The 40,851-nt window shown below is 51.3% G+C and carries 37 protein-coding genes and 1 pseudogene; 24 read left to right on the top strand and 14 right to left on the bottom strand.

Translation table 11 applies throughout. The features are described from left to right. Positions 1 to 359 (bottom strand): annotated as a pseudogene (locus B2067_RS13465) (2-isopropylmalate synthase); the annotation flags it as partial. A gap of 288 nt (positions 360 to 647) precedes the next feature. On the opposite strand from B2067_RS13465, the gene B2067_RS13460 reads away from it, so the two are divergent. The 6 genes from B2067_RS13460 to tadA all read left to right on the top strand — a co-directional run bounded on the left by B2067_RS13460 (position 648) and on the right by tadA (position 6,123). Next, entirely contained in the window at positions 648 to 1,133 is a 486-nt protein-coding gene (locus tag B2067_RS13460; RefSeq protein WP_076515195.1) for an Lrp/AsnC family transcriptional regulator, read from the top strand. A 42-nt stretch (positions 1,134 to 1,175) separates the two neighbouring features. Beyond that, positions 1,176 to 2,789: a sensor histidine kinase gene (locus tag B2067_RS13455; RefSeq protein ID WP_301378078.1), complete on the top strand. Its 1,614-nt coding sequence runs from the start codon at positions 1,176 to 1,178 to the stop codon at positions 2,787 to 2,789. A 75-nt stretch (positions 2,790 to 2,864) separates the two neighbouring features. Next, positions 2,865 to 3,224, top strand: coding sequence for a translation initiation factor Sui1 (locus B2067_RS13450; RefSeq protein ID WP_068435511.1), 360 nt, complete (start codon positions 2,865 to 2,867; stop codon positions 3,222 to 3,224). 2 nt (positions 3,225 to 3,226) lie between these two features. Next, positions 3,227 to 3,775 (top strand): NAD(P)H-dependent oxidoreductase, encoded by a 549-nt coding sequence (locus B2067_RS13445; RefSeq protein WP_301378079.1) that lies wholly within the window; start codon positions 3,227 to 3,229, stop codon positions 3,773 to 3,775. Continuing rightward, the gene (locus tag B2067_RS13440) at positions 3,768 to 5,606 is read left to right on the top strand and encodes a monovalent cation:proton antiporter-2 (CPA2) family protein (RefSeq protein WP_301378080.1); all 1,839 of its coding nucleotides are present in this window, start codon (positions 3,768 to 3,770) and stop codon (positions 5,604 to 5,606) included. The genes B2067_RS13445 and B2067_RS13440 overlap by 8 nt, the downstream gene beginning before the upstream one ends. Further along, the gene (gene tadA / locus B2067_RS13435) at positions 5,596 to 6,123 is read left to right on the top strand and encodes a tRNA adenosine(34) deaminase TadA (RefSeq protein WP_281251176.1); all 528 of its coding nucleotides are present in this window, start codon (positions 5,596 to 5,598) and stop codon (positions 6,121 to 6,123) included. The genes B2067_RS13440 and tadA overlap by 11 nt, the downstream gene beginning before the upstream one ends. Before the next feature lie 19 nt (positions 6,124 to 6,142). Here the strand turns inward: tadA and mltF are convergent, their stop codons facing one another. Further along, positions 6,143 to 7,588: a membrane-bound lytic murein transglycosylase MltF gene (mltF, locus tag B2067_RS13430; protein ID WP_301388773.1), complete on the bottom strand. Its 1,446-nt coding sequence runs from the start codon at positions 7,586 to 7,588 to the stop codon at positions 6,143 to 6,145. Between the two features lie 287 nt (positions 7,589 to 7,875). Here mltF and purL point away from each other — a divergent pair, with 287 nt between their 5' ends. The 3 genes from purL to B2067_RS13415 all read left to right on the top strand — a co-directional run bounded on the left by purL (position 7,876) and on the right by B2067_RS13415 (position 13,198). Beyond that, on the top strand, positions 7,876 to 11,754 hold the full coding sequence (gene purL / locus B2067_RS13425; protein ID WP_301378082.1) for a phosphoribosylformylglycinamidine synthase: 3,879 nt from the start codon (positions 7,876 to 7,878) through the stop codon (positions 11,752 to 11,754). A gap of 359 nt (positions 11,755 to 12,113) precedes the next feature. Further along, positions 12,114 to 12,662 carry an NADPH-dependent FMN reductase gene (locus tag B2067_RS13420; RefSeq protein WP_301378083.1) on the top strand — a complete coding sequence of 183 codons (549 nt, stop codon included), beginning with the start codon at positions 12,114 to 12,116 and terminating at the stop codon, positions 12,660 to 12,662. Continuing rightward, complete coding sequence (locus B2067_RS13415) at positions 12,650 to 13,198, top strand: GNAT family N-acetyltransferase (RefSeq protein WP_301378084.1); 549 nt, start codon at positions 12,650 to 12,652, stop codon at positions 13,196 to 13,198. Before B2067_RS13420 ends, B2067_RS13415 begins: the two co-directional genes overlap by 13 nt. Positions 13,199 to 13,282: 84 nt before the next feature. On the opposite strand, the gene B2067_RS13410 is transcribed toward B2067_RS13415, so the two are convergent. From B2067_RS13410 to B2067_RS13400, 3 genes are read right to left on the bottom strand one after another with little or no spacing between them, the layout of a single operon-like run. Beyond that, positions 13,283 to 13,507 carry a CopG family antitoxin gene (locus B2067_RS13410; RefSeq protein ID WP_301378085.1) on the bottom strand — a complete coding sequence of 75 codons (225 nt, stop codon included), beginning with the start codon at positions 13,505 to 13,507 and terminating at the stop codon, positions 13,283 to 13,285. 34 nt (positions 13,508 to 13,541) lie between these two features. Beyond that, positions 13,542 to 13,829 carry a NadS family protein gene (gene nadS / locus B2067_RS13405; RefSeq protein ID WP_301388771.1) on the bottom strand — a complete coding sequence of 96 codons (288 nt, stop codon included), beginning with the start codon at positions 13,827 to 13,829 and terminating at the stop codon, positions 13,542 to 13,544. Continuing rightward, complete coding sequence (locus B2067_RS13400) at positions 13,822 to 14,163, bottom strand: type II toxin-antitoxin system RelE/ParE family toxin (protein WP_301388770.1); 342 nt, start codon at positions 14,161 to 14,163, stop codon at positions 13,822 to 13,824. Before B2067_RS13400 ends, nadS begins: the two co-directional genes overlap by 8 nt. Positions 14,164 to 14,599: 436 nt before the next feature. Here B2067_RS13400 and B2067_RS13395 point away from each other — a divergent pair, with 436 nt between their 5' ends. The 3 genes from B2067_RS13395 to B2067_RS13385 all read left to right on the top strand — a co-directional run bounded on the left by B2067_RS13395 (position 14,600) and on the right by B2067_RS13385 (position 17,310). Next, a complete protein-coding gene (locus B2067_RS13395; protein ID WP_301378120.1) occupies positions 14,600 to 15,394 on the top strand; it encodes a hypothetical protein in 795 nt (264 codons plus the stop codon). A gap of 111 nt (positions 15,395 to 15,505) precedes the next feature. After that, on the top strand, positions 15,506 to 16,378 hold the full coding sequence (locus tag B2067_RS13390; RefSeq protein ID WP_301388768.1) for an MOSC domain-containing protein: 873 nt from the start codon (positions 15,506 to 15,508) through the stop codon (positions 16,376 to 16,378). A gap of 149 nt (positions 16,379 to 16,527) precedes the next feature. Further along, positions 16,528 to 17,310, top strand: coding sequence for a hypothetical protein (locus B2067_RS13385; protein ID WP_301378118.1), 783 nt, complete (start codon positions 16,528 to 16,530; stop codon positions 17,308 to 17,310). On the opposite strand, the gene B2067_RS13380 is transcribed toward B2067_RS13385, so the two are convergent. Further along, positions 17,304 to 18,206: an alpha/beta hydrolase gene (locus B2067_RS13380; protein ID WP_068434869.1), complete on the bottom strand. Its 903-nt coding sequence runs from the start codon at positions 18,204 to 18,206 to the stop codon at positions 17,304 to 17,306. The two genes, B2067_RS13385 and B2067_RS13380, sit on opposite strands and share 7 nt — an antisense overlap. Before the next feature lie 98 nt (positions 18,207 to 18,304). On the opposite strand from B2067_RS13380, the gene B2067_RS13375 reads away from it, so the two are divergent. Next, the gene (locus B2067_RS13375; RefSeq protein WP_301388767.1) at positions 18,305 to 18,844 is read left to right on the top strand and encodes a TetR/AcrR family transcriptional regulator; all 540 of its coding nucleotides are present in this window, start codon (positions 18,305 to 18,307) and stop codon (positions 18,842 to 18,844) included. Between the two features lie 63 nt (positions 18,845 to 18,907). Here the strand turns inward: B2067_RS13375 and bfr are convergent, their stop codons facing one another. From bfr to B2067_RS13355, 4 genes are all read right to left on the bottom strand, one after another. Next, positions 18,908 to 19,375: a bacterioferritin gene (gene bfr, locus B2067_RS13370; RefSeq protein WP_068434876.1), complete on the bottom strand. Its 468-nt coding sequence runs from the start codon at positions 19,373 to 19,375 to the stop codon at positions 18,908 to 18,910. Positions 19,376 to 19,621: 246 nt separating this feature from the next. Beyond that, on the bottom strand, positions 19,622 to 20,716 hold the full coding sequence (locus B2067_RS13365) for an alkene reductase (protein ID WP_301388766.1): 1,095 nt from the start codon (positions 20,714 to 20,716) through the stop codon (positions 19,622 to 19,624). A gap of 110 nt (positions 20,717 to 20,826) precedes the next feature. Then, the gene (locus B2067_RS13360) at positions 20,827 to 22,551 is read right to left on the bottom strand and encodes a Na/Pi cotransporter family protein (RefSeq protein WP_301388764.1); all 1,725 of its coding nucleotides are present in this window, start codon (positions 22,549 to 22,551) and stop codon (positions 20,827 to 20,829) included. Between the two features lie 127 nt (positions 22,552 to 22,678). After that, positions 22,679 to 23,503 (bottom strand): ion transporter, encoded by an 825-nt coding sequence (locus B2067_RS13355; RefSeq protein WP_301388763.1) that lies wholly within the window; start codon positions 23,501 to 23,503, stop codon positions 22,679 to 22,681. Between the two features lie 283 nt (positions 23,504 to 23,786). Between B2067_RS13355 and rpsP the strand changes: the two genes are divergently transcribed. From rpsP to B2067_RS13330, 5 genes are all read left to right on the top strand, one after another. Further along, positions 23,787 to 24,038: a 30S ribosomal protein S16 gene (gene rpsP / locus B2067_RS13350; RefSeq protein ID WP_068434880.1), complete on the top strand. Its 252-nt coding sequence runs from the start codon at positions 23,787 to 23,789 to the stop codon at positions 24,036 to 24,038. A gap of 23 nt (positions 24,039 to 24,061) precedes the next feature. Then, positions 24,062 to 24,583: a ribosome maturation factor RimM gene (gene rimM, locus B2067_RS13345; protein ID WP_068434883.1), complete on the top strand. Its 522-nt coding sequence runs from the start codon at positions 24,062 to 24,064 to the stop codon at positions 24,581 to 24,583. 36 nt (positions 24,584 to 24,619) lie between these two features. After that, entirely contained in the window at positions 24,620 to 25,378 is a 759-nt protein-coding gene (trmD, locus tag B2067_RS13340) for a tRNA (guanosine(37)-N1)-methyltransferase TrmD (RefSeq protein ID WP_068434887.1), read from the top strand. A 10-nt stretch (positions 25,379 to 25,388) separates the two neighbouring features. Further along, a complete protein-coding gene (gene rplS, locus B2067_RS13335) occupies positions 25,389 to 25,742 on the top strand; it encodes a 50S ribosomal protein L19 (protein ID WP_068434889.1) in 354 nt (117 codons plus the stop codon). Between the two features lie 130 nt (positions 25,743 to 25,872). Next, positions 25,873 to 26,730, top strand: coding sequence for a DsbC family protein (locus tag B2067_RS13330; RefSeq protein ID WP_297530322.1), 858 nt, complete (start codon positions 25,873 to 25,875; stop codon positions 26,728 to 26,730). A 783-nt stretch (positions 26,731 to 27,513) separates the two neighbouring features. On the opposite strand, the gene B2067_RS13325 is transcribed toward B2067_RS13330, so the two are convergent. Next, positions 27,514 to 28,326, bottom strand: coding sequence for a pseudouridine synthase (locus tag B2067_RS13325; RefSeq protein WP_068434892.1), 813 nt, complete (start codon positions 28,324 to 28,326; stop codon positions 27,514 to 27,516). Between the two features lie 117 nt (positions 28,327 to 28,443). Between B2067_RS13325 and B2067_RS13320 the strand changes: the two genes are divergently transcribed. From B2067_RS13320 to B2067_RS13310, 3 genes are all read left to right on the top strand, one after another. Next, the gene (locus B2067_RS13320) at positions 28,444 to 31,227 is read left to right on the top strand and encodes a hypothetical protein (protein ID WP_301388761.1); all 2,784 of its coding nucleotides are present in this window, start codon (positions 28,444 to 28,446) and stop codon (positions 31,225 to 31,227) included. A 38-nt stretch (positions 31,228 to 31,265) separates the two neighbouring features. Next, on the top strand, positions 31,266 to 32,831 hold the full coding sequence (locus tag B2067_RS13315; protein WP_301388759.1) for a cation:proton antiporter family protein: 1,566 nt from the start codon (positions 31,266 to 31,268) through the stop codon (positions 32,829 to 32,831). 160 nt (positions 32,832 to 32,991) lie between these two features. Next, positions 32,992 to 33,237 carry a hypothetical protein gene (locus tag B2067_RS13310; protein WP_068434898.1) on the top strand — a complete coding sequence of 82 codons (246 nt, stop codon included), beginning with the start codon at positions 32,992 to 32,994 and terminating at the stop codon, positions 33,235 to 33,237. Positions 33,238 to 33,300: 63 nt separating this feature from the next. Here the strand turns inward: B2067_RS13310 and B2067_RS13305 are convergent, their stop codons facing one another. Together B2067_RS13305 and B2067_RS13300 are read right to left on the bottom strand one after the other, a co-directional pair. Then, positions 33,301 to 33,687 carry a hypothetical protein gene (locus B2067_RS13305; protein WP_175607879.1) on the bottom strand — a complete coding sequence of 129 codons (387 nt, stop codon included), beginning with the start codon at positions 33,685 to 33,687 and terminating at the stop codon, positions 33,301 to 33,303. A 123-nt stretch (positions 33,688 to 33,810) separates the two neighbouring features. Then, positions 33,811 to 35,190: a PhoH family protein gene (locus B2067_RS13300; protein ID WP_301388757.1), complete on the bottom strand. Its 1,380-nt coding sequence runs from the start codon at positions 35,188 to 35,190 to the stop codon at positions 33,811 to 33,813. A 753-nt stretch (positions 35,191 to 35,943) separates the two neighbouring features. Here B2067_RS13300 and B2067_RS13295 point away from each other — a divergent pair. The 3 genes from B2067_RS13295 to B2067_RS13285 all read left to right on the top strand — a co-directional run bounded on the left by B2067_RS13295 (position 35,944) and on the right by B2067_RS13285 (position 40,195). Next, a complete protein-coding gene (locus B2067_RS13295) occupies positions 35,944 to 36,957 on the top strand; it encodes a hypothetical protein (RefSeq protein WP_273086759.1) in 1,014 nt (337 codons plus the stop codon). A gap of 9 nt (positions 36,958 to 36,966) precedes the next feature. Beyond that, positions 36,967 to 37,956 (top strand): putative solute-binding protein, encoded by a 990-nt coding sequence (locus B2067_RS13290; RefSeq protein WP_068434906.1) that lies wholly within the window; start codon positions 36,967 to 36,969, stop codon positions 37,954 to 37,956. A 112-nt stretch (positions 37,957 to 38,068) separates the two neighbouring features. Next, complete coding sequence (locus B2067_RS13285; protein ID WP_301388754.1) at positions 38,069 to 40,195, top strand: TRAP transporter large permease subunit; 2,127 nt, start codon at positions 38,069 to 38,071, stop codon at positions 40,193 to 40,195. A gap of 89 nt (positions 40,196 to 40,284) precedes the next feature. Here B2067_RS13285 and B2067_RS13280 read toward each other — a convergent pair whose 3' ends face one another. Beyond that, positions 40,285 to 40,806, bottom strand: coding sequence for a hypothetical protein (locus tag B2067_RS13280; protein WP_301388753.1), 522 nt, complete (start codon positions 40,804 to 40,806; stop codon positions 40,285 to 40,287). Positions 40,807 to 40,851: the final 45 nt, after the last annotated feature.

The following is a 40,851-nucleotide window of genomic DNA, read 5'->3' as shown; positions in this document are numbered from 1 at the left end:
TCGTAGGTGCGTTCAATCAGTTCATCGCGTGCCTGTACCAGTACCTGAACAGTGACATCTTCTGGTATCTGGCGGGCCTCGATCAGCCAGCGGGCGAAGTCGAAGTCAGGTTGTGACGCCGATGGAAAACCGATTTCAATTTCTTTAAAGCCCATGCGCACCAGCAAGGCCCACATCTGTTTTTTCTGCTCAACGGTCATAGGATCAATAAGCGCCTGGTTACCATCACGTAGATCCACAGAACACCAGAGTGGCGCTTTGCTCAGGGCGTTCGATGGCCACTGGCGGTCGTCAAGCGTCACGCGCGGAAAGGCGCGGTATTTGGTGTGATTGAAGCGTGGGTTCGTAGGCGTCGTCATTGTCGTATCCGTTATCTGTCCGTTGGTTCTGAATGGGTAGTTTCAGTTGGTTTTAAGACTGTCTGGCTGGCCCGTAACTGCCTTTTGAGTGTTACTTCGGTCAGCTTTTTGAGCTTCCCGCCACCGGGCTCTGATTGGAGTCACCGGCTGCCTTCACAGTATGGATATAGTGTATGCCTGTTATTGCGAAGAATGATTGCAAATGTGCCTTTCAAAACGATTGATCGAGCAATAAGTATCTGTAATTATAATATTTATTGGCTAAATATTGCTTCTGAGGGCGAGCCGATGGCTAAAATAACTCCTGTGGTGCTTGATCGCACCGACCGACACCTCCTGGAGCTCCTGCAGCAGGATGGCAGTCTCAGTAATCTTGAGCTTGCCGATAAAGTCGGCTTATCTCCGTCGCCGTGCTCGCGCCGTGTGAAAGCGTTGGAGGATAGCGGGCTGATTACGGGCTACCGGGCGCTGTTAGACGCCCGTAAGCTTGGCCTCGACCTGCTGGCACTGATCAATATCAGCATGGACCGTCATACCCCAGAGCGTTTCAATAACTTCGAGGAGAAGCTGACCGCCTGCCCGGAAGTGCTGGAGTGCTATCTGATTACCGGCCAGTCAGCCGATTATGTGCTTAAGGTGCTGGTAGAGGACATGGACGCCTATCAGCAGTTTCTTTTGGGCACCCTGACACGGATTGAAGGCGTCAGCGGCGTACACTCTTCATTTGTAATGCGTAAAGTTGTGGACCGTACTGCGATTCCAATTCCCCGATAGGGTCTATACTTCGGGATACATTACAGAATCTGAGTGTCGCCAGTGACTTCGATTGATAAAAAGCTCACCCTTCAGGTAGTTATCTGGAGCCTTCTTGCCGGACTGGTTTTCAGCGGCATACAGATGGTGGTGGATTATCGCGATGCTCAGAAAAACTTTGATCAATCTGTTAATACCCTGTTAGAGCGATCTACCTCTACGGCTGCGCTGGCACTGTATAACTATGATCAACGCAGTCTGACCGCAGGGCTCGATAGTATGCTCACCCACCCTGGGGTTGTTGCTGCCCAGGTCAGCGAAGTAAATACTGACTTTATGATCCGTCAGGGCAGTGTGTCTGGTCGTCAGGAGTTACTGGAATTCACCACCGAGCTCTTCGTGCCTCAGCAGTATCGCACGGCCAACGCCGCGCCGCCGTCGGTCATTGGGGAAGTCACGCTTTTTGCTGACAAATCTGAGATCAACGCAGGTTTCGAGCGCCGCGCAATCATTGTGCTTCTGGCAGATCTGGGCCGCACAGTAACACTGATCGTTGTTCTTTTGATTGTACTTCGTTTACGTCTGACTGGGCCGGTCCGACGCCTGACCCGGCGCTTGATCGAAACCGACATTCATAGTCCTACTCAACTTAATATCGAAGTCGAGGAGTCGCTGGCTGGTACAGAGCTGGATGACCTGACATCGAAGATGCGTGATCTCTTATCGGCGATGCAATCGCAGATGGAGCGGCGACAGGCCGCTGAGCAGAAAGCGAAGCAGTTGAATGAGCAGTTGGAAGAAAAGGTACATGCCCGAACGCGCGAACTGCACGAGAGTAATACTAACCTGCAAGCCAGCCTTGATCAGTTGCAAAAAATGCAGGCGCTGCTTTTGCAGGCCCAGCGAATGGCCTCTCTGGGGCATCTTGCTGCCGGCGTCGCTCACGAAATCAATAACCCTGTCGCTGTGGTGTACAGCAATATCGCGACGTTGAGTGAATATCTCAGTGAGTTGATCAGCCTCGCCGAAGAGTATCAGCATGCCGAAGATAAAATTAACGATAACGAATTGCGCTTAGCGCTGGAGAAAATGCGCGAGGCGATTGACCTGGCCTTCGTGAAAGACGATGGGCCAGAGTTAATTTCAGCATCGAAACATAGCCTTGAGCGGGTCAGGAATATCATCAGTGAATTGAGAACCTTTGCCGATTCTGACTCGCTCGAGCGTGAGAAAGTGCGGCTGAATGATCTGTTGCGCGAAGCTGTGCGCACAGTCGATGGCTGCCAACGGGATGAAATCCGACTGATCAGTCTGGTCGACGAGGATCTTGAGGTCGAGGTTGTTCCATCTCAGGTGAGACTAATCCTCGGCAAAATACTGGAAAATGCCTGTGAGGCAATGCCAGCGGGGGGCAATATCGAAATTGCTTCGGAAGTCGATGATGCCAACATCAACCTGGTGATCAAAGACAGTGGCTGTGGTATGGATTCGGGCCAGTTGGAAAAAGCGATCAACCCTTTCTATAGCAATAAGGCCGTCGGTGAGGGAACCGGCCTGGGCCTGACCGTCGCCTACAACCTGATGTTAAATCAGGGCGGTGAATTGAGCATGGCCAGTGAGGAAGGTCATGGCACTATGGTTGTTCTTAAGTTTCCCAGAGATAATGTGCTCTTCTGAAGCGCTCCCCTGATTGAACCCATCTCCCGGTTAGGGTAGTTTCCAGCTGAACTGCTCTGACAACGGAAACACGTCATGTCTAAAAAATCTTCATCTGGTGGCCTGGTTTACTCCACTGAATTTGGTCGTGCCTGCCCGGGTTGCGGCGAGCCTGTTGATCAGTGTGTCTGTGATCAGGAGCAGGTGCCCGAGGGCGACGGTATTGTCAGGGTCGCGCGTGAAACCAAAGGTCGCGGCGGCAAGGTCATGACTCTGGTGTCGGGCGTGCCTCTTGTTGGTAGTGAGTTGAAAACACTGGCAAAAGAACTGAAAAAGAAGTGTGGTACGGGCGGTGCTCTCAAAGATGGTGTGATTGAGATTCAGGGCGAACAGCGTGATCTGCTGGTCTCTGAGCTGACTAAGCGTGGATTTACTGTCAAAAAAGTAGGGGGCTGATATTGGCCAAGGCTCTGATTGTCTATGCTCATCCTGCGCATCAGCGCTCAAGAGCAAATCGTGCTCTGTTGAACCGGATCAGCGATCTGCATAACGTCACCGTGCATGATCTATATGAAACCTATCCGGATTTCTTTATCGACGTAGAGGCCGAGCAGAAGCTGCTTCTGGAACACGACGTTATCGTAATTCAGCATCCTGTGTACTGGTACAACATGCCAGCGCTTTTGCGTGAATGGCAGGATCTTGTATTGGAATACGGTTACGCCTACGGGCGTAAGCAGCAGCGTCTGGCAGGCAAATATATGTGGGTTGTATTGACGGCCGGGGCACCAGAGCATACTTACAGCGACACTGGTGTTAATGAGCGCCCGTTGAGTGAGTATTTTCTTCATTACCCGCGGATGGCGAACGTTTGTCATCTGGAAATGAAACCCACCTTTGAGGTTTATCATGGTCGTCATTCTCCGGATGAGGACCTTGATAAAACGGTTGAGCAGTATCGGTCCTGTCTGTTGAAGTACCTGAAGGAGCACCCGGGCGATGCATGAAGCTGGCTTCCTTATGCAGGCGTTTGTCTTTCTGGCCGCCGCGGTGATTGCGGTGCCTATTGCAGCGCGCCTTGGCCTGGGCTCTGTTCTCGGCTATCTCTGTGCGGGCGCTGTGATCGGCCCGTTTGCGCTGGGTCTGATTGGTCAGGATATCGAAGAGGTGATGCACTTCGCTGAGTTCGGTGTCGTGATGATGCTGTTTCTCGTGGGGTTAGAACTTGACCCATCGAAGCTCTGGCGCATGCGTGTACCCATTGTGGGTATGGGCGGGCTGCAGGTCGTACTCACTACTGCCGTGATTGCCGGTATAGCGCTTATCTATCTCGACAACTGGCAGCATGCGGTCGTCGTCGGCATGGTTCTGTCGTTATCATCTACCGCCATTGTTCTTCAGACCCTGAACGAAAAAGGTCTGATGAAAAATGACAGCGGCCAGTCCGCATTTGCCGTGCTGCTGTTTCAGGATATTGCCGTCATTCCTATGCTTGCCGTGCTGCCGTTGTTGGCGGTGGCTGAGGTCGGTACTTATAGCGATAAACATAATCTGCCGGGCTATCAGAGTGCTCTGATGGTATTGGGTGTGGTTATCGGGATCGTTGTTGTCGGTCGCTGGCTGAGCCGCTCGGTATTCCGCATTATTGCTGAAACCCGTCTACGCGAAATGTTTACTGCGACAGCACTCTTTCTGGTGGTCGGCATTGCTTTACTGATGGAGCACATTGGTCTGTCTCCGGCGCTGGGTACGTTTGTCGCTGGTGTGGTTCTGGCGAACTCTGAATATCGCCATGAATTAGAAGCCGAGGTCGAGCCTTTTAAAGGGCTGCTGCTGGCGCTCTTCTTTATCTCTGTGGGGGCCTCGATCGACTTTGCGCTGCTGATGGAAAACCCATGGCCAATTTTCGCCATGGTTGGCGGACTGGTACTGATTAAGCTGGTGATTCTGCTGGTACTGGGTAAGGCCTTCGGCCTCAGTAGCCGCAGTAATGCCATCTTTACTTTCTCGTTGGCGCAGGCCGGTGAATTTGCTTTTGTGCTGTTCAGTTTTGCATCTGCGCAGGATGTATTGCCGCCATACATTATTGACCCACTGACGCTTGTTGTTGCTTTATCGATGGCACTGACACCATTACTGTTTGTTATCAATGAGCGCTTTGTGTTGCCGCGCCTGCGCGGAGTGAAAGCATCCGAACGTCCCCACGATGCGATTAAACAACCGGAAGGGAAGGCGATCCTTGTAGGGTTTGGTCGTTTTGGCCAGATTGTAGGGCGTCTGTTGCGTATGAACGGCTTTGAAATTACCGTACTTGAGCACGATGCTGCTCAGGTGGATCTTGTCCGTAACTTTGGCCACAAAGTTTACTACGGTGATGCCGCCCGGATGGATCTGCTGGAAACCGCAGGCATTGAAGACGTGGATTTGCTGGTACTGGCGATTGATGATCATCAGCGGATGTTGAAAACCATCCATCAGGTTAAGCGTCATCATCCGGATATTAAGATTCTGGCGCGAGCCGCTGGGCGCCGTGAGGCCGCTGAATTAATTCACGCCGGTGCTGACCATATTGAGCGGGAAACCTTTGATTCGGCGCTGTCGATGGGCCGTATGGCACTTTCGCTGATGGGATTCCGTGCCTACCAGGCACAACGAGCGGCACAGCTGTTTAAGCACCACGACAAGAAGAGCCTGTACGCTCTTAGTGAAGTAATCGAGGACGATAAGAAGTATCTGACGGTTGCCAAACAGCACGCCACCGATCTGGAAAAAGTGCTTAAGTCAGACGATCAGGCGAATACCGAACTCGACGACAGAGGCTGGGACAGTGGCAGTTGATCCTGTGAGTCTGTGCGGCCTCGACATTGCCGATGATGAGGCGGGCATGGCCTGTGCCCTTGAGCTGGCAGCTCTGGCAGCAGAGCAGGGTGAAGTGCCAGTAGGGGCTGTGATCGTCAGTGAGGGCAAAATCATTGGCGTCGGATCAAATTCGCCGATCACTGGTCTCGACCCAACTGCTCACGCGGAGGTTAACGCGATTCGTGATGCTGCACAGCGGATCGGAAACTACCGGCTGAGTGGCGCGACGCTCTATGTCACAGTTGAGCCCTGCAGTATGTGTTCAGGTGCGATTATTCACAGCCGGATCGGGCGGGTGGTTTACGGCACTACCGAGCCCAAAGCGGGCGTGGTGGAAAGCGCTGAGTGCTTCTTTGAAAAGCCCTTTCTGAACTGGCAGGTAGAGGTCGTGGGCGGCGTAAAGGCTGAGCAATGTGCTACCACCATGACCGAGTTTTTTGCTGCGCGAAGAGCAGGTAAAAAGAAGCTCAAGAAAGCCTCGCCTGCGGCAGACTGAATTTTAAGTACTTTGCGCTTCAGAGCAGGGGTGGAATAACCGTCACGGGCACATCGGAGTCCTGAATGCTGTCGTTGTCGGTCTCGTCTGCGACAACCTGCTCTTCATTCCAGATCAGAACATCGTAATAACGACGGATATTCTGAACATAGGTCACTGGCTCCTGGCCACGCGCATAGCCATAACGCGTCTGGCGGTAGTAGCGCTGCTGAGTCAATAACGGCAGTACCTTTTTCACATCGATCCACAGATCCGGGTTACGCCCTAGTTTCTCCGCCAGTCTGCGGGCATCCTCAAGGTGGCCGAAGCCGACGTTGTAGGCGGCCAGCGCCATCCAGGTGCGGTCCGGCTCGTGCACTGACTCATCGAGACGCTCGCGTAACCCAGCGAGGTAACGGCTACCGCCAGCAATACTCTGTGATGGGTCGAGGCGGTTGGTAACGCCTAGCTCACCTGCGGTTCTCAGGGTCAGCATCATCAGGCCTCTGACGCCTGTGAATGAACGCGCGCGTGGATTCCAGTGACTTTCCTGATAGCCCATAGCGGCGAGCAGGCGCCAGTCGAAACCGTGTTTCTCCGCGGCTGCTTTGAAGTCTTTCTCGTAGCGGGGCAAGACCTTGCGGCTATGACGCAGGAATCGATGAGCGCCGACATAGTCAAACTGCCCGACGTGACCATAAAACCGCTCAGACAGTTCGGCCATGAGTACGCCGGTCTCGGGGCGGTAGAAAAAGTCGAAAGTCCGGTCGCGCAGAGAATCATCTGCGCGGCGCGGCATAACCCAGGCAACGGTCTGAATTTCACCCAGAGTAAATGCGACATCGAGGTTCGGAAGGTACGAACGCATGAGGCGAAATTCGTTCGAGTTCACCAGCGTAAAATCCAGCTCGCGGTCAGACACCATCTGCAGCAGGTCAGACGCATCCAGCTCGCTGGTTTCCCGCCATGAAAGCGAGGGCAGCTCGGTTTTCTGCCAGTGCCTGAGCGTACGTGCGTGCCGTGACTTAGCCGGAACCATCAGGCGCCCGGTTTGCAGGTCTTCAATCGATTCAGGTTTTGTGGTGCGCAGACGGTAAACGATCTGCTCTGATATTGAGGAGTAGGTTGGGCCATACACAACCGGGTAGCCTGATGTCTGCTCTTTGGTGAACCCCGCTGCTGATATATGTGCATCGCCATTTTCGAGAGCTTCCATGGCTGTTTGCAGATTATCAACGACCATCAGTTCAAGCTCTACGCCCAGGTAATCCGCAAAAGACTCGACGAGTTCGTACTCGTACCCTGTCGCGCCGTGGCGCTCTTCATAATAGGTGGTGGGATTGTTACGTGTAACAACGATCAGACGACCATCTTCAATAATCCGGTCGAGCAGAGTGGGGTGTCGGCTGCTCACAAGCAGTGCAACCACAACGAGTGTGGTCAGTACACGTCTTGTATTCCTTATGGTGTTCAGCAGCCTGGTCATAAGTATTTTACATCTCCCTTGGACTTGAGAGTTTAGCTCCTGTGAATGAGTTAAAACAGCGATGCGGGAGAATTTTACCTTCGCCTTAAGCAGTGAATTGCAGGTAGTACTTTGAAATATATACAGAAAATAGAGTTTGTCTGGCACAACATGCCACTCTGACCTCAGGAACAGACTGTTCTTTCAGTCATATCTGTTTTTCTATTGCTTCACCTTCCGTATGGCAGATGAAGGGCTGATCCAGTACAATTCGGCCTCATTTTTTTCCTGTTATGAGTCGAACCACCATGCTTGAGCTGCGTGGCGCCCCGGCGCTTTCCTCATTCCGTCAGAACAAAATCCTTAACAAGCTGCAGTCAGCGGTGCCAGCAGTAACCGGCGTGTACGCCGAATTCATGCACTTTGCTGATCTGAAAGCCGATTTGAATGACGCTGAACTCACTGTCCTTGAGCGCATTCTGCGCTATGGGCCAAAGGCTGAGCAGAAAGACGGAGCGGGTGAGCTGTTCTTAGTCGTACCGCGTTTTGGCACGATTTCGCCATGGTCTTCTAAGGCAACCGACATCGCTCATAACTGTGGCCTGAGCAATGTGGATCGTCTTGAGCGTGGTGTTGCTTACTACGTTGAGGGTGCAACAGCAGCTGACCGTGATGCCGTGGCTGCAGCACTGCACGACCGCATGACTGAAGTGGTACTTGAAAACAGCGCCGCCGCTGAGAACCTGTTCTCTCACGCTGAGCCTGCGCCGCTGAGCACCATTGATATTCTGGGTGGTGGCCGTGATGCACTGATCGCTGCTGACCAGAACCTGGGCCTGGCTCTGGCCGACGACGAAGTCGACTACTTGGTTGAAAACTACATAAAGCTGGATCGCAACCCGACTGACGTCGAACTCATGATGTTCGCCCAGGCGAACTCCGAGCACTGCCGTCACAAGATCTTTAACGCCAGCTGGACGATTGACGGCGAAGACCAGGACAAATCCCTGTTCGCCATGATCAAAAACACTTACGAGTGTTACAACGAAAACATCCTGTCTGCGTATAAAGACAACGCCTCTGTGATCCGTGGTCATCACACTGGCCGTTTCTTCCCCAATCCAGATGGCCGTGAATATTCTTACCATCAGGAAGAAATGCACATCCTGATGAAGGTTGAGACCCACAACCACCCAACCGCGATTGCACCGCACTCTGGTGCAGCAACCGGCTCCGGCGGCGAGATCCGTGACGAAGGCGCAACTGGCCGAGGCTCTAAGCCAAAAGCGGGTCTGACTGGTTTTACTGTATCTGACCTGAAAATTCCGGGCTTCGAACAGCCATGGGAAAGCCAGTACGGCAAGCCTGATCGCATCGTATCTGCCCTCGATATCATGATCGAAGGCCCTATCGGTGGTGCAGCATTTAACAACGAATTCGGTCGTCCGAACCTGTGTGGTTACTTCCGTACCTTCGAACTGCAGCACGATGGCGAAGTTCGTGGTTACCACAAGCCAATCATGATTGCGGGTGGTTACGGCAACATCCGTGACGAGCACGTACAGAAGGGTGATATCCCTGTTGGCGCACGCCTGATCGCACTGGGTGGCCCTGCGATGCAGATTGGTCTGGGCGGTGGCGCTGCGTCGTCTATGTCTTCTGGCCAGTCGAATGCCGACCTAGACTTTGCCTCTGTACAGCGTGAAAACCCAGAAATGGAACGTCGTTGTCAGGAAGTTATTGACCGCTGCTGGCAGCTGGGTGACAAAAACCCAATCGCCTTTATCCACGACGTAGGTGCGGGCGGTCTGTCTAACGCCTTCCCGGAGCTGGTATCTGACGGCGGCCGTGGCGGTAAGTTTGAACTGCGTAACGTACCAAACGACGAGCCGGGCATGAGCCCGCTGGCGATCTGGTGTAACGAATCTCAGGAACGCTATGTAATGGCCGTTGCGGAAGAAGACATGGACGCGTTCGACGCTATTTGTGCCCGTGAGCGCTGCCCATACGCCGTAGTCGGTATCGCCACCGAAGAAGAACACCTGACCGTGACCGACAGCCACTTCGACAACAGCCCGGTAGACCTGCCCTTAGAAGTCCTGCTGGGTAAGGCTCCACGTATGCACCGTGACGTTGCGACCCGTGGCAAAGCCGAAGAGAGCTTCACCAGCGCCGGAATAGACATGACGGACGCCGCTAAGCGCATCCTGACGCTGCCTACCGTGGCGAGCAAATCTTTCCTGATCACCATCGGTGACCGTTCTATTACCGGTACCGTTGCGCGTGATCAGTTCGTTGGCCCTTGGCAGGTGCCAGTGGCTGACGTTGCCGTAACGACCTCGTCTTACGACACCTACGCCGGTGAAGCGATGGCGATGGGTGAGCGTACCCCTGTTGCACTTATTGACGCACCAGCATCTGGTCGTCTGGCAGTGGCCGAAGCCATCACCAACATCGCCGCAGCACCCATCAACAAATTGGCTGACATCAAAATGTCGGCTAACTGGATGTGTGCAGCGGGTCACGAAGGTGAAGACGCCAAACTGTACGACACCGTAAAAGCCGTGGGTATGGAACTCTGCCCAGAGCTGCAGGTAACTATTCCTGTGGGTAAAGACTCTATGTCGATGAAGACCCGTTGGAATGATGCAGGAGAAGACAAGGCCGTTACTGCGCCTATGTCACTGATCATCACCGGCTTCGCGCCAGTGTCTGATGCACGCAAAGTACTGACGCCAGAACTGAAGCGCATTGACGAAGCCTCTGACCTGATTCTGGTCGATCTGGGTCGTGGTCAGAACCGTCTCGGTGCTTCCTGTCTGGCACAGGTATTCAACCGCGTGGGTGATACTGCGCCGGATCTGGATGACGCAGAAGACCTGAAAGCCTTCTTCGCTGTGGTACAGGGCCTGAACGCTGATCGCAAACTGCTGGCATACCACGACCGTTCAGACGGTGGTCTGTTTGCCACCCTGACCGAGATGGCGTTCGCTGCGCATACGGGTCTGGATATCAAACTGGACTTATTAGCAGAAAACAAAGATGAGCTTGCCGCAGCCCTGTTCGCTGAAGAACTAGGTGCAGTCATGCAGGTAAAACGTGACGATCTGGAAGAAGTACTGGCACAGTTTGAAGCGGCGGGTCTGGGGGACTGCACTCAGGTGATCGGTACGCTGAATGACGACGACCAGATTACCTTCAGCTTCCAGGACGAAGAATTCCTCAGCGAAAGCCGCGTGACCTGGCAGCGCCTGTGGGCACAGACCAGCTACGAAATGCAGGCATTGCGTGATAACGCCGACTGCGCGAAGCAGGAATTTGATGCTCTGCTCGATGCAGAAGATCCGGGTATCCACGCTGAACTGACCTTCGATATTAATGAAGATATTACAGCGGATCTGGGCGACGAGCGTCCGCTGGTAGCGATTCTGCGTGAGCAGGGCGTTAACGGTCAGATCGAAATGGCTGCGGCCTTCGACCGCGCTGGTTTCGCCACTGTTGACGTACACATGAGCGACATCCTGTCGGGCAGCGTAACGCTTGAAGGCTTCCGTGGTCTTGTGGCGTGCGGCGGCTTCTCGTACGGCGACGTACTGGGTGCCGGTGAAGGTTGGGCGAAATCGATTCTGTTTAACGAACAGGCTCGTGGTCAGTTCAAAGCCTTCTTCGAGCGTAATGACACCTTCGCACTGGGCGTATGTAACGGCTGTCAGATGCTCTCCAACCTGCACGAACTGATCCCAGGCACTGAGCACTGGCCGCACTTCGTTCGCAACACCAGCGAACAGTTCGAAGCCCGTGTTGCTATGGTTGAAGTTCAGGAATCGGATTCTGTCTTCCTCGCAGGTATGGCCGGCTCACGTATGCCAATCGCCATCGCCCACGGGGAAGGTCGTGCAGAATTCGCCGACGAATCAGACATCGACGAACTGGCAGGCCAGATTGCACTGCGCTACACCGACAACTACGGCAAAGTCACCGAGCAATACCCACTGAACCCGAACGGTTCACCGCAGGGTATTACCGGCCTGACCGCTGCCGACGGCCGCGTCACCATTATGATGCCGCACCCAGAGCGTGTATTCCGCGCGATCCAGAACAGCCATATTCCAGGCGACTGGGACGAGGACGGTGCTTGGATGCGTATGTTCAGAAATGCGCGGGTGTGGTGCTCTGAGAATAGCTGATAAGTAGGGTAGGCGATGCCTACCATGCCTGCCCATAAAGAAAGCCGCTGGTCAGTAATGATTAGCGGCTTTTTGGTTCTCTGGGAATCTATAGGTAAATCACACCATGTAGGAGCGATTCAGCCAGCTTGCTTGGCTATTCGCGATCAACTGCGGGTATCACTGTAGGAAGGAATATGACTCCCTCATACAATTACCGGATAAGGTTTTATCGAGCAGTGTATATGGAGTAGTCTGGCAATCTGGTTGGATGAAAGGGCGCTTTCTATACTAGCAGCCGGAGGCTATTCTTTGTCCCGAGAGCGATACCGATTGTGGAGGTACGCTACTTATGAAATTACCGTGTTAGCTAGGATGCTATGAAAATACTCGCTATATCAGGAAGTTCCCGCAGATTATCTACGAATACAGCCTTGTTGAATGCAATGAAGGATACGGCCCCCGAAGGGGTCGAACTTACAGTTTTCAGTAGTCTTGATTCCCTACCCATTTTCTCTCCAGATGCAGAAGGCGCCTTAACACCAGATGTGGTTTGTGACTTTATCAAGTTAGTTCAGGAGTGCGATGGCCTGATTATCTCAAGCCCAGAATATGTCAGAGCCATTCCCGGCGGGCTGAAGAACGCAATCGACTGGATGGTTTCTCGATTTGAAATTGTCGATAAACCAGTAGCGTTAGCGCATGCCTCTCATCGTGGAGATGATATGCTTTATTCATTGAGGCTGGTTCTTTCGACGGTAAGTAGTAAATTTTTTGAGGACCATTTTTTGCGTATCCCCCTTATTGGTAAAACGCCTGATGAAGTATATGAATTACTTAGAAGCACTGAGTTGCAGAAGGACGTTTCTAGGTTTCTTCATGCTTATTTGGCTGAAATTAGGGGAGGTAGTACACAATGCACCAACTGACTTTTAATAATCCGATATCAAGCTTTGAAGATCTGGTTATCGTTTCTCAACGCATTTCCTTGACTCCTATTTCTGAACGGTTTCGAGAGGATATTTATCGCGAATTCACATCAGAAATTACTCGCTACATGATGCCGCCTCCACCACAGGATATCTCCGAAACGCTTGAGTTCATTCGCAGCAGTATTGAAGGTATGCAGCGCTCGGAAGAGTTAGTGTTTGTAATAGTTGATACTGAAGGGCAATTCCTCGGATGTGCTGGTTTGCATTCTCGTGAGTCTTCACTTACTCCAGAGCTAGGTATCTGGGTTAAAAAATGCGCTCATGGAAGCGCTTTGGGTCGGGAGGCCGTGCGCTGCCTGAGGGACTGGGCTTCTGAGAATCTGAAACTCAGTTACTTTATCTACCCAGTTGAGAAGAAGAATCTGGCAAGCAGGAAAATTGCTGTGTCGCTAGGCGGAGAGATTATTAAAGAACAGAAAACATTGTCCTTGTCGGGTAATCTGCTAGATGAAGTGGTTTATCATGTCCCATAGCATCTGATTCCTAGAATCACAGACAGGGTGATTCGAAAATAGCCTGGGAATACTGACTGAATTGCTACCGCAGAAATCAGAATCTCAAGACTTCGAATGCCACGAAATATCCACTTCACGATGCTGCGCTACGCAGTCGCGCAGGTACAGGTTGATCAGGCTCTGATAGGGGATGCCTTTTTCTTCGGCCATGTCTTTAAGGTATTCAATCACGTCTTCGCTCAGGCGCATGGTGACTGATTTCTTCAGTTTTGAAGCGTAAGGATTTTTACGCGACTTCATTTCTGATAAATCGTACTCATCTTTCATCGAATACCCCCATTTTACGAAAGCTTCGTTCTAATCAGTCCGCCAGCGCCCGCAACACCAGCTCAGGCTCCCTCGCCACAACATTCAGCAATACCAAAGCCGGACCTTGAGGGGAGCGATCACCGCGCTCCCAGTGGCGCAGGGTACTGACGCTGATGCCAAAGGCAGATGCAAACTCATTCTGTGACATATCCAGTTTTGCCCGGATAGCCTTAACATCTAAAGGGCCAAACTCATGTATGACGGCTTTTTGGGATTTGCCCTTAGAAAACTCGACGGCTTCTTTCAGCCCTTGTTCGATACTTGCGAATGCATTACTCATCAACATCACCATAATGCTTACGTAACAGGTCGGTGAGTCTGGCCAGGTCGTTTCGCTCAGCCTTGCTGAGATTAGCCTTTTCACCCTTCCCAAAAACAGTCAGAAGAAAGAGGGGCATGGTTCCGTTATGGTAGAAGTACACGACACGTGCACCACCGCTTTTACCTCGCCCTTGAGCAGACCACCGTAGCTTTCGTATTCCGCCAGTTCCTTGCAGGATGTCGCCAGCCATAGGATGACGTGCTAAGTAATTGATAATACTCAGCTTCTCTTCATCCGTGAAAAGATTGCTAGCTCGCTTCTGAAATTCAGGGAGCTCTACAATTGTCTGCATGGTTATTAGTGTAATCCAATGGATTATACTTCAGCTAGATGCAGGCATAATAGTCCGGTTTACATAGACGTCACAGCGCCGGTCACTGCTGAGGTTGTTCGCGAATAGCCACGCAAGCTGGCTGAATCGCTCCTATAGGGTGGTTTGAAGCCTGAACCGTGTATTGTCCGATACGCTGTCGGGAATAAGATTCTCTCCTACAAGCGTGGGATTAGGTTTCATCGAGCAGGGTATCGCGAATAGCCAGGCAAGCTGGCTGAATCGCTCCTACAGGGTGATTTGAAAGCTTAACCGTGTATTTGCTGGGAATAAGATTCCCTTCAGTTGAGTGGCGACCAAAGCTCTTTATCTTGTGCCTTCCGGCATACTTCAACTATCCTGAAATATGGTTCGATATTGAGATTGTTATGATTCTGTTGATCTCCCGGAAGGTGAAGTGAGTCAGGCTTTGGGCTTTCAGGCATTAGTGAAGTGTTGGGTTGTGGTGCTGTCAGCGCTGCTACCCTGGCAGCTGTGTCTGGCCAGCAATGATGGTGCGGATGTGAGCGAGGCCCCGTTCGTCATCGCTTACTCTGCCGATCCTGCCGAGAGTATTACGATGCGCTGGTACGATATGGTGGTCAGGGAGGCCTTCCGTCGGCTGGATCGTGAGTTTGTTGCACGTGTCTATCCGCCAGTTCGATCCGGTATGTTGCTAGAGCAGGGGCAGGTTGATGCCGAGGCCATCCGTCCAGAAGGGTATAGCAAAGTGTACCCTCAGGCTGTACGGGTCAATCAGACGCTGCTTGAAGTGGCCTTTTCTGTTGCCGTAACCGATCCTGATTTGAAAATTACCAAATGGGAAGACTTTCGTAGGAAAGACTATCGTGTCGAATTTGTCCGCGGTGTCGAGCCGCTGGAGCAGATACTTTCTGAATACATTGATGAGGATAGCCTCTCTGAGGTATCGGAAGTTGAACAGGGCATCGCTAAGTTGATCGCGGGGCGTACCGATGTGCTGGTAGATTTCAGGGGCCGTATGCTGCTGGATGCGGATGATTTGAGGCTTCGTGGTAAAGGGATTTATATCTCCGATATTGAAGAGCAAGTGCCGCACTATACTTACCTCAATATACAGTATACTGATCTTGCGGATGCTCTGGCTGAGGTATTTGCTCAAATGAAAGCAGAAGGCTTGTTCGATCTCTATATGAAAGAGGTACGGCAGGCATTCAGTGAAACTGGCCGTTAACCTTCAGTCCTTATTGTTCCGCCTGCATTGCAGCTCGCCACATAGCTACGTCTTATAACGTATGGTTCCTGTGAACTTGCTCGTTTACTTTGGTGATACGAGGAGGTTCTGATGATTAAAGTAGGTACGGTTAAATCAGTCTGGCGTTACCCGGTGAAAGGGATGGCGGGTGAGGCATTGTCAGAGGCTGATGTACAGCGTATGGGGGGACGAGGCGATCGAATTCTGGCGGTTCAGGATGTCGTTCGTCAGGAGATTCAGAGCTGTAAGTTTCGCCCTCAACTTTTGCAGTGTCGCGCACAATTTACTGACCCCAGCGATATTCACAGTGGTGTCACTATTCGCTTTCCTGATGGTCAGTGTCTTCCATCAGATGCGGAGGACGTGGATGTAAAACTGTCAGAGCTAGTTGGTCAGCCCAGTCGCATTCAGGCTTTAAGGCCTGCTTCTGATAAGGGGTTTTATCAGCGTTTTAAAGAAGACGATCACACCTGGCTTGATGAATTAAAAGCGACGTTCGAACGCCTACCCGGAGAGCCTCTTCCAGATCTCGATAATTTACCCGAAGAGATGCAGACGTATGTGTCTGTGTTGGGTAGTTTCTTTCTGGTCTCTCCGTTTCATATTATTTCTACGGCCAGTCTTGAGTATCTGAAGACTAGGAATCCAGATTCGGACTGGCAGATCGAGCGCTTCCGGCCAAATCTTGTTGTGGAAACATTCCCTGAAATGGAAGGGCTGGTTGAACAAGCCTGGGTTGGTTGTTCTTTGAAGGTCGGTGAGGTCACTATTTTATGTTCTGATACAGCACCAAGGTGCGGTTCCGTTGTTCGTGAACAGCATGGAATATCGAAAGACCCGCAGGTTCTCAGAACCATCGTCCGCGACGCTGAGCAGAACCTGGGGGGCTACGGTGATATTTTTGAGGAGGGAAAGGTCCGCGTTGGTGATGCGGTATACTTATGTCGAGATGATGATTGCTAGTGCTTGAATGGCATCTTAAGCCGCAGAATGTATTAAGTAATTTATCAACGCCCTGCTATTATATAGCTATAGCTCGCTGGCAATGTGTGACAACGATAAGGATCTATTACTGTCCTGCTGGTTTGTTCAGGCATTTACAGGTTTGATTTATGATACGTTTCAGCTGGTCGCAATGTGTCGGCCGCGTCTGTATTTCTCTTCTTTTATTTATCTCAATTCTCTCTCACTCAGAAAGCGCTTCAGACAGACCAATATTCACCATGGCCTATTCGGCTGACCCAGCTCAGAGCCTGACGATGGCCTGGTATCACCGGCTTATCTCTGAGGCGTTTGATCGCTTAGGTATTACGCTGGAATATGGTGTCTATCCTCCACTTCGCGCTAATACTCTATTAAACACCGGTAAAATCGACGTCGAGGGCTTACGCGCTGCAGGTTACGAGAACGATAACCCTGCGGCTGTTATCGTGCGGGAGTCGATTCTTACGACTAAGTATGGGTATGCGACGGTTGATCCGGATATTCAGCTTGAGCGTCTCGCCGACCTGGAGAAGGCAAGTTATCGGGTTGAATACCTGCGTGGGGTTGAGCCGCTGGGTGACATGCTCGCCGCTCACTTGCCTGAGGGCTATCTGTTCGCCATTACGAGCCCGGAGCAGGGGCTTCATAAGTTATTGGCAGGACGCTCCGATGTATTTGTGGACTTCCCGGGGCGCCTCTCGGCGTTGAAAGAGTCACTGGGGCTGACTATCTCAGGTATTCGCGTCGCAGAATTTGAGGATGATATTGTTGTATATCCCGTGCTTCACCGACGGCACGCCGACCTCGCTCAACCTCTGCAGCAGGTGTTGAGCGAGATGAAAGCTCAGGGGTTATTTGAGCAATACATGGAAGAAACGCGGAAGATTTTCCTGCTACCTCATGATCAGTAGTTTGCAGGCACCAGCTTTTTAATGAAATTTAGCTGTCTTGCAATGTTATCTTCAAACCAGTGATCCAGATATGGATCGAAGTGGTTGGCGTCGATGGTTTGTATCTCCACCTTTTCAGAAGACAGCTTACGTACTTTTTCCTCATCAAACGGTGCTACGGTGTCTCGGGTGGCACCAATAATTAACATCGGGATTTTTATGCTTTTCAGATGTTTCCGCGGGCGGTAGAAGCCCATCGTAGCCAGTGAGCGTGCTGCAACACGGTTATCGTTCTCGCGCTTCAATGTGTCTGAAATCCAGCCTTCCACTCGCCATGCTCCGTCACGGTCCATTGAGGAGTATTCGCCTTCCGGTGAGACAATCGGTACGTAGTGTGCTGCGAACGGGTTGAGCATATCGCGCATCATATCGACCCCAAAGCGGATCATACGTGCTGGCGGAACCGCTTTTACTGCCAGCATACCGTCAAGCATCGGCACTTGAGCAATCGCACCGCGAAGTTCGGGATGTTCTGCTGCCGTTTTCACAACATGGCCACCGCCAAAGGAACTCCCCCAGAGAATGATGTTTGTCTGATCAACGTCGGCCAGCGACTTTGTATACGCCAAGGCCGCCTCGACGGTCTTTTCACGCTTCCAGGGGCTGATGGTATTGCGCGGTAAGCCTTCGCTGTCGCCCCAACCCGGATAGTCGAATGTAAGCACTGCAAAGCCTGCCTCGTTAAATGCGTCGATAAAGCCGGTTACTAGTGTGAGTTGAGTTCCACCCCAACCATGCACCATCAGAATGGTGGGATATGGGCCCTTGGCGGTAGTGGGTCTGTGAAGGGTTGCTGCACAACTGACACCCTGATTTACGAATGTTCCTTTCAATCGATTCTCTGACAATACGTTCATGGTATTAGCCTTTTGTTCTCGGTTTTCTTTTCTTGAATGGCATTCAAGATAGCGCATCTGTATCTTAAACGTCAATCAAGAAAGTGGCTGGGCAGTTAATGGCACGTAACAAGCGTCACGTAGAGCAGAAGATCAAACGAGAAGAAATAGAAGCGGTCGCTATGGCATTGTTCAAAGAGCAGGGCTATGACAAAACGTCGATGGCCAGTGTTGCTAAGGCTGCGGGCGTTGCTGCGAATACCATCTACTGGTACTACGAGAATAAGGACGACCTGTTGGTTGCGGTGCTTAACCGTGAAGTGATGCAGGCAATGCCTCAAGTGATCGCCATGCAGAACGCCCCTCTGACGGAACGGGTGCTGAAGTTGATTGAGCAATTCGAAAGTTCAGGCTCATTGATGACGGATGTTCATTCCAGAGTGTCGCATTCCGAGGTTGTGCGTGACTGGCATGATCGCTTTCATCAGATGGTGGAGCAGTTGTCAGTATCAGAACTCATTAAGGCAGGTCTTGAGCCAGCGGTGGCAGTTCTGGGCGCCCGCTTGATGGTTTATGTTATCGAGGGCCTGCTTGCGCATCCTCATACGCTGGAAGAGCGGGTTCAGGTTGTAGAGCACGCGTTGGGAAAGTTGATGTAAGTTAATAGCAGACATAAAAAAAGCGCCATAATGGCGCTTCTTATTTTGATAAAAAAGAGAGCTTCACATTTGTGATTGCAGGTAGTTCTCAATACCAATCATTTTGATCATTCGTAGCTGACGTTCAAGCCAGCGAGCGTGATCTTCTTCTGTATCGTAAAGCAGTGGCTGAAGCAATTCACGAGTCTGATAGTCTTTCTCTTCTTCACAGATTTCCATCGTTTCCTTCAGCAGGTCAGCTACGTAGTACTCGACATCCAGGTCGGCTTGTAGCATTTCAGGAACCGTTTCACAGACATTAAGATCGTCTGCATTAGAAAGATCGGGAGTGCCTTCCAGGAAAAGAATACGTCGCACCAACACATCTGCGTGCTGGGTTTCTTCTTCCATTTCGTGGCTAAGGCGTTCGTAGAGTTTGTTCAGCCCCATGTCTTCGTAAATGCGCGAGTGAGCGAAATACTGATCGCGGGCGGCCAATTCACAATTGAGAAGTTTTTGTAATTGATCAATGACGCGTTGGCTGCCTTTCATGGGATGCTCCGGGTTGAGTAGATATCTCCGGTAACGATAGCGCGAGCACGCGTGCGGAACAAGCCGAAAAGCCTGTAAATACTAGGGTAAGGAGTGGTTTTTTGTAATGAACCAGACGACTGAGAATTGTTCTTTTTATGTTTTGAAATATCCGTTTTATTGCAACACGGACTGAAGGCCCGGAGGGAATATAAAAGAACAGCCGGGCAAAATGCCCGGCGTTGCTCTCATATTATGTATTTTGGATTAAGCTTCAGCTGCTTCTAACGCTGGATAATCGGTGTACCCTTTTTCATCCTGCGTGTAGAAGGTATTCGGGTCGGGTTCGTTGAGTTCTGCTCCCTGGCGAATGCGCTCTGGCAGGTCAGGGTTGGCAAGAAACGCAGTGCCGAACGCGATTGCATCCGCATTGTGAGAGTCGACGGTATCAGCGGCTTCTTCAGGGCTATATCCCATATTAAGAATTAACTGGCCGTTATAGAGCGAGCGGAACGGCGTCACCACGTCTGCTTTCTGTTCGCCCAGAAAGTCAGCGCGCATCAGATGGACATAGGCGAGGTCCTTCGGGTTCAGGTGTGCCGCAAGGTATTTAACCAATGCCACCGGGTCACTGTCTTTCATGTCGTTGAAGCTATTCAATGGCGAGAAACGCACGCCGACCCGGTGTGGTGTAAATACTTCGCTGACTGCGTCCAGTACTTCGGTCAGGAAGCGTACCTGGTTGTGCCATGAGCCACCGTAGTTATCGTCACGGTTGTTTGCACCGTCACGCAGGAACTGATCCAGCAGGTAGCCGTTTGCACCGTGTACTTCAACACCGTCGAATCCTGCCTTTTTGGCATTCTCAGCGCCTTTACGGAAGTCATTAACCAGATCCTGAATCTGATCTTCAGTGAGTGCTTCTGGTTTCTGATATTCGAATTGCCCTTCTGGGGTTGTTGACCCACCTTCGATAGCTATCGGGCTGGCGGAAACCGCGGGTTTTCCATCATTAAGCTCAGGGTGAACGGCGCGCCCCGCGTGCCAGATCTGCATGAATATCCGCCCGCCAGCGGCATGAACTGAATCCGTGATTTTTTTCCACTCGGCAACCTGTTCGTCAGAGTAGATACCGGGCTCACTGGCAAAGGCCGACGTCTGCGGTGTGACCATAGTGCATTCAGTGATGATCAGGCCTGCGCTGGCACGCTGGGTGTAATACTCACGCATCAGTTCATTGGGCAGGTGGTCGATGGCGCGGCAGCGCGTTAACGGTGCCATGATGATGCGATTGGGGATTTCAAGCGAACCAAGATTCAGAGGCTTGAAAAGGGTGTTCGTTGTTGAGGCTGAAGTGCTCATGATGTGCTCCTCACAGAGAGTATGTCTCTGTGAGAGAGCCAGACAGGTCGTTGGTTCCTGTAATTTCAGCGACAGTCTGTTCCCCGCAGTGAACAGACTGCCATTCGGGATTACACGCGCTGCGCTTTGAGTCGGTGGTTCGCCGCAGACTCATTGACGTTGAGGATATGGTCGCCGATGCGTTCAATCCGGTTGAGGACATCAATGAAGATGACGCCGGCACGGGGGCTGTAGTCGCCATTTTCGAGGCGGGCAAAGTGCGTATCACGGAATGAATCACGCAGCTCATCAATGCGATTCTCAAGCTCAATGGCACGTTCAAGGCTGACCTTGGACGGCTCCATAGAGGCACTTTGCTGCATATTCTCTACAGCCGCTCTGAGGGCTTCCATCATCTGCACCATGTCAGCCCGGGCATCATCCGGCCAGTGGCTTCGTGCCTCATGAAGGCGTTCTGACAGTTTCGAAATCTGGAAGTAGATGTCGGCGATGCGCTCCATATCGTTAATCATGGTCTGCAGGAAGCGGATACGCTCTGTCAGGTCGTGCTCTAGATTGGTGTTCTCACTGACCCGGACGAGGTAGTCGGAAATTTCGATTTCCAGCTGGTCTGTGGCTTCTTCGGCCGCGGCGATGCGTTTGAGCAGCTTGGATCTTGATGCCTTGCTGTCGAAAAGAAGTTCATCGACGTCAGCATGCATACGATTAAGTATCCCGGCAAACTGCTGAGCCTCTTTCTGGGCCTGTTCCAGTGCCAGTGCGGGAGAGGTCATCACGCCAGCACTGATGTACTTCAGGCGGAAGTCATCGGCACCGCCGGCGGTCTCCGGAAGAATGCGTTCGATAAAGCGCACTATATAAGGAATAAAGGCAAACAGCAGGATGACATTCAGGATGTTGAACGAGGTATGGAAGAGCGACAGGGCCAGGGTTGCGTTGGGTCTGGCTTCCGGGGCATCGCTTAGAATAGAAACCGGTGCCGTTGAGAAGTTCTGTACCACCATGTCAATCAGGTGCATGACGGGATAAATGGCGGCCAACATCCAGGCAACCCCGATCAGATTGAATATCAGGTGGAAGCGGGCTGCCCGTTTTGCGTGCACGTTCCCCACCATAGCGGCGAGGTTGGCAGTGACTGTGGTACCAATATTTTCCCCCAGTACCATAGCAGCCGCCAGCGGAAAGGATATCCAGCCCTCAAACAGCATAACCAGTGTCACCGCTGTAGCCGCTGAAGATGATTGCATGACAAGGGTGAGCAGGGTGCCAATGACAACAAAAATAAGCAGCGAGGCGTAGCCGAACCCAGTGAACATATCGAGGAACTCGAGTATCTCCGGGTTACTGCGAATGTCAGGCACGCCGTTTTTGATGAACTCAAGGCCAATAAACAGAATACCGAAGCCGACCATGGTCTCGGCGATGTTGCGTAAGCGGCTGTTCTTAGAGAACAGGAACGCGAAGAAGAGACCGATCACTGCCATGGCGATGGGGGTGATCTTCATCTTGAAGCCAAACAGCGCAACGATCCAGGCGGTCACTGTAGTGCCGATATTCGCGCCCATAATCACGCCCGTAGATTCCACGAACGTCAGGAGCCCGGCATTTACGAAACTCACGGCCATCACGGTCGTTGTCGTCGATGACTGGGTGATGGTGGTCGTTGCGAAGCCGGTGAGTACCCCGGTAACACGGTTTCGGGTCATGCCGCTAAGCACTGACTTGAGGCGGCTTCCTGCCACTTTCTGAAGGCCTTCACTGAAGATCTTCATGCCGAAAATAAAGATGCCGAGGGCACCAATGAGCTGGAGGAAGTCGAAAAGAGTGTAGTTCATACCTTACCTGAATCCGGTCGCTACAGCGGAACTGGGTCCGTCGGTGACTTTAGGGTCTCGATTAGGGGCGCGATTATATGACGGAAATGACCTCGAAAGTCATTTCCATGTCATAAAAGTGCAATATTTACTGATCGCTGCTTCCCCGGTGCTCGAGGCGAGCGATCATCGTTTTTAATTCCTGGATCTCATCGCGCAGATCATTCAATGACGCATTGCCTTCTTCTTCGTCTTTCTCTGCGCGCTCTCTTGCATGCTCGTCTTCCAGAACATTGACCACAATCCCGATCACCATATTGAGGAAGGCGAAAGCCGTAAAGAAGATGAAGGACAGATAGAAGCTCCATGATAATGGATAGACGGCCATGGTTTCGTACATGACGTCGGTCCAGTCTTCGAAGGTCATAACCCGGAAGAGTGTCAGCATAGAAATTGCGATATCGCCCCAGAGTTCTCTGTTGATAGGAGCGAAGAAAGTCGCGCCGATAGCTGCGTATATATAGAAGATGATGAACATCAGCAGCACAACGTATCCGAGTTGCGGCAAAGCACGGACCAGCGAGTTCAGCAGCATTCTCAACTCAGGGATGATGGATACCATACGCAGCACCCGGAATACCCTGACAAGACGGCCAACCAGGGCCATGTCGCTGTTATCAATCGGGATCAGACTCACGACAACGACAAGAGTATCGAAGACGTTCCAGCCATTGTGGAAGAAGCGTTTCTTATTGGGCTCAGCAATAAAGCGGACGATGATCTCAAACAGGAACAGGAAGGTGATACCGACATCCAGCCAGACGATCATCTGTGATACGGCATCCGGAATGGCGTAGGTTTTCGCCCCCACGAGAAGCGCTGAGATAATGATGACCCCCACCACAAACAGCTCGAAAGCGCGGTTGTTCTTGAGGGCGAGGGCTTTGTCCTGAATCGTCTGGATAGTGCTCATAATACTTAGCCTGGAGAGGATCTTAGAATGCGCGAATATTATCTATCCTGCGCCTGAATACAATGCTGTATTGGTCGGGCTTCCCGGGCCGCTCTTTTACTTGCGGTTTTGGGGGCAGTTAGCGTACACTACGCGCCCTTTTGTGTGGGTTGCCTGTACGGCGGCCCCCAGGCCCTTCAAGTCGGCAGCACGCTAACTGCGTAACGCTGGTCTTGAGGGATGTTGAACGGTGGGCGATTTCAAAACCCGCCACTAGATAAAACGACCGGAGTAGACACACTTTATGGTAGTTATTCGTTTAGCCCGCGGCGGCTCTAAAAAACGTCCTTTTTATCACATCAACGTAGCTGACGCGCGCATGCCTCGCGACGGTCGCTTTATCGAGCGCCTTGGGTTCTTCAACCCGATTGCTCGTGGCCAGGAAGAAGCTCTGCGTATCGATCTGGAACGCGTTGAGTACTGGGTAGGTAAAGGCGCACAGCCAACTGACCGTGTTAAGAAGCTGCTGAAAGACGCTGCTAAAAAAGAAGCGTAATTCAGCTTAACCGGGGGTAAGCAGTGTCTGAGAACATTCGCGTTCTGGGAAAAATAAGCACTGCGTTTGGCATCAAAGGGTGGGTGAAGGTGTATTCCTACACGCAGCCGATGACAAACATTCTGGAGTACCCTGTCTGGCACATCCGTAAGGATAATCGCTGGCAGGAATTCAAAGTACTTCAGGGTAAACCTCAGGGTAAAGGTCTGGTGGCAAGCCTTCAGGGCATTACAGACCGTGATCTGGCATTGAGCTTACATCAGTGTGAGGTCGGGGTTCCTGAAGAGGCGCTTCCTGAGCTTGAAGAAGATGAACATTATTGGTTCCAGCTGATCGGACTCAAGGTAGTAAATACCGAAGGTGTGGTGCTGGGCCAGGTGAAAGAACTGTTTGATTCTGGTGGTGGTAATCAGGTGATGACGGTGACGCCTTGTGAGGGCAGCATCGATCAGCAGCAACGTTTACTTCCCTTTGTAGAGCAATATGTTCTTGAGGTCGATCTGGACAGCAGTGTGATCCAGGTAGACTGGGACCCGGATTTTTAACCCCTGGCCAACAGGGCCAGAGAGGAGTGAAGACCGGTGTGGTTTGGTGTTGTAACTCTGTTTCCTGAAATGATTCAGGCGTTGACCCAGCAAGGTGTCAGCGGACGCGCAGTCAAACAGGATAAAGTCAGTGTGACCTGTTGGAATCCAAGAGATTACGCTTACGACAATTACCAGACGGTGGATGATCGACCGTACGGCGGTGGCCCCGGAATGCTGATGAAAATTCAGCCGTTAAAGGATGCCATCCATGCTGCGAAGGCAGCGGCCGGTGAAGGCGCTAAGGTGATTTATATGTCGCCACAGGGCCGCAAACTGGATCAGGAGGGTGTGCTTGAGCTTGCTCAGCATGACAAGCTGATCCTAGTTGCCGGGCGGTACGAGGGTATTGATGAACGTCTGATTGAGGCGGAAATCGACGAAGAATGGTCTGTCGGTGATTTCGTGCTCAGCGGTGGTGAATTACCCGCCATGACGTTGATGGATGCCGTGATCCGGTTGGTGCCTGGTGTATTGGGGCACGAACTGTCGGCACAGCAGGACTCCTTTATGGATGGCTTGCTGGATTGTCCGCACTACACCCGGCCTGAAGTGTATGAAGGTGAAGCGGTACCTGAGGTACTGTTGAGCGGTAATCACGAGAAAATCCGCCAGTGGCGCTTAAAGCAGGCACTGGGCCGAACCTGGCAACGCAGACCAGACTTACTGGCTGAACTGGAACTGACAACCGAGCAACGAAAGTTATTGACAGAATACCTTGACGAGAACGCGGCTGAGCACTCGTCAGACTGTTAAGGAGCGAACAATGAGCAACAAGAACCCAATCATTCAGCAGATTGAAAACGCGCAGCTGAAAGACGCTGTTCCAGCTTTTGGCCCTGGTGACACTGTTGTCGTTCAGGTAAAAGTAAAAGAAGGCAACCGTGAGCGTCTGCAGGCGTTCGAAGGTGTGGTTATCGGTAAGCGTAACCGTGGCCTGAACTCTGCTTTCACCGTACGTAAGATCTCTCACGGTGTCGGCGTTGAGCGTACTTTCCAGACTCACAGCCCACTGGTTGACAGCATTGCTGTTAAACGTCGTGGTGACGTGCGTCAGGCGAAACTGTACTACCTGCGTGAGCGTAGCGGTAAGTCTGCACGTATCAAAGAAAAGGTATAATCCTCCGGGAATACCTTTCTTTACCGAAAAACGGGCCTCGCGCCCGTTTTTTTGTGCCTGAAAGATACGGTTTCCTGCTATGGTCAGCCTGTTGAGAGAAAGCCACATACGAATGCAGAAGAGCAAAGATATGAAGAAGACACTGACCGCGCTTGTCGCAGCCATGCTGATGAGCGCGCCGGCTCTCGCTGACAATGCGAAGCTGAAAGAAACCATCGAAGCCAAGATGAAGGAAGTGCTTGGCCCGCGGGCTGATGTCACCGAGGTGGTATCACTGGGTGATGGTCAGATTTATGAAGTGGTTATGATCGATGGGTCTTTAATGCATATGACTCCTGACCTCAACTACCTCATCTATCAGAATACCCTGTACAAATTCAGTGAGGGCGGGCTGGATAACGTCAGTGACCTGCGCAAAGTGACGTTACGCAAGAAAGAAATGGCATCCATTCCCGATGCTGATACGGTCGTATTTCCTGCGAAGGGAGATGAGAAGGCAGTCATTAATGTGTTTACGGACATTGATTGTGGCTATTGCCAGAAGCTCCATCAAGAAATGGACGATATCAATGCGAAGGGTATAACTGTCCGTTACCTCGCGTATCCGCGCGCAGGTATTTTTGATCAGACCGGTGGTTACACCGAATCTTACAATAAGATTAACTACGTATGGTGCCAGGACAAGGGTGATCGTGCTGACGCTATGACAGAAATTAAATCATTGCAGGGCGAATTGTCTGGTGCATATAGTCGTGTACGGAATGCTTCCGGATCTGACAGAGAGTCGGCCATGAAGTCATTTGATGAGAAGCGCGGTGAAATGCAGTCGCTGGTATCCACGGCTTCCTGCGAGTCTCCGGTAGCAGCACAATACAATCTGGGTCGTGCTATCGGTGTTGGCGGTACCCCCGCTATTGTCACTTCGGATGGCCAGCTGATACCGGGGTATATGGAAGCAGATAAGCTTGCAGAGCGACTCGGCATATAAGCAGACATGCTTGTTGCACCATCTTAGAAACCCGCTTCGGCGGGTTTTTTTATGCCAGACGAATACTCTGTTGTCAGTTGTGAATAACCTGATATCAGCCTTCATGCGGCTTTGCTTAATTTATCCACAAATTGTGCTGGTAGTTATTCAGAAGGGAAGTTTTTTCGGGAATTTCAGGCTCTGTCGCACGTCCTGTCAGAAAACGGAATGTCAACGCCGCTTTCAGGTTTTTTTCAGTGCGTCTGGGTTTATTTTGGTGCGTTGTTATGCACATCTTCAATGGTGGCCGAATAAATGTGTCAATCTGGCGTAGAAAATATGAAAGTATCTATTGATTTTCATAAGTCATTGAAAAATATAGGTTTTTTACTTGGTTAAAAAATATACAATCTGAGTGTTATGCCCATTTTATCTGGGCTGGAATGAGTTTTTAAATTATTACTCACAAAGTTATCCACAGAAATTGTGGGAAACTTACCCGCGACAAACTACGACATTTTTGCAAAAAAAAGCTTTAAATCCTGCGTTCAGGTGTTGACACCAGAAAACTATCTGGAACCTGTTATACACATCAAAAAGGGATGGCGTCACTGGACTGACAGGATAGTGTCAAATTCCTATCGATAGAATTGTCAATCTATAAGTTACTGATTTATATGGAAAAATTTACTGTTAATTTTTTCAGCAAAATGACAGCACCCCATGAACCATGCGGGTTCCAGCCACTTTTAAAAAACTTATCCATAAAGTTATCCACAGAAAGTGTGGGTAACCGTGCGTAAGTCACGGTTTCTCTGGGGTTCGGAGCTCTGCTGGTAGCAGAAAGGCATCCATGGAGGGGTGCGGAGGGTGTTGGAGCTCTGACTGCAATGATTCCGGTAAGGCCATGCTCCAGCCGAAGCGGTCGAAAAGTTGACGCATTGTCCGGTCAGGTGGGGCAATCAGGGTTAGCAGTTCATTAGTGTACGGGTGGTACATCTCCAATGACCAGGCATGCAGTAACAATCGTGGTGCATCCATATGATCCCGGAAATATCTCGAGTGCCTCCCTTTACCGTATCGGGCATCACCAATAATAGGGTGACTCAGATGTTTCAGGTGCCGGCGTATCTGATGCTTTCGCCCGGTGTGAGGACGACAGTCAATTAACGAATATCGCGACTGCGGGTACTTATCAATGGCGACGGGTATCTCGACCTGAGCGAGTGAGGTGAAATCTGTAATGGCTTCCTGTGGCGGCTTGATACGCTCATGCTTAGCATACTTGTCGACCGGAGGCGACATTGCATAGTCGAGATGGGTGAATTCAGGCATATAACCACGGACAATAGCCAGATAATGCTTTTCTACATCGCGCTGGCGCCATTGTTCCACGACCAGGCTGGCGGTTTCAGGTTGACGTGCGAAGACCAGAACACCAGACGTCGGTTTATCGAGTCTGTGTACAGGATAAACTCGTTGGCCCAGTTGATTGCGCACCAATTGCAGTGCGAACGCAGTTTCATGACGATCGATTTCGCTGCGGTGAACGAGTAGGCCGCTGGGTTTATTGATGGCAACCAGATGCTCATCTTCGTAAATAAAATCAAGTTCCATCGCGTGATTCCGGCAGAGAAGTCAAAGCGCGCAGTTTACGGCAGACGACCAGCCAATACACCTTGCGGAGTCATAAGACTCGGATATGATGGCGTGACTCTTCATGGAAGGCTGATTATGTTTTGTCGTTTGTTCCTGCTAATTCTTTTACTACCTTTGACTGCCACCGCAGAATCCGTTGCCTGGGATGGCCCCGGAGCCGAAGGTTGGCTGACACGCAGTTCGGAGCATTTTGATGCTCATTACCCTGCGTCAGATCCCGCCTACGAGGCAATGGCGCTTCACTCGCTGAACATTGCAGAGCAGGTGCATCGTGAGTTGATGCCATTTTTCACTACTGCGCCGGCGGCCAGAACGCAGCTGGTGCTCTCGGATGATCAGGACATTGCAAATGGTTGGGCGACCTTCTTTCCGTTTTCACAGATCCGGCTGTATCTCACGCCGCCTCACGATCTTAACGGTCTCGAAAATTATGACGATTGGCTGGCGTTGCTTATTCGCCATGAGTACGTGCATATTCTGCATATGGAGATGGGCCGTGGGGCGCCTGAAAAACTTCGTTCAGTGTTTGGACGTGTACTGTTCTTTTTTCCGCACTCTCTGATTTCTCCCATGCTGATTGAAGGTTTAGCTGTTTATCTGGAGACAGACTATGAGGCGGGCACGGGTCGCCTGGCTTCAAGCTGGTATCAAATGCAGATGCGTGAAGAAGTACGTAGTGGAGAATTCGCGACGCTTGGTGAAGCGGCGATCAGCAGCCGTGAATGGCCCTATGGTCAGTACTACTTGTATGGCGCCTTCTTTATTGAGTATCTGGTCCAGACCTATGGTGAGGAAAAGCTACAGATGTGGCTAAGCCTGTATAGTGGCGAAATATTTCCATACCTGATGCTCAACAGCACCGCACGACGTATCTATGGTCGCGACTTCGAGGCTCTCTGGGCGGATTTTCGCCTGGCTATGGAGGAACGGTTTGGCGAAGAGAAGACTGTTGTTGTTCCCTCCTCGGCGTCATTGCCGGAGATTACATTACGGCAGCAGGTGAGTGGATCAGATGGTCAGGCGGTTTATTACGTAGCCAGCGATGACGAAGACCGCCCCGTGCTCCAGCGTTGCACAGGCGTTGAAGCAGACTGCACTGACATAGCCGACGGCAGAGACATTACCTCGATTGACGTTCTGCCCGATGGGCGTGTGATCGCAGTACGTGCTCTGACGTATGCAAGCGGTCGCTATTCTGCTGACCTCTGGTTGCTGGATGAGGGGGACTGGGTGCCCTTGACTCAGGGAGCCCGTGTTTCGGATGCGCGCTGGCTGCCGGATGGCTCTGGTTTTGTTTTCACGAGTTTCAGAGCCGGCTTCAGTCATCTCTTGTTGCTGTCGGAAGATGGCACTGAGACCTTGCTCTGGCGTGGCGAGTACGGTGAGTACGTCGGTGCGTTTGATATAAAGAGTGACGGCACTGAAATTATTGCAGCTTTTAAAACTCCGGGACGATCCTGGGAGTTAGCCAGTAAGGATGTCGCTGACAGCGACTGGACCTTGCTGACAGATTCGGCGGCAAACGAGGCGCAACCGAGATTCACAGCCGACGATCGGCTTCTGTTTATCGCGGATTACTCAGGGGAATTCGGAATTTATGAGTGGCAGAACGGTAGTGCGTTGTCGTTGGCTTCTGATGATATCGATGTAGCGAGGTCGTTTGACCCCTGGATAACTGGCGACCGGCTGTGGTCACAGGAATACACGGCGGGTGGCTTCCTGTTGAGAAATACTGAGTTGCCGCTGGCGCGCGCAGGTGTAGCTTATGAAGCGGCAACAACCCAGGCAATAAGCTTGAATCAGGTGGAAGCATCTGAACCCACTGCTTATGAACCATGGTCGACGCTTCGCCCGCATTACTGGTTACCTGTATTTTACGGCACCGAAGATACAACCTACGTTGGGTTCAGTACCGGCGGTACCGATGCACTGGGGCGCCATAACTACCAGGTCGATCTCGCCTATGGAACAGAGCAGAAAGCCTTTGATATGACTCTGATATATCAGTATCAACGCTGGCTTTTTGGGTACGATGTCGAGAATGAATTATTTGATATCAATGAAACGGTGCCCGGATTTACCGTGCTCAAAGATCAGCAGTGGCGTATTCAGAGAAACTGGTTGGTGCAGGCGATGCGTGATCGCTTAGGCCTTCATTCGGGGCTGGTCAGTCGACGAATATCGATCGACAGGGTAGAGCCCGGCGTCGTGATCTCCGGAGGTCGAGCAGCTGATAGACACAGCGTTGGCCTCGCACTGACGTTCAATGATCAGCGCGGACTACTTCATTCTCCCGGAGGGTTCGGGCCGGGTGCAGAGTTGGTTGCAGAAGACTTTTCTCTGCTCAACGACGACTTTTCAGGCGTTCACGTTCAGCCCGGGTTTAACTATATGTTCGATCTGCCGGGACGTCAGTCGCTGACGTTCTCGCAGAATGCAGGGTTTGCGTCCGAAGGTGCACCGGGATGGCAACTCGGTGGTCTGCCGCCACAGGAAGACTATTCTCTCTTTGGGCGGGAGCAGTTGAGTCTTCGCGGCTTTGACGCCGGGAATCAGTTCGGTCGTTATTACGACCGCGAGCGACTGGTCTATGCGGCTCAGTTGAGTTCCATCAATGACAACTGGAGCATCTGGCCGTTAGGCTTGGATGATCTGGAACTACGCGTATTTCTTGAGCGTGGACGGGCCTGGTCGGAATCTGACGATCCTGACCCTATGGTGGGAACTGGGGCAGAGTTGCGTTTAAACAGTATCATTGGGTATCGGGCACTGGTCCCTGTAGTGATTGGTGTTGCTCAGGGGATTCAGGGCATCGGATCTGAGACCCAGGGATATTTCGGTATACAGGCGGCTTTCTGAAGACTGCCCTATTTTCCTGTGACAGGTAGAGACAGCGTATGGATTTCCTCTGGGTTCTGATTGCCTTTGTGTTTGGTCTGGTGGCTCGACAGTTCAGCCTGCCGCCTTTAATTGGCTTTCTGGTTGCAGGTTTCGTTCTTAATGCACTGGGTCGTGAAGCGACGCCACTGCTTGATGAGCTGGCCTCGCTTGGCATCACATTGATGTTGTTCACCATTGGTCTGAAACTGGATATCCGCACCCTTATCCGGAAAGAAGTCTGGGGTGGCACTCTTGTTCAGAGCGGCAGCTGGATTCTGCTCGGTATCGCGGCCTTACCTGTGCCGACCTGGCTGGGGTTAAGCCAGGCGTTTGAAGTGGATCTGGTAACGGCGGCCCTGGTCGCATTTGCTCTGAGTTTTTCATCGACAGTAGCCGTCGTCAAAATGCTCGAAGAGGCTTCAGAACTGAAAGTCCGGCATGGGCGCCTGGCACTGGGCATTCTTATTGTTCAGGATATTGTTGCGGTAGTTTTTCTGGTCGCAGCCACCGGCAAAGTGCCTGATGAATGGGCACTGGCGCTGTTCCTGTTACCTTTATTTCGGCCTGTACTTTACTGGGTTATGGAGCGTTCAGGCCATGGCGAGTTGCTGCCGCTGACGGGACTGTTTCTTGCGCTAGGAGGCTATGAACTGTTTGACGCGCTGGGCGTTAAGGGAGATCTCGGTGCCCTTATTCTTGGCGTACTCGTCGCCGGGCACAACAAGTCTTCGGAACTCTATAAAACATTGATGAGCTTTAAGGATCTGTTCCTGATTGGCTTTTTTCTGTCGATCGGTTTCAGCGCGCTCCCAACGTTGGAGATGCTTTATGTGACAGCAGGGCTGACGCTGCTGTTAGTGGTTAAGTTTGTTCTCTTCTATTTTACCTTTATTCTTTTCGGGCTCTCTGGCCGGACGGCGTACCTGACCGCGCTTGCCTTGAGTAATTACAGTGAGTTTGGCCTTATCGTAGCGGATATGGGCGTAAAACAATCCTGGCTGGGTGAAGAATGGTTGGTGATGATCGCCTTGGCCATGTCGGCTTCATTTCTTGTCAGTACGGTGCTTTTCCGTCGCGCACACTCCATTTATGCCCGTATGTATAAAACGATAAATCGTTTTGAGCGTGAAGGGGCACACCAGTCTCTCAAGCTGCCTTCCTCATTTGATGTCTTGATCGTTGGTATGGGCCGGGTAGGAAAGGGGGCATACCAGGCTCTCCATGGGAGCGATACCTCCAGCGCGTGGGGGCTCGAATCTGATACAGACCGGGCGGAAAAACTCCGTAGTGAGTCATTTAATGTCATTTCTGGTGATGCGGATGACCTTGAGTTCTGGCAGCAGGCATCCCACTGCGATATCCGTCTGGTCATGCTGGCGCTTCCTTCTCAGCAGGAAATGTTGGCGACACTGCAGATGATGAAGATCGCTGGTTATCAGGGCAAAACAGCGGCCGTCGCCCGCTACGAAGACGAAAGAAATCAACTCCTCGATCTCGGAGTGGATGTTGTTTTCAACTACTACGCGGAAGTCGGCACCGGGTTTGCTGAAGAATCACGACACCTTCTGTCTGTGACCGATTGAAAACGCTGTAGTGGCCGTTTATGTATCCTTTATTCCAGAGGGTTTTGGCAGTAGGGTCGTTCAGTTTAATTCGGCATACTGAGAAAAATTTTACTTTTGGATGATCGAAAACCGACTAGCCTGAGGCAGTATCCAAGAAGATGTATTCAGGAGAATCGCCATGGCTAAAATGTCGTTCCGTTTTACTACTGAGGTTGAAATCGAGCTTAAAGGTGATAGCTACGAAGAAATCTACCTGAAATTGAAAGACATGATGCATGGAGAGCGTTTGATCAGTACACAATCAAACCTTAAGGTCTTTCCGCCGGAAGACAGCCGGATGTACTTCGGTATGGAGGGAGAGAAGGAGCTTCACGAAATTCCAATGTTTAAAGGTGACTTCACGGAAGACATTCTTCGTCACTGAGATACTCTCCCGGGCGGCCAGTTGATTCGTATTCGCGCTGACCGTCCGGGAAATGAGTTGTAATCAGAACAGATTGAGTACCAGTGCGTGCTGTTCGCAGTGGTCAGGTTCTTTCAGGTCATTTTTCTGGCGAGATTCATCTGACTTAATCCAGCTGTAGCTGTTACGTGACCCTTTGCACAGCGTGAGGCCCAGAACGTTATTCTTCGAACGTACGAACAGGTTCATATTCACTACGCCACGCGACTTTGCTCTGAGATATATCTTCTTAGGGGATATGTTGTACGCACGCAGCCCATCTTTGGCCGTAATGCTCATGGCGCTGTCGGCGGGTGCATTTACGAACACAGCGTCGTCACGGATTTCGATACTTGCCCAGCTGGAGTCGGTTTCAAACTCAAGTTCGTAGATTTTCTCTACTGGTTCTTCATCCGCTGCGATTGCGGGCATAAAAACGCTCAGTAACATACATGCGAGCAGATATCTCATAATCCTTATCCATGACCTGATTGTGTATAAAAAGTAAGAGGGCCATAGACCCTCTACTGTTTATAGTTCAGGGTTGGTAAGGCGTCAAAGGTGCGACTCCGCATACTCGGCAAGTTCAGAGCGTGGCGAACCCTGAAGATGTATCGTGCCGCCATGTGGAAAATGCTTGAAGCGCTCAATCAGATACGTCAGGCCTGAACTGATCGGGTTGAGGTATGGCGTGTCGATCTGTGCCAGGTTGCCAAGACAAATTACCTTACTTCCTGCGCCTGCGCGCGTGATGATGGTTTTCATCTGATGCGGCGTAAGGTTCTGACACTCGTCTATCAGAATCAGACTGTGCTGGAAGCTACGGCCACGAATGTAATTAAGCGATTTAAACTGCAGGGGAACCTTCTGCAGGATATAGTCGACACTGCTGGTCGCGTTTTCATCATCACAGTGGAGTGCTTCCAGGTTGTCGGTTATTGCACCGAGCCATGGTTCCATTTTCTCGGCTTCGGTACCTGGCAAGAAGCCAATATCTTCATCGAGTCCGCGGGTGCTACGTGTAGCGATAATACGGCGGAATTGTCCGGTTGCGACGGTCATCTCGATGGCAGCTGCGAGTGCGAGGATAGTTTTACCTGAGCCCGCCTGCCCAGAAAGTGTCACCAGGTGAATATCCGGGTCGAGGAGCAGGTTAAGCGCCATTGCCTGGGCGGTATCTCTTGGCTTGAGCCCCCAGGCACTCGCCTGCATCAACTGCTCTTTCGGGAAGTCTTTAATGAGCGCTGCTTCTTCGCCGATCTGGTGAACCTTACCTATGAAGCCTTTGTCGTCAGTAATGAAACGGTTGATGATCATATCTTCCGGTAGCTGATTCAGTGGGATCCGATGGTAGGTGCCTGTTTCATCGTGGAATGTTTCGACCTGTTCCTGTGTTTCCCAGAAGGAGCCATCAACATGGTGGTAGCCGGTTTCTAGAAGTGACACATCAGAGAGAAGCTGGTCATTCTGGTAGTCCTGAGCACCGACACCGCAGCCTCGGGCCTTCAGGCGCATGTTAATGTCTTTGGTAATCAGGATGGTTTCGCGGTTGGGATATTTCTCCTGAAGTGTGACCAGGCTGTTGATGATCTTGTTGTCGTTGAGGTCGTCAGGAAGTGCGCGGCTGGGAGTCTGGAAGGTGTCTAGTAGTATTGAGAAGTGGCCCTGGTAATCACCATCCGGACGCTCAATTGGTATGCCCTTGGCAATCTCTGTCGGAGAAGCATCTCCGATGATGCGGTCTATCTGCCGTATCGCCTCCCGGCAGTCGGTCGCGATGGATGCCTTTCCCATCTTGAGTTTATCCAGCTCCTCCAGAACTGTCATAGGTATTACGACCTGATGTTCTTCAAAATTCAGGATCGCAGCAGGATCATGGATCAGAACATTGGTGTCGATAACGTACAGTTTGGTATCAGATTTACGCGCGGCCATAGAGTCAGTCTCCTGATTGCGTCACAGAGCGGAGCACAGAGGTACAGAAACCCGCGGGCAAAGCGTAAGTGCTCGACCATTTCAGGGGCGGTACGTGTGTCTTCCGGTGGGGGGATTTGAAGAGCGGTAGAGGGAGTGACGATGCGGTCTGAACCCAGCGTCTGCGGTGTGCAGTCAATGATCTTACTGTGTACTACGGCTAAACGGGTCAGCCGTATCAGGAGATCGTTCAGAGAGACTCCCTCCAATCCTGTCGTCTGTTCTTTCAATATGACGACCTCACCAGGATTTGCAACTACCGTGTGTAAGGGTGTGACTTTGTCCGCATTGCGTTGGCCTGATAAACCAAGGTAGACATATGTTTATCTTTGTATGTAAACGACCGTTTTACGAAGTGCAACTATGCCATATGGGTGGGGTGTTAATCCGTGTAAATGGCACTTTATGACCTTACTGGGTGGCGAGTAATGACTAATTTTGGTGGTTTTTTATATCCTGAGCCGTTCTGGCAAGTTTTTTCATGGCGATTTTCTGTAAAAAAATGTCACAGACGCGGGTAAGCGCCTATAAGCCGCTTGGCACCAATTAACCTTTCTAAGGTGCAACTTTTCCAATAGCTTACGTCGGGAAGGCAATTTGCTTGGTTTACATTGGTATTCGTAGCGTAAACCAGATATTCTCTGGGCTACGAACCTTCCGGGTTCTCATTACCCGGAGAATAATAACAACAACATTGATTCTGATGGGGGCGTCATGTCGTTTCTCTCTCGCGTTCTAATTACAGCAATGACCCTGTTCACGCTGTCCGGTTGTAGCATCATTTACATGCAAATGGGTTGGGTGGTTTATGACCTTACCGATCGTCATGTAACGCCATATACAATGACTATCGATGACGTAGGTGTTGCATGCTCCACTACTCAGGGCCTTCAGCCTCTGATTAACGCATTTACCCGTGTCACTTCGACTGATGACCTGGCAAATCTCATGATGAACATGATGGCCGGATCTTGTGCTGAAGAAGCCGCCGTCGAAGAGAGCCTCGCTTACATCCGGGCGTTCAAAAATCAGAACATTAACGAAGCAAAAGACGCTCGCGTTCGTGAGAAGCGCCAGTACGCTATTGCTGCAACCCGTCAGTATCGCGCATATCAACATATGGTCGATGAGTTCGGTGAGCCGGGCGAGAAGTGCCCACGACTTAATCATGACGAAGGCGTTTACTGGACACTGGGTAACCTTGCGGGTCTCCAGTCTGTGCTTAACGACCTCAAGGCACAGAGCGTTGTGAACGTTCCTAAAGACATTGCGATGAAAGCCGTTCGTGGCCTCCAGTGTCTGGACAATGAAGAATATTGGGGTGTTCCTGCTGCTGCTTCAGCAGGTCTTAAAATCCTGATGCCAGACAGCTCTGATGAAAGCGCATCTGACCCTTGGGTAGAGCTGGAGACTGCGTCTCGTACAGCTACCGAAAACGGTGTTCGTCTGGCTCATGCTGTAGAAATTCTTGTTGCTGATGGTGGTGGTCACACGGATCGTGTGAAGGAAGCTATCCGTCGTCACGCAGCCTCACTTAAAACTAACCCTAGCCATCGCGATTACCGACTGCTTGATGTTGTAGCAAGTCGTCAGATCCGTGCGGTCTCTGACCGTATGTGGACTGATGCTACTGGCTCGCGTACGCCGGTCGGTGAATTCGGTACTTTCTGGGATGATGTGGACGAAAGTGCTGCTCCCGTGATGGATATTGATGACCTGTTAGATTAAGGACTGGATATGCGTAAATTATTGGCCATCGCTGCGATGACGCTGGCGCCTTTTGCGAGCGCTGTAGAACAACGTGACCTGTGCATCTATGACCCACTGGGTAACAGTGGCCCGATGTTTGGTCTGATGAAAGACTACCGCGAGTTTGCTCTCGCGGAAGGCTTTGAAATCAAGCTTCACGCTTACACCGATGAAAAAATCGCCTCTGATGATTTTAAAGCAGAGCAGTGCGACGGTGTTGTAATGACGGGTGCTCGTGCGCGTCCTTTCAGTAAGTTTGCGTCTACCATCGAAGCGATTGGTGCGGTGCCAACTGATGAAATTATGCGCCAGGTCGTCATGACCACGGCAGCTCCGAATGCGGCTAAGTTCATGCAGACCGAGCGCTACGCGGTAGGTGGTGTTATTCCGGCTGGTGCTGTGTACCTGTTCGTCAACGACAGAAGCATCGATACCGTAGAAGAAATGTCGGGCAAGAAGATTGCGACACTCGACTATGATGCACCATCAATCAAAATGGTAAATCACGTGGGTGCAGCAGTTGTTCCGTCAAACTCAGCTAACTTCTCTGGTAAGTTCAACAACGGCAGCGTTGATATCGCCTACGCTCCAGCAATCGCTTACAAGCCTCTGGAAATGTACAAAGGCCTCGGCGAAAACGGTGCGATTCTGAGATACAACCTTGCTTATCTGGACTTTCAACTGGTATTCCATCGTGAGCAGTTCAGCGATGAGTATACGCAGAAGTCCCGAGAGTTCGTTGCCAGTCTCTTCGATCGTGCGATCAAGAGTATCAAGCAGCATACAGAAGAAATCGAAGACCATTACTGGTTAGATCTGCCTGAAGCACAGCAAAAAGAATATAACGAAATGTTGCGTCAGGTGCGTATCACACTGCGTGATGAAGGCGTCTACGATGGCAAAATGCTGCGCCTTCTCAAAAACCTGCGTTGTAAGGCGGATGGCTCTGCAGCGGAGTGTGTAGAAAATCTTGAGTAAGACCAAGTAACACGTCTTGTCTTCCCAGGCACTTGCCTCCGGGAAGCGGACATTGGGGGATGAACCGAAGCCGTCCGGCTTCGGTTCTTTTATAATATAAGAGGTGTTTTTCATGGAGCAGCACGTACGTGCGGGCAACCGTACGATTTACGAATGGCTCGCTGCGCTTCCTGCATTCCTGGTACTGGTATTCGTCATTATTCTGAATACCAGTCACACGATGCATGCGCAATTACTGCAATTGGGTGAAAGTGTCTGGGAAGGATACTTTATGCTTCGGCATGATCCGGTTGAGCCGTCCTGTAACCTCAATATGGATATTGATACCGAGCTGGCAAGAATCGTCGAAGAACGAAATAACCAGCCAATGGATGAGTTTGACCTGTTCGCGCCAGAGCCGGTAGATCCCGCAGTGATGCGGAAGTCACTTGAAGCCGCTCAGGCTCAGTGTGAGATCAAGTACGATCAGTACAATGCGACAAAAGACCGGATTACTCCGGCTGTTGAAATCTTCCGTTCAGTCGAGTTGGGTGTCGCCAACTTCGGTGAACTAGGTATGGCGACCCAGCGGATTATGCTGGCGATTCTCGTTCTGATCTGCGGTGGTACAGCACTGTTCCGTCGTCACCACATCGCCCTGAGACCTATGGTAACGGCGATGGATTATCGTGTTGCAGCGGGCGCTCAATTCGTTGCATTTGCCATTCTGTTTTACTCCGTATACAGCTTCAAAGAAGTTGCCTTCTCAGCGGGTATTGAGGTCAGTACCGAGCATGCAGTACTCCACTGGCTATGGATCTTTGGGTTTGGAGCGCCGCTCGCATTGACGCTCTACCAGATGGTGGTTATCCCTAAGGAAGCCGAGCCAGGGGGCAACTTCCTTAAGGCTCAGCTGGCGATACCTCTGTATGCCACTATGTGTCTGATCTCTGGTACTTACTTCATCCTTGCGGGACATCCAGCGGGTATTGGTATTTACCTGAATCAGATGATGGAGCTTTCTCAGCTATTCCTTAATGTAGGCTTGTACGTATGGATCGGTATGCTTCTTAAGCGTACTGAGATGGCACAGAAGGTGTTCAATGTTTTCCGCCCGCTCAAGTTACCACCGGAGATGTTGGCTGTTGCCGTCGTAGCTCTGGCTGCAGTGCCAACCGCTTACACTGGTGGTTCAGGTATTTTCGTTATCGCAGTAGGTGGTTTGATCTACATGGAGCTCCGCCGTGCTGGGGCGCGACGTCAGCTGGCGCTGGCGGCTACCGCAATGTCAGGCTCTTTGGGTGTTGTTCTGCGTCCATGCCTGCTGGTTGTTATCGTTGCAGCGCTGAATAATGAGGTGACTACAGACCAGTTGTTCGGTTGGGGGGTTAAGGTATTCTTCCTGACGACCGTCCTGTTCGCTGCCTATGCTCTTCTCACCCGTAAAGAACCGGTTGCAATTCAACGTCCGGATGGCAATGTCTGGCCTGAATTCAAAGAGGCGTTAAAGCCGCTGATACCATATGTGATTCTGATCGCTGTAACGCTCGTTGTATATGCACTTCTGTTGAATGCGTACCTTGACGAATTCTCAGCGCCTATCATTCTGCCTGTATTGCTACTGGTTATTCTTATTTATGAGCGCCTTAACCAGGAAAAAGACGTCCTGAAGCGTGAAAATCTGAATATTGATTATGTTGGGCATCGTCTTGAAGAGAGCTACGATGATCTCAAGCAAGGTCGTGACTCTATCGAGAAGACCATCCGTGAAGCTACCACTGAGACGACAGGTCACATTGGTGCCCTGCTTATGTTGATGGGTATGTCTGTCAGTATCGGTGGTGTTATTGAGCGTGCCGAAGTAATGGCCATGGTACCGACCGAGTTTAGTTCTATCTGGTTGGCGATGGCACTGCTGGTCGCTATTCTGGTTGTTATCGGTATGGTTATGGACCCGTACGGTGCCGTTATTCTGGTGAGTGCCACGATCGCGAGTATCGCCTATGAAAGCGGGATTGATCCGGTTCACTTCTGGATGGTGACACTGGTGGCCTTCGAGCTGGGGTATCTCAGTCCGCCTGTTGCTCTTAACCACCTCTTGACCAGGCAGGTGGTCGGCGAAGAAGAAGTCCGCTTGTCCAAGGAAGAAGTGGTCGGAGAGAACTTCTGGTATAGGAACGAGAAGATACTGTTGCCGTTGGCTACGATGGCCACAGCACTTATCATCGTTGCCTTCGTACCGCTCGCGATAGCCTATTAACCTAATATCGCACTATGAAAAACGGGAGCAGATGCTCCCGTTTTTTTTGGTTTTCACCTAGCCCGTATTAATCTCAAAGAACTTCCGGCTTAAGGAGCCTCGGGACGTGGAATCAGTGTTACCGTAGAGTCGGGGACGGTCGAAATATTCCTGAAATACAGGTCGCCAATGATATCGCTACCGGTGTTGCCGATACTCATATTGCGATAGGCGATTTCGTCGATGCTGGAGGGGAGGACCAGACTGATCGTTCCGTCGTCATTGACGATACTGCGTGGTCCATCAGGGTCATCATAAGTTACGCCAGTGATTTCGTAGTCGCCAACGAAGTTGAGTAATGGCAAGCCTGCCTGGAACAGCACCATCAGCGTTTTCAGGCCGCCTTCGTCGTCCGGGCCGCTGCTGTTCCCCAAGTCGATAAGGTACTGGCTGTCCTCATTAATGCCCTGAGCAGAAATGTTCTGCATATTGTCATCGGCGAGACTCGCGAGGCCGGTTCGCTGCTCCAGCTCCTGTACCGATGGTCCTGCGTAGGCAGTAGATGTGCACAATGTGATGACGCTGAGCCGAATGAGCGTTGTTAGCCCTGATGTTCTTCCATTGGTGTTCACGCGGTGACTCCCTTCTTACTGGTTTTGGGGGAGTTATCAGACCAC

The organism is Thalassolituus sp. UBA2590 (assembly GCF_002339775.1).
GTDB lineage: Bacteria > Pseudomonadota > Gammaproteobacteria > Pseudomonadales > Oceanobacteraceae > Thalassolituus.
Note: the sequence above shows the minus strand (reverse complement) of the source record. Positions and strands in the feature narration are given on the sequence as shown.

Bases quoted from the DNA above. Each gene is read 5' to 3' on its own strand.
- B2067_RS13285 (WP_301388754.1), top strand. From the start codon at position 38,069: ATGGAGCAGCACGTACGTGCGGGCAACCGTACGATTTACGAATGGCTC.
- B2067_RS13375 (WP_301388767.1), top strand. From the start codon at position 18,305: ATGGCACGTAACAAGCGTCACGTAGAGCAGAAGATCAAACGAGAAGAA.
- B2067_RS13390 (WP_301388768.1), top strand. From the start codon at position 15,506: ATGATTAAAGTAGGTACGGTTAAATCAGTCTGGCGTTACCCGGTGAAA.
- B2067_RS13320 (WP_301388761.1), top strand. From the start codon at position 28,444: ATGTTTTGTCGTTTGTTCCTGCTAATTCTTTTACTACCTTTGACTGCC.
- B2067_RS13450 (WP_068435511.1), top strand. From the start codon at position 2,865: ATGTCTAAAAAATCTTCATCTGGTGGCCTGGTTTACTCCACTGAATTT.
- purL (WP_301378082.1), top strand. From the start codon at position 7,876: ATGCTTGAGCTGCGTGGCGCCCCGGCGCTTTCCTCATTCCGTCAGAAC.
- B2067_RS13380 (WP_068434869.1), bottom strand. From the start codon at position 18,206: ATGAACGTATTGTCAGAGAATCGATTGAAAGGAACATTCGTAAATCAG.
- B2067_RS13290 (WP_068434906.1), top strand. From the start codon at position 36,967: ATGCGTAAATTATTGGCCATCGCTGCGATGACGCTGGCGCCTTTTGCG.
- B2067_RS13385 (WP_301378118.1), top strand. From the start codon at position 16,528: ATGATACGTTTCAGCTGGTCGCAATGTGTCGGCCGCGTCTGTATTTCT.
- B2067_RS13440 (WP_301378080.1), top strand. From the start codon at position 3,768: ATGCATGAAGCTGGCTTCCTTATGCAGGCGTTTGTCTTTCTGGCCGCC.
- B2067_RS13310 (WP_068434898.1), top strand. From the start codon at position 32,992: ATGGCTAAAATGTCGTTCCGTTTTACTACTGAGGTTGAAATCGAGCTT.
- B2067_RS13325 (WP_068434892.1), bottom strand. From the start codon at position 28,326: ATGGAACTTGATTTTATTTACGAAGATGAGCATCTGGTTGCCATCAAT.
- B2067_RS13305 (WP_175607879.1), bottom strand. From the start codon at position 33,687: ATGCCCGCAATCGCAGCGGATGAAGAACCAGTAGAGAAAATCTACGAA.
- bfr (WP_068434876.1), bottom strand. From the start codon at position 19,375: ATGAAAGGCAGCCAACGCGTCATTGATCAATTACAAAAACTTCTCAAT.
- B2067_RS13460 (WP_076515195.1), top strand. From the start codon at position 648: ATGGCTAAAATAACTCCTGTGGTGCTTGATCGCACCGACCGACACCTC.
- B2067_RS13295 (WP_273086759.1), top strand. From the start codon at position 35,944: ATGTCGTTTCTCTCTCGCGTTCTAATTACAGCAATGACCCTGTTCACG.
- B2067_RS13365 (WP_301388766.1), bottom strand. From the start codon at position 20,716: ATGAGCACTTCAGCCTCAACAACGAACACCCTTTTCAAGCCTCTGAAT.
- B2067_RS13355 (WP_301388763.1), bottom strand. From the start codon at position 23,503: ATGAGCACTATCCAGACGATTCAGGACAAAGCCCTCGCCCTCAAGAAC.
- B2067_RS13400 (WP_301388770.1), bottom strand. From the start codon at position 14,163: ATGCAGACAATTGTAGAGCTCCCTGAATTTCAGAAGCGAGCTAGCAAT.
- B2067_RS13415 (WP_301378084.1), top strand. From the start codon at position 12,650: ATGCACCAACTGACTTTTAATAATCCGATATCAAGCTTTGAAGATCTG.
- B2067_RS13330 (WP_297530322.1), top strand. From the start codon at position 25,873: ATGAAGAAGACACTGACCGCGCTTGTCGCAGCCATGCTGATGAGCGCG.
- B2067_RS13410 (WP_301378085.1), bottom strand. From the start codon at position 13,507: ATGAAAGATGAGTACGATTTATCAGAAATGAAGTCGCGTAAAAATCCT.
- B2067_RS13360 (WP_301388764.1), bottom strand. From the start codon at position 22,551: ATGAACTACACTCTTTTCGACTTCCTCCAGCTCATTGGTGCCCTCGGC.
- B2067_RS13315 (WP_301388759.1), top strand. From the start codon at position 31,266: ATGGATTTCCTCTGGGTTCTGATTGCCTTTGTGTTTGGTCTGGTGGCT.
- nadS (WP_301388771.1), bottom strand. From the start codon at position 13,829: ATGAGTAATGCATTCGCAAGTATCGAACAAGGGCTGAAAGAAGCCGTC.
- B2067_RS13420 (WP_301378083.1), top strand. From the start codon at position 12,114: ATGAAAATACTCGCTATATCAGGAAGTTCCCGCAGATTATCTACGAAT.
- rplS (WP_068434889.1), top strand. From the start codon at position 25,389: ATGAGCAACAAGAACCCAATCATTCAGCAGATTGAAAACGCGCAGCTG.
- B2067_RS13300 (WP_301388757.1), bottom strand. From the start codon at position 35,190: ATGGCCGCGCGTAAATCTGATACCAAACTGTACGTTATCGACACCAAT.
- rpsP (WP_068434880.1), top strand. From the start codon at position 23,787: ATGGTAGTTATTCGTTTAGCCCGCGGCGGCTCTAAAAAACGTCCTTTT.
- mltF (WP_301388773.1), bottom strand. From the start codon at position 7,588: ATGACCAGGCTGCTGAACACCATAAGGAATACAAGACGTGTACTGACC.